Below are 57,671 nucleotides of genomic sequence, written 5' to 3' on the forward strand. Positions count from 1 at the left end.
AGCTTGCAAGCTTATCTAATACCGTACTCTGCCTCGCTTCCACATAATCAAGGAATGCGCTCAACATAGATGGTACAAAGTGCATCGATGTTACACCGTGCCGCACGACAGCCTCCACCATCTGATCGGGTTCTTTCTCTCCACCAGGCTCTAGGTAAACGACCTTCGCTCCCTGTATTGCCCACCAGAACTGCTCCCTAACAGACACATCGAACGTATACGGAGACTTCTGCAAAATAACGTCAGACTCTCCGATCGGGAAATTCAACTGCATCCAGTGCAAAAAGTTGGCTAACGAACGATGCTCGATCATAACGCCTTTCGGATTGCCAGTTGTGCCTGATGTGTAGAGAACATAGACTAAATTTTCTGGTCGTGCTGCAAGCGGTAGATTGCAGCCTTCTCCCTGATACAACTGTTCATCGTCAACATTCATAATCGTTAGGTTAGACTTTGTCTCTGTATCACTCGTGATAGCACTTTCCAGCTTCGACTTGAATCGTTGCTGTGTCAGAACAACTTTCGCACTACAATCTTTCAACAAGAACTGAATTCGTTCCTCTGGTGTAGCGGGATCAATCGGAAGATACGCTCCGCCCGCTTTCAGAATTGCAAATAATGTGACAGCCATCTTCTCCGAACGATCAAGCACAATTGGCACAATCTGATCCGGTCCCACGCCGAGCTGCTGTAATCGACGTGCTGCTTGGTTCGCTTGGAAGTTCAGCTCTCTGAAGGTCAACTGTGTGTCACCGTAGATTACAGCAATCCGCTCAGGCGTCTGTTCCACTTGCGACTCGAACTGCTCCACAATTGTTGCCTCTGGATATACAGCGGCTGTGTTATTGAATACCTCAGAGATTTGCTTACTCTCCTGATCAGTAATTATCGCGATATCAGCCAATTTGATTTGCTGCTGTTCCACGACTGCCTCTAATATACGGATCCAATGGCGAGCCAGCCTTTGTACCGTGGCCTGCTCGTACAGCTTCGAACAATATTCAAAGCTAACGAGAAGCTTATCGCCAATCTCTTCAACATTTAGCGAAAGATCAAATTTGGAGATACCCTCGGCAAATTCGAACGGAGTGAAGGTAACTCCCTCCATCTCAATCTGGTTCATACCGGTATTTTGCAGCACAAACATCGTATCAAACAACGGATTGCGGCTTGCATCACGACGAAGATGAAGAAGTTCAAGCAGTTCCTCAAACGGATAATCCTGATTTTCAAAGGCCAGTAATGAACGATCTTTGACCTCGGCAAGGAAATCAGCGAACGTCTTGTCACCCTCTGGGTAATTGCGCAGAGCAAGCGTATTAACGAACATTCCAATCAACTGCTGAAGGTCCGCATGTGGTCTTCCCGCAACAGGTGTTCCGACGATAATATCTTCTTGTCCTGAGTATTTTTGCAATAGTACATTGTAGGACGCAAGCAGCACCATGAATAGCGTCGTCTCAGTTTCTTTACACAGCTTGTACAGTTTCCGCAAGAGATCCGGTTGCACTTCGAAGCTAATTTGTCCCCCCTCGAAGCTCTGCACATTCGGCCGTGAGAAGTCAGTAGGCATGTTAAGGATCGGAACTTCATCACGGAATTGGTCCAACCAGAACTTTTCCTGTCGCTGCATTTGCTCTTGTCGCAGGAACTGGTTATGCCACACCGCATAATCCTTGTATTGAATACGCAATTCAGGCAATATCTCGCCTGCATACAATCGGCTTAGTTCATCCACGAACACTTCAACTGACATTCCATCCGTGATGATATGGTGCATGTCGATAAGTAGGATGTGTTTTTGTGGTGAAAGTTTTACTATCTCTGACCTCAGAAGCGGAGCCGAGTTCAAATCAAACGACCTAACAAATGGATGAATGACCTGCTCATACAACAACTCTTCATTCTCCGTGCTCGCTAACAGATGCGCATCCATAACTGCAGCAGCAACTTCCGCTTCCTCCAGCTGACGTGAAATAAGGTTGAACTCTACTTTGCGATGCACACGCTGCACTGGCTCTCCTTCGTGCATTTCGAAAGAGGTACGGAATGATTCGTGTCGGGCAACCATCTTTTGAAGTGCCCGCTCAAGCTTACGCTTATTAATCGGACCCTCCATAACTAAAGCAGCACACATGTTATAGGCCGTGCTTGTTGTATCCAACTGATGAATGACGTACAACCGCTTTTGAGCTGAAGACACAGGATATACTTGCTTTTCCGGAACGGGCTCAATCGTTGCATATACGCCCTTCTCAGCCTGCTGGATAAGCTCCGCCAGCTGACGAATCGTTGGCTGGGCAAATACTTCGCGCAGCGTCAACGATGTCTGAAATTGCTTCGCGATATGATTCAGCAGCAGCATCGCTTTTAAGGAATGACCACCCAGTTCAAAGAAATGATCGTCGATGCCAACTTGAGATACACCCAGGACCTCCTGCCACAATTTCGCAAGAACCGCTTCCGTCACATTACTTGGCGCGACATAGAGAGACGACGCCCCTAACTCTTCACCAGGCTCAGGCAGCGCTTTTCGATCAATTTTTCCATTTGGTGTAAGTGGGATTTCATCCAGTTGCACATACTGTGCAGGCACCATAAAGTCAGGCAGCTGCTTAGCAAGCTCTTTGCGGATGATAGCTGTTTGCAACGGCTCTTCTCCGGCAGCAACGATATATGCACACAAATATTTTTGGCCACGGCCATCCGTTAGAGCAGTCACCACTACTTCATCAACTTCAATTAACTGAAGGATTTGTGACTCAATTTCACCAAGTTCGATCCGATACCCACGTATTTTCACCTGGTGGTCCATCCGGCCAATAAAATCTACATTTCCGTCCACATCCCAACGTGCAAGATCTCCGGTTCGATACAAGTGCTCACCCGGAATGAATGGGTTCATAATAAATTTCTCTTCATTTAATTCAGGGCGATTTAAATACCCTCTTGAGACACCAGGTCCGCCAATGCACAATTCCCCTGCAATGCCAACAGGCACTGGGTTTAACATCGAATCGACGATATAGAATCTACCATTCAGAGTCGCCTTACCGATAGGCACGTTTCCAGATTGCGGAAGCTTGTCTAGCGATTCATCGTATACACTTGTGTCGATAGCAGCTTCAGTGACGCCATAACTATTGATAATGCGCATAGTTGAACCGAACTGCTGTTGTAAAATGCGATAATCACGCACACTGCAAGCATCGGAGCTTGTTATAAGCAGCTTCATTGAAGGCAGCTCAAGCCCACTTGCAGCAATATGGTTCATAAACGGTATAATGAGCGCCGGGGTGGATTCAAATAGAGTTATCTCGTACTCCAAAATCCAGTCATACAGGCGAGCAGGGTCAACGCGGTCATCTTTAGGACAAATCACCATCGTGCCGCCATTAAATAATGCTCGTGCTATATCGCCGATAGATACATCGAAGGAAAAACTGGCTAACTGGAGCAATCGTACCGGAAATTCATTCAAGCGATATTCCCTCCGGTAGCCATATGCCGTATTAACTAGACTTCGATGCTCAATCATAACTCCTTTCGGGCGTCCTGTTGTACCAGATGTATAAATGACATATGCCAAATCATGACCTTCATTTCGCATTGGTAGAGCAGAATCGTCGCAATCATAGACATTTTCATCGTCGATGAAAATAATTGAAGTAGAAGTCTCACTCGTCTGCGTCATAAAAGCAAAGTGATCAGCAAGCCATGACTGAGAAAGCAATACCTTTGCACCACTGTCTTGGAGCATAAATTCAATTCGATCCTCAGGATAATCCGGATCAATCGGCACGTAAGCTCCACCAGTTTTCCAAACGGCAAGGATAGCGACTACCATCTCTGCTGAACGTTCAGCCAATATACCAACAAGCGATTCTCGTCCAATACCAGCAGCCATTAGTGTTCTCGCCAATCGATTCGCAGCACTATCAAGTTCACGATAAGTGAGCTTGGTTTCTTTATATACAACAGCTATATGTTCAGGCGTTTTCGCTGCCTGTGCTTCAATGAACGGATGAAACGGAACGTTGATGGTCTCCGTTTCTTGGTACATGTCGAACTCTTCAAGCAATTGGACTTGTTCTTCCTTCGTTAGCAAATTCAACTCTGCCAATAACTTGTCTGGATTCGCAGCTACCTGCATAAGGACCGTTTGCAGATGACCTTCTATTCGCTCAATGCTCTGTTCAGAATAGACGTTCCGATTGTATGAGAGTGTGATTCGGAGACATGTTCCTATCTCGACGTTTACATTGAAATCATAATTGGTCTGTTCTGATACACTAGCATCCGTAATCGTAAAGCCTAAATCAGAACTCACCGAGTCACCTATTTCCTGAAGCGGGTAGTTCTCAAAGACAACAATATGATCAAACAACCGCTGTTTTAATGAAGATTCGGCTTGAATATCCGCTAACGGACAATAATCATATTGCTGAGACTGTAGCGATTCTTGCTGCACATTTTTCATCAGTTCCGCGAAAGTACTCGATCTGGACAGCTTTACACGCAAAGGTACCGTATTAATAAACAAGCCAACCATATTTTCTACACTAGAAATTTCTGTCGGACGGCCAGACACAACATTTCCAAATACGACATCGTCAACTTGATTGTATCGACTCAATATCAGTCCCCATGCAGTCAAGAACAAATTACTCAAGGTGACCATATAACGATCCGCCGCTGCCTTCAATTGAGCAGTCTCTCGCTCACCCAATGCAAAGCTCCGTTCTTCATAACGGTAGCCTGCCTCTGGCAAACTTCGTCCAAAAGGTACACTCGACTGCTGAGCATATCCGTCAAGATAGGAACGCCAATAACTCATTCCCTCATCGATTGGCTGCTTCTCCAGCCATTGTAAGTATTTGCTGTACGGTATTGCCTCTCGGATCTCAATAGGTTGACCGTTATTTAGAGCACGGTAATGACTTAACCACTCGTCCATAACAATGCCAACACACCAACCATCCATTAAAATATGGTGATAGCTCCATACGATGTGATACGTGTCTTTCCCTGTACGCAGTACTGCCAACCTCATCAAATTATCGCTTAACAGGTCAAAACCCTTCTCATGATCTTCCGCTTCATAGCGTTCGATATATGCGGTGCGCTCCGTGGTGTCCAGACTACTTATATCCTCGTAATAATAAGGAATGTTACGTTGTTTGAAGACGACTTGAATCGTGTCATTGTTGAATTCTGTCACGAAACTCGTCCGCAAAACTTCGTGTCTCGCCACCAGATAGTCAAAGCTGCGAACAAATGTATCTGGATAGAATCCTCCCGTCACATCCAGCTTCAACTGTTCGATGTAGAATCCGGATTGGGGATTCATTAGGTAGTGGAAGAACATCCCTTTCTGCATAGGAGCTAATGCATAGGCGTTCTCCAGTTCACCAAGATGTGCTGTTTGTGCTTCCAATTGCTCCAGATCTTCTAGGGACAATCCATGCAATGAAATGTCACTTGGCGTAAGCTTTGGTTGTTCTTTGCTTGAGCAATGCAAGAGAACATCCTGCAAGCTATTGTTTAATTTAGCGGAAAGTCGTTCAATGGATTCGCGATGATACTGCCGTGAGTTGTACGCGATCGTGAACGTCAAGCATCCGCCTGTAATCATGCCATTCATATCCAAAGAAAACTCAACTAACGCGTTATCACTGACCGTTCGTCCCGCAGCGAAGCGAGACTCAGCTAAACCACTTCCTTCATAATCCTGATCAAATTGACCTAAGTAGTTAAAGCTGATCTCCGGTTCAGGTGCAAAGTCTAACTGTTCGGCTCGACTTGCTGCATATCGCCAAATACCATAACCGATTCCTTTATTAGGAATGGCACGCAAGTTTTCTTTCACCTCTATGATGTATCGACCAAGTTCCATGTCGCTTCCCGCTTCAAGCACTACGGGATACATACTTGTAAACCAGCCAATGGTACGTGTGATATCCAAATCTGGAATGATGTCTTCCCGACCGTGTCCTTCAAGATTGATTCGGATACGATCTACAGAGGACCATGAAGTTACCGCACGGCCCAGAGCAGCCAATAGCAAATCGTTGACTTCCGTTTTGTAGGCACGATGTGCATGTGTTAGTAACTGATCTGTCTCCTTTTTCGACCAAGTAACAGTCATAAGCTCGGTATCACGTTCTAGCAAATGCTCGCATTCCATATCCTTAGGCAGTGGATGAATTTCCTTTGATTCAATGGCTTGCCAGTATGCAACTTCCTCACTTGTCATACCACAGTCAGCATAGGCAGCAAGCTGCTCCGCCCACAACTGGAACGAATCAGATTTGTGCGGTAAACGGATCGGATTGAGACTCAATGCTTGATCATAGGCTGTTGCTACATCCTCGAAAATAATGCGCCAAGATACGCCATCAACGACAATATGGTGAATAGCGATTAGCAGATGGTCCCCATCCTCGCAATGGAACAGGGCAAGCTTCATGAGTGGTCCGTTGCCCAAATCAATTGATCCTTGTATGCTCGTTGCTGTAGTTTCAATAGCATGTGCCAGTTCTACGCCACTACCAAGTGCCTCATAATCAAATTGTTCAAAGGTATACAGCTCACCCTCGTCCACACTGCGATTCCACATCACATATCCATCTTCTGTCTCTCGAAGCACCATTCTTAGAGCGTCATGATGCACTACGATATGTGACATCGCTGCTTTTAGAGCATCGACATCGAATCGTTCTGTTCGGTGAAGCAGTACAGCCTGGTTATAATGATGCTTGTCTATTGGTTCATCCGTTGCAAATCGTGCGATGATCGGTGTCAGCTGCACTACACCTGTTACTTCACTTTGATCCGCCAGTTTCACAGTTTCACGCAGATGCGGGCATAATGCAGATATGGTTGGATATTGAAATAAGTCTCTCATCTCTAGCTTGTAACCAGCTTGCAGCAGTCTAGAAATGACTTGCAACGACTTTATCGAATCGCCACCAAGCTCAAAGAAATTATCGTTGATGCCTATCGAATTTCCACCCAGAACAGACAACCACACGTCAGCCACTGATTGTTCTTTTTTATTACGTGGTGCCATGTACTCCACTTTTGACATAAGTGGCCCGGTTGGTGCAGGCAGCGCGTTGCGATCGATTTTACCATTCGGCGTTAACAGCATCCGCTCCAAGCCTATAAAATGCGCTGGCACCATATAAGAAGGAAGTTGATTTTCTAACGCTTTACGCAGCTGAATCAGTATCGAATCATCGTTACTGTTTCCGTCTACAAGCACAACATAAGCACAAAGATAGGTACCGCTGAATTCGTCTGTGCGAGCAATTACAACTACTTCATTCACTTCATCCAGCTGAAGAATTTGTGACTCGATTTCACCAAGTTCAATCCGATATCCACGTATTTTCACCTGATGGTCCATGCGGCCAATAAAATCTACATTTCCGTCCATATCCCAACGTGCGAGATCACCAGTACGGTACAAGCGCTCACCCGGAATGAATGGGCTCATAATAAATTTCTCTACATTCAATTCAGGACGATTTAAATACCCTCTTGAGACACCAGGTCCGCCAATGCACAATTCTCCGGCAATACCGACAGGCACTGGGTTTAACATCGAATCGACGATATAAAATCTACCATTCAGAGTCGCCTTACCGATAGGCACGTTGCCAGACTGCGGAAGCTTTTCTAGCGATTCATCATATACACTTGTGTCGATAGCAGCTTCCGTGACGCCGTAACTGTTAATAATGCGTATAGACGAACCGAATTGCTGTTGTAAAATGCGATAATCACGCACACTGCATGCATCAGAACTTGTTATGAGCAACTTCAAGGAAGGTAACTCAAGCCGCTGTGCAGCAATATGATTCATAAAAGGTATAATGAGCGCTGGAGTAGATTCAAATAGAGTTATTTCGTAATCCTGAATCCAGCCAGATAGACGAACAGGGTCGATTCGATCATCCTTAGGACAAATAATCATCGTACCGCCATTAAATAACGCTCGCGCAATATCACCGATAGATACATCGAAGGAGAAACTGGCTAGCTGTAGCAACCGTACCGGAAATTCATTCAATCTATACTCTCTCCGGTAGCCGTATGCCGTATTAACTAGGCTTCGATGCTCAATCATGACTCCTTTCGGGCGTCCTGTTGTACCAGACGTATAAATGACATATGCCAAATCATGTCCTTCATTTCGCATTGGTAAGGCAGAATCGTCGCCATCATAGACACTTTCGTCGTCGATGAAAATAATTGAAGTAGAAGTCTCACTTGTCTGCGTCATAAAAGCAAAGCGATCAGCAAGCCATGATTGGGAAAGCAATGCCTTTGCACCACTGTCTTGGAGCATAAATTCAATACGATCTTCAGGATAGTCCGGATCAATCGGCACGTAGGCTCCGCCAGCTTTCCAAACTGCAAGGATAGCGACTATCATCTCTGCTGAACGTTCAGCCAATATTCCAACGAGCGATTCACGCCCTATTCCAGCATCCATTAGCGTTCTTGCCAATCGATTCGCAGCACTATCGAGTTCATGATAAGTGAGCTTGGTTTCCTTATATATGACAGCAATATGTTCAGGATTGTTCGCTGCCTGTGCTTCAATGAACGGATGAAACGGAATGTTAATCGACTCCGTTTCTTGGTAAATGTCAAACCCTTCAAGCAATTGGACCTTCTCATCCTTGGTTAGTAGATTCAGCTCTGCCAATGACTTCTCCGGACTCGAAGCAATATCAGCAAGCAGTTCCTGAAAATGTCGGGAAATCCGTTCTATCGTTGAACGCTCCCATAATTTCACGGCATATTCCAATCGAAAAACGAGTTTAGCGCCTAATTCCATCGCTTCCAACGAAAGATCAAACATCGCGATAGATTTTTGAGTTTCCTCAATGGTGCATACCAACTCTCCTGCTTGAAGTGTATCGGGATCGTTCACATAGCTGAACATCGTGTCAAAGAGTGGATTTCGACTCAAGTCACGCTGTAGATTCAATTTTTCAACTAGCATTTCAAACGGATAATGCTGATGCTCAAATGCCGACAGAGCCGTTTGCTTCATCTGTTCCAGCAATTCGGAAAAACTCATAGAAGAATACATAGGGCAGCGGAGTGCCAATGTATTAATAAACACGCCAATCATATTTTCCACATCAGGATGGTTGCGTCCAGCGACCGGTGTTCCAACTACAAGTTCCTCTTGACCGTTATACTTATGCAGCAATGTACAATAGGCAGCTAGAAGCACTAGATACATCGTTGTGCCGCTTTCCTTTGCCAACTGCGTCAACCGCTCTTTAAGCACGGGTTCAATAGAGAAGAACATCCAGTCCCCTTCAAAACTTTGAACCGCAGGTCGAGGTTTGTCATATGGCAGTTCAATGACAGGCGCCCCATCTTTAAACTGCTCCAGCCAGTATGTTTCCTGCGAAGCATAATCTTCTGTCAGCATCCAGCCCTGATGCCAGAGCGCATAGTCTTTATATTGAACATGGTGCTCAGGAAGCTCGCGGCCGTCATACAGTGCTGCAAACTCATCGAGCAGGGTCTGAACAGACACACCGTCCGCAATAATATGATGGATATCAAGCAGCAGTTCATGCCTTTGCTCACTCAACGGAATCAATCCAACGCGGATAAGTGGTGCCTGCCGTAAGTCAAACGGTTGAATAAATGGTTTAACTGTATCTTCTAATTGGGCTTCGTCAGCCATCAAATCCTCTATCGAGAACTTGACGTCTTTTTCAATACGCTGCATTAATCCTTCTTCTGTTTCTACGAATGATGTACGCAGCGCTTCATGCCGCTCTATTAATGTGCAGAATACTTCATTGAGTTTTTGCTTATTTAAAGGTCCCTCCAGCTTAAGCATCCCGGATAAGTTATAGGTGACTTTATTGCCCTCAAACTGCTGCAAAATGTACATTCGTTTCTGTGAAGAGGTAACAGGATACAGTTCCCGTTTTTCTACTGGAACAATTTCCGAATAAGAGACTGTGTCTGACACAGATTGAGCACGAATATAATCTGCAATTCCCCGAACACTCGGCGAATCAAATAGAAGTTTAAGTGGAACGACTACGCCAAGTTCCTTAGTTAGGCGGGACAACATAACCATTCCTTGAAGCGACTGCCCTCCAAGGGTAAAGAAATCGTCCAACACCCCAACATGCTCGGTTTTTAATACCTCTTTCCATACGCGTGACAATTGTACTTCTAGATCGTCGGCAGGAATGCCATTCACGGTTTCCGTTACAGTCCATTCACGCACATCTGGCAGTGCAGAATAGTCAATATCCCCAGTAACCGTCCGTGGCAGCTGCTTCATCGCGATAATATGCTTAGGAAGGGAATAGCTTGGCAAATGTTCCGCCCAGTGCCTCTTTAATGCCGCTAAATCTGTCAACTCAGTTGTAGATTCCACATAAGCTGCTAGATTAACTTCCTTATCGTCCCTGCAAGCAATAACCGCACAATCGGATAGTTGAGATAATGATGTCAACGTCCGTTCTAGTTGAACAAGACTCACTTCACCCTGTTGATTGGAGACGACTCTATCTTCCCGTCCCCATATGTGCATACTGCCATCCGGCATACATACGGCCAGTTCACCCGTTTCACGCCAATGTCCAAATGCCTGTTCGCGAACATAAACTCGACCAAGTGTACCTAAAGGTGCTGGCTGGGCATACACATCCAGAATATTTAATTCCGTTTCCACTGGAGCATGCATCTGCCAAATGCTTGACAATGTCTCACTATGCTCCTTGTGCAGCACTGGCAAATTTCCGATTGTGACCTGTTCAGGAAACACATTCGTAAGCGTGTCGAGCATATAAATATAACTTTCCATCCACCAGTCCAATAAACTTGGATCTATCATTTCTGAACGGAAGTCTACGTCAAGCTGCAACCCATCTTTTACTTCCATCACATTCATAAATAGATCGTAGTTCACATAACTTACTGGGCTGGAAAGCAATTCTGTCTCTAATTGAAAAAATTGCAATCCCTTCAACGGTCTGTCCATGTTGAACAAAATATTGAACGCGGGAAAATGAGTCAGCCGTTCGCTGACGAACGAGAATGGATAAGTCTGATAACGGTCCATTGTATCCATTGCTACTTTTACACCATTGAAAAAAGATTCAACGGTCTCGCTTCCCTCTAATTCCGCTATAACAGGCAGCAAGTTGACACAGTTCCCCATCACAGAATAGCTGTTCATATGTGCTTGTCCTGCTGTAGGAATACCGATGACAAACTTATTCCGAGCAGTCAAGCGATGAAGAAACAATTGAAATGATCCTAGCATCGTTACGAACAAACTATTCTTGAATCGAATACTCAACTTCTTCAGCTTCGTAGTCAGCGCAGCATCAATCTTATGCGTGATGCGCTCTCCCCGATTGGATGGTTTCATTAACATGCCGACTTTGGGGAATTGCAATGCCATTATCGGCTCATTCAACCTGCTGCTCCAATATTGAACAGCTTCTTCCATAAGAGCCGTTTCGTTCTGAACTGCTTGCCACTCCAGGAAGTTGCTGAATTGTGCCGTTTCAGGAGGAGACCATATCTCGCCTCTGCACAGCATCGAATACGCTTGTTCCAACTCAGTGACAAACACCCCGACTGACCAGCCATCCAATGTGACATGATGCATCGTAATGGCCGCGATCGTGTCGTCCGCTGCAAATTGCAGCAAATGAATGCGGAAGAGCGGATCTCTAGTTGTAAGATCGAAAGCGCGTCCTGCCTCATCATGCAACCACTGCTGAACAAGTGCTTCTCTATCACTCCCGGTCCATGTTGAACAATTCTCGACAGGGATGTTCACCTGAACAAATGGAAGAATAATTTGAGTTTCTCCTGTTTCGTCAAACACCGTTCTTAGTGCTTCATGTCGGTTGGTCAGCTGCTCTACTGCTGTTTGCAGCTTGTCTAACCGCAGATGCCCCTTCAGCTGCAGCACCGCAATTTGATTGAAGGCCGCATTAGACTGCTCAGAAGATTGCGAAGCTAGCCACATTTGCTTCTGTTCGCTGCCAACACGAATCCGCTTCTCGTTGTGCACCGCAGATTGTGGCACTTCTACAGTTACAGGCGCGCTCGCTGAAGTGGAAGCAGATAGATCACCTTCCTGATGCAAGCTTGAATCCTTCATCCGTTTCGGACCAGACGGATGTGGTGTAGGAGGTAATATTCCACCCTCTCTTAACTCACTTACCGTCTTCGTTATTGCTGCTATAATGCGAGCAATATCTGAATCTGAATGAGCTGTCGAGAGGAAACAATTGCGACCTTCCCAGATGTAAATCCCCTTTTCAAGCAGATGATAGAAGAACAATTCTAGATCGCCTTTCAGTACGAAACGGAATAGCGAACCGAAGTGAACAATCTTAATTGGCACCTGTTCCTCTTCAAAGTAATCATTAAGTGTACGGGCAAACATAGCGGTACGCTCATTCAATTCTGTTTGCAATTTCTCACCGTGTCGGTTCATTTCATGAAGCACTGCCATTGTTGCTGACATCGCTAACGGATGATGACAAAACGTACCTGCAACAAAAACACGCTTACTCTCGTTTTGAGGATAGGAATCATCACCGAAACTCCAAATTCCTCCATCAATTCCATCCATGTATTTGGATTTTCCTGCAACGATTCCTATTGGAAGCCCGCCACCAATTACTTTTCCATACGTTACAAGATCAGCTTGAATACCGAACCAGTTTTGCGCGCCTCCAGGATGAATACGGAAACCTGTAATCACTTCATCGAAAATGAAAGCGGTACCCGAAGAATCGGTGATGGAGCGGATTTCCTTCAGAAATGCAGTTGGCTGCAGATCAGGCCTTCTACTCTGTACAGGTTCAACTAAGACAGCTGCCAATTCATGAGCATGTGACCGAATATAATCAAGTGCTTCCGTTGTGCCATAGTTTAACACCACAATATCTTGCACCATATTTTTAAGCGTACCGGGCGCTAACGGCATCGTACTTTCCAGATTAGCCCCTGCACCTGCAAGCGCCAATATTCCATCATAAGTACCGTGATAAGACCCTGCGAAAATGACAACCTTAGAGCGGGACGTCGCGGCACGTGCCAATCGCAGCGCTACCATGATCGCTTCCGTACCCGAATTGTAGAACGCTACTCGCTCTACACCTGTCATGTCGGAAATTGCTTGGGCCACGTTACCTGCCAAATTCGACATCGGGCCGACACACATGCCATTTTCAAGCTCGTGCTGCAGCGCATCATGGATAAATGAAGGCATATGACCAAACAAGTTAACTCCGAAACCCATCGTAAGGTCGATATATTCATTTCCGTCAATGTCCCATATTTTAGAGCCTTCTGCCTTTTGCGAAATAATTTGGTATACCAATTCTTTCAGAATCAATCGAAACCCCGCAACATTGCGGTTATTTGCATATACATCTCGGTATCGTTGTGTGTAATCCTTCGTCCTTTGTGTCTTTTTACTAAGACGCTCGATCAATTGCTTCACATGCTGCTCTTGCTTATCGTTCAACTGCTCTTTCTCCTGAACGTTCATTCGACGATACGGTTGAAAAGGCTTTATTTCCTCTTCTTGTCGATGAGCAGGAGTCTCCATTGCAACTGCAGCTTGTCTTAATCCTAGCAATTCCTGTTCGATTACCGTCTCTTGTTCAAAAGTAACTGTCGGAGCTTCTACTTGTGGGTTATATCTCAACAGCTCTAGTTGCTGCGACATGAGCTGCAACTGCTGCTCTAGAATACGTTCTACAGCATCGCCCTTTGTAGACGAGATTGACTGAATATGCGTTGGGTGGCTGGTGCGAGCTAATTTATGTTGTTCCGTATGGCGAGCTTCACTCGGGCTTTGTTCGCGAATCTTGTTAATCGGAATAGATGGTGAGCCTTTCCATTCATCAATCGGTTGACTTGCTTCTTTTCGAGGGATATGAGCTATGATGTAATCACTTAAACTTTCAAGATTCGTCAAAGATTCAAAGAAGACACGCACTGGTATATCCAATTTAAAAGTATCTTTGATGCTATTGCTGACCTGAGACAGAACGATAGAATCAAGTCCCATTTCTAAAAAATGGGTATATAAGTCAATTTCACTAGGATCAAGTTGCGAAATGTTATGAATCATATTCTTCAGGGTGTGCAATACTTGAGCTTGCTGTTCCGCAGAGACGTGTGTAGTCGATTGATTAGCCTTCATTACATTCTCGGGCTCCCTCGTTCTATTCTCCGTGACTTCTCCCGTTGCTCTTGTATTAGTTGAAGCGGTATCAATCCAACAGCGGTTTCGTTCGAATGGATAAGTGGGCAGAGGAACGCGACGACAGCCCGCATGCTGATACAATGATGCCCAATCTACTTTAGCTCCCTGCACATAAAGTGCTCCAAGCTTACGTAAATGTTCTTGTCGATGCGATGCATATTCATCCCTGTAACTCAATTCCCTATATTCTTTTACAATTCGACTTGCCTGTTCGCTAAGCTCGTAAATTTGCTGCTCCGTCTTGTCAGCTAGATTCATATTCCCAGACTTGGACACGATGCGATGCATCCCTGTGAATACTTCTTCACCTGTTTCTCCATTGACGGTCAGTCTTACTAACTTCTCACGCAGCTCGTCCAGATCCTCAGCTATAATCGCTACCCGATATGGCCAATGCATACGGCCGATTGCAGCCGTATAGCACATATCGCTAACATTCTCTTCCAGATGACCATTCACATATCTTTGATAGCTGCCGATCAATTCAGTCAACGCGTGCTCTGTCTTAGCTGAAAGTACGAACAGATTAGGAGCCTTTGATTTATTGTCCGAAACAACTTCATTTCGAATATATTCTTCCACAACGACATGGCAATTCGTCCCACTAAAACCAAATGAACTTATGCCGCACCGACGTGGCTGTCCCTCTGGAACTTGCCATGGCGACAATTTACTGTTCACATAGACCGGTGACTGTTCGAACGCAATGTTTCGGTTAGGATTTTCAAAATGTATAGTAGGAGGTAGTAGGTTACGTTGCAGCGCCAGCACTGACTTAAGAAGACTTGCAATACCAGATGACTCATATAAATGTCCGATGTTCGTCTTAACCGATCCAATGGCGACGAACTGCTTCTTAGTAATACCTTTACGTTGAAACGCCTTCTGAATCCCCTCAATCTCGATCGGGTCACCGAGCTGCGTACCCGTCCCATGCGCTTCAATGTAACTTATCGTAGAAGGATCAATGTTTGCATCTTTCCACGCCTGCAATATAACATCCGTCTGCGCTGATGCATTTGGAGCTGATATACCTACTGTATTTCCATCTTGATTAATAGCACTGCCTTTTATGACTGCATAAATATAGTCCCCATCCTGCTCCGCTTTGTGTCGTGATTTTAATAAGACCGCACCGACGCCTTCCCCCCATCCCGTTCCGGTAGAGCTATCGTCGAATGCGCGAGCTCTGTCATCTGATGACTCCATGCCAATGCCTGCTTTTATGGGTAACAATATCGTCTTGACACCACCAGAAATCGCCATATCACATTCCCCATTAGCAATAGCTTTACATGCCATATGGATGGCAACTAGGGAAGATGAGCATGCCGTATCGACTGTTACTGCTGGTCCTTTAAGATCCAACAAGTAGGAAATTCGACTTGGAATAATAGAGGCGAGATTTCCGATTGCAAAGTTCGGAAGTTGGCCTGGGCTTATTTCTGAAAGGAGACGTTCGTACTCATAGCTCGTTTTGGCGAAACCAGTATACACGCCAACTCTGCTTCCCTTCAGCTGTTCACCGCCATAACCTGCATCCTCTAGCGTACTCCATGCTGCTTGTAGGAACAGTCGCTGATTGGGATCCATTAAGCTGGCTTCCTTCGGCGTAATCTTGAAGAAAGCGTGATCAAATTTATCAATTTCGTCTAGGTATCCGCCTTCTGCCCAGTTCAGTTCTCGTCCTTCTGTATTGATGTTTGATATATAAAAATCTGCATCTTGCTTCCGCGCTTCATTTAAAGGCCGAATGCAATCCACTCCATCAACAAGACGGTTCCAGAATTCATCCAAATTATCTGCAGTAGGAAACTTACCTGACATACCGATAATAGCAATATCATGATCACGAGCCGAATCTAAGTCGCTGCTATCGGAATTCCCTAGTTCTTCTGTCTTCTCTCCATGTGCAATAAATTCAGCTAGCTTGGAAAGATTCGGGTATGAAAACAGTTCAGCAACTGTAATCGGAACACCGAATTCACGTTCTAAATGTTCCGTCATCTGTACCATCTGAATAGAGTTGGCACCGATATCAAAATAGCTATCATCTGCACCTATAGAGTCAATTTGAAGCACTTCTTTGACGATGTTCAGCAGCTTATGCTCCACCACTTTTAGCGTGGGAGTATTTCGCTTTTCGTTCTGTTTCTGGAGCGATGGATGCATGGACAGAATAATTTCTGCATATATACCAGCCTCATAATCTTGAGCAAGCTTATATCGCTGTACTTTGCCACTCGTCGTTTTGGGAATTCGGCGAATCGGGACAATCTCTTTAACCGACCAGCCCCCTGCAAAGTTGAGATGATATCTTAGCCGCTTGGCGATTGGAAGAAAGGACTCCAATGGTTTCGTATGCATGACAAATACAACGATCTGCTCGCCGTTGTTCTCCTTATCAGCAACACCGCATACGGCCACCTTACCTAACTCTATGCCTTCAACTTGCTCGGCGATCCGTTCAATATCATGTGGATATACATTTTGACCGTTTAGAAAAATGATGTCCTTCTGGCGCCCGGTAATCACCAACTGACCATTTCTCATAAAGCCCAAATCACCGGTATTTACCCAACCGTCAGGCGTTAACATTCTAGACGTAGCTGAAGGGTTATTATAATAGCCAGCAGTTACATTCAAACCGCTTATTTGGATATGACCAATGGAGTTATCAGGAAGCAATTGATTGTTATCATCACAAATTCGCAGATAACAATCGTTGATAGGTTCTCCTGTCGTAACAAATGTAACTGTCTCTTGAATCGGCACTTCCTTTTCTATCACCTGATCTCCTACATTTAAATGACTCCGTAGAAGATGAAGCCTGGTGTAAGTTGTCCCCGGTCTAGAGATAGATACCGCTACTGATGCCTCTGCCAGTCCATAGGAAGGCATCATCGCATTGCGTTTTAAACCGTGTTTCTCCATCTGATCCAAAAATAAGTCGCACAGATCGGGAGATATCGGTTCTGCACCATTGTAAATAACACGTAAATGCTGCAAGTCCCACTCTTTAGCCTCTTCTGGCTTGTACTTAACGAGAAAGAACTTGTAGCCGAAGTTAGGCGAGCATAATTGGGTTACCTTGTGCTCCGAGGCTTTCCTCATCCACAGGGTAGGTCTGCGAATAAACAGATCCGTCGGCATTAAATATTGCTGTACGTTGGCCCACACAGATGTGAGATGAAAGAGAATCATCCCCATATCATGGGTTAGTGGCATCCAGCCCAGAATTGAATCTTCTTCTGTTAACTGTGAAGCCGCAGCGATGGCTCTAACATTTGCGATCAAGTTGGCATGTGTCAGCATTACACCTTTAGGATCACCTGTTGATCCCGAAGAGAATTGTATAAAAGCTAAGTCTTCAGGCTTCGACGGATAAACGATACCGAGTTGACCATCTGAGAGCTGTTCCATTTCCTCAGTAAGGAAAGAACGCTGTCGGATTGCATCCAAGTCGACCGCAAGCTCGGGATCAAGTTCGGTCTTTTCTAGACCAGCAAACACTTTGGCATTTGCTATCATATATGGATTGAGCAAGGTGCTAAATATCTTGAACAACTTCATCCGATGCTCTTGGTTACCCCCAACACTTACAGGGACAGGGATAATGCCACCGAGCAGTGCTCCCCAAAACACGGACAAAAATATGGGATTGTCCTCGATTTGAATAATCAGTTCGTCACCTTGCTTTATCCCCTTTGACTGAAAAAAATGCAAGCTAGCCAGCGCTCTTTGTAACAGCTGTGCATAAGATTCAACCTGTTCATTCTGATCGCCCGTAATATAGGTAATCCCTTGCTTGCCTTGCTCTGCTCGATTAATAAGCAACCTTGACAATGTGATATCACGTTCCACTGTGCCACTCTCCCCTAGACAAAATCCTATTTTCTAGATAGCTTGTGTTATACGTGCATGCTCAAGCGCTTGTGCAATTGCTTGCAATTCACTCTGTATCTCCTCTGCAGATGCGCCCTTCGATCTCAATACGTGTTCAAGGAGCTTACCCGCTTCTTTCAACTGCTCCAGCGTTGGCTGTTCACCTCTTAATTCAAGTCCCGCCTGCCACTGCCTCAATTGACGTATTGGGGTAAGCACCCCCATCTCATATTGTTGTTCGTTATCATTTCGATTTCTCGTCGAAACAGCAGCTGACAGATATTGTTTGAGCAGATCCATCCCATTGGTGGAAGAAAGTCGGATTTTTAGATTTGTAATATGCTGTTCCTGTTCAACAGAGTAGGTCTCTAACTTCGCAGCTATCTCCTTGACCATTTTGCTTAGCACGGTTCTGGGACCAAGTTCTACAACGGCTTTTATATTCCGCTGGGCGATATATCGAATAGTAGGCTCCCATCTTACTGGACAAATCATCTGGAGCAGCAACCCATCTGCAATATTCCCAACGCCAGGATACGGACAAGCTGTAACGTTAGATATTACAGGCCACTTCAATTCATGAAATGAATAGTGACTTAAAACGGCCCCTAGCTTCTCCGCAGCTGGTTGCATCAGAGCACTATGAAAGGGACCGCTCACATTTAAATGCGTATAGGACGCGCCATATCGATCAAGAGCATTGGTTAGCATCGTGACAACCTGATGATGTCCTGCGACTACGATCTGATTCGGAGTATTATAGCAAGCTACCGATATCGGCATATGATCCGAAGTTAATCCTTCGCATATCTGCTCGACTCTTTCCTTGCTTAATCCCTTTATCGCTATCATCTTTCCGATACCAGAATGGGCTGCCTCTTCCATAAACAGCCCTCGCTGTCTAACGATGCGTAATCCATCCTGAAAGCTCAGCGCCCCAGTAGTGACAAGTGCTGTATATTCCCCTAAGCTGTGACCAGCAGCAACAGTCGGAGAAATTCCAATCCGACTCATGTAATATCGATACGCAATCATGCTTACGGTTAATATAGCAGGCTGCGCATTCATGGTCCGCGTCAAATCATTCAAGCTCCCTTGAAGACAAAGCTTCTTCAAATCAAAGCCAAGGGTGTCACCCGCCTCTTCAAATAGATACTTAGCTTCAGAAAAAGAGTCGAGCAGATGCTTCCCCATCCCCACATACTGGGAGCCCTGTCCTGGAAATACAAATGCTACTTGTACCATTTGCAAGCTCACCTTTTCTTATCTTATTTGACTGAAAATGTAGGAATGACATGTTGTTAATTGAGTGAATAAAAAGTGAGTAGTATAGAATCTAGTGATGTAGACCTATAAGAGTGGATGAAAAACTCGTGCTGAAAGGGTGGTAGAACTGATAAAAAATGTCGAATGAGAGAGGTCATGATGGAGTAAGAAAAGGAAAAAAATAAGATATGTTGTAACATTGCTGCAGACTTTGGAATCATGATATTATAAGAATCCTGATATTGTCAATACAAAAAAAATTAGGATAACCTAATTAAAAAGAAGTAAACTTTATTCTTTTTGTCAGGTTAGCCAACGATGGCCGTTATCATCCCATAACTTACTTTACGATCACAATCAACTTAGATCAAGTTAAACTAGTCATTCGTTTGTTTCGTCCAAATTAACCAAAAGCTCTCCCCTTGCTCCAATTGCTTTCACCCCGTTTCTCCATACGTTTGAAGTTATTTATGACAATACGTACAGCTTTCATAATAACTTTCATGGAGCTTTTACACATTCAAGCTTCATTTACTATTTACAGCTTACATGTATGGATTTATCCATACGACACTGTCAATATCCTTCTGTATCTAAAAGTATAAATATTAAAATTTTCATTAATTCCAATGAAAATTAGTTATTCTTTCCACAACGAATCAGACTCCCTCTGATTACCTTGAATTCATTCACATGTGTATGCACTTATTGACCATCGTTAAATAATAGATTCATCATTCGTTTTTCTATTAATAGCAATACAGATAATAACAATAATTGTCTACGTCCAGTTCCTTTAGCAACAGTCTTGTTACTTCTACTGAAGCTAGCTGCCCGAGGCGGGAGCTCGATGGACCCGTATCCTACACAATACCATGTTGTATTACATGTAAAATGTCCAAGCAACTTCTAACTGCTTGGACATTTATTCATTCCTATAAAAGAAACTAACTAGAGCCTCTTCTTGATAAAATTACATTTATTACATCTTGATTTCGCACCGACATTATGATCAAATTACTTCTTCATCTTCTTAATCAGTTCTCTACTCTTATCCAACGACAATAGAGATTGATCATAGTCACGACTTGTTACGCCCAAATATAAAATGTCGATCACATTCAGCTGTGTAATCCGAGAAGACGTAGCCCCACTGCGAATCTCATTCTCGGTTGATGTAATAAATAACGGAATGTCCGCGTGTGAACTCACAGCATTTGTTCCGTATTTCGTAATCGAAATCGTTGTGGCTCCTTGTGCTTTAGCCTGTTTTGTACACTCGACGACTGCCGTTGTTTCTCCTGAATAGGAGATACAGACAGCCACGTCTTCTTCCGTTAGCATCAGCGATGAAATAAGCTGCATGTCAGCATCTGCGAAGGAAAAACAAGTCTTATTAATCCGCAGAAATTTGTGCTGCGCATCCAAAGCGATCAAATAAGAAGCACCAATACCGTAAAAATAAATGCGCTTCGCGTGTCGCAACGCCTCTACCGCTTTTGTCACCAATTCAGGTTCTAGTATTTTCAATGTATCCCGGATCGACTGAATGTTGTTGTTGGACACGTTCTCCATAATCATTTCTATCGTATCGTCACGCCGAAATTCTTGATACCCTGCTGTACCTGCATCCTGCTGCAAATCACCAGCTACTTTGAGCATAAGCTCTTGATAACCTTTCAATCCCATCGATTTGCAAAGACGAATAACTGCCGCTTGGCTGCCACCACTATGCTCGGCCAATTGTGCCACCGACATCCCAATCATTTGCTTCGGTTGGCTCAAAATATACTCCGCTACTTTACGCTCTGAAGGCGTAATATCAGCCAACACTTCACGCAATCGAACTAATCCACCGTTCATACCGTTACTCCTTCAACCCTTATTCAACACTCGTTGTGCTCAACCTTCAGCAGGGATAGGCTTCACATCATGTTGAGGTTCCGATTCCTTTAGAACATTTGCCGTCAATAAGTTCAAGTAATAGCCAAACATACCAAAGAACAACCCTAAAAACCCCACTACTGTAACTGCTAATATAAAAATTAGACATAATGCTTGTAAAAATGCACCAACCGTATAAAGCGGATACCGTAAAAACAACTTCACACTTTTACCCATCGCTTGAAAAATGGATAACTGCTCCCGATATATTAACAGCATCGTATACAATTGAGAAATAAGCGCCATAATCACAAAGTATGTCTGGAATACAGCGATTGTAAAATGCAGCGTATTTCCCTGATCTCCATAATACCACCACGATGAAAGTAGGATAAGTATGAAAAGTGTTAAAAATAGACCAAATGCGACGGAACGAACATAAAATTTTCGTAAACCCTCGACAATGTGTCTAACTGTCACCATTTCCCCACTCAGTTGAAGATGACATGCATAAAACACACCAGATAGTAATGGAAACAGCAAGAGCAGGAAACATATGACGGCTAAGCCGATATTCATAAACAGCAGCATGGGCGCCAGAACGAGAGAGCATATAAGACTGTATCCGAGCACCTTTAAAATTTGTTCATAAACTTGTCTTCCCGTTTGAGCAATAACTACACTTAACTTCTTCATAACCGCCCACCTCTTACTCATGATGTGTCACATAAAGCCTATCACTTGAGTCTCTTTATATTATCCATCACATTCAAGTTGATCACATCGATATGCGCTTCTCTGTCTCTACATCAAAGAAATGCACCTTACTCATATCCAATAGAAACTTTTTCAACTGTCCTACTCTTGCATCTGAATCTGGGTGCAGCTTCGCTGTGATCATCCGCTCACCTACTCGGAAATAAACGAGATTCTCCGAACCAAGCTGCTCTACCACCTGCACCGTGGACGTCAAAGCATACGTATCAGGAACACCCATCGTCATATCTTCTCCAAATAGATGCTCTGGGCGGATGCCTAGTACGAGCTTCTTGCCTTCATATGCTCGCAATGCTTGCACACGATACTCTGGCAAGACGAACTGTGCCCCTTCCATCGTCACCTTGCCATTTTCATAAGTCACATCCATAAAATTCATAGGCGGAGAGCCGATAAAGCCTGCTACAAACATATTTTCAGGCTTCTGGTACAAATCCGTTGGAGAAGCTATCTGTTGAATTTGGCCTTTATTCATAACCACGATTCGCTGCCCCAAGGTCATCGCCTCAATCTGGTCATGCGTTACGTACACAATGGTTGCTTCTAATCGCTTGTGCAGCTCTGCAAGTTCTACGCGCATTTGTACGCGCAGCTTGGCGTCCAAATTGGACAGCGGCTCGTCGAATAGAAACACTTGCGGATCACGTACAATCGCCCGACCTACCGCTACACGCTGGCGCTGACCACCACTTAGCTCCTTCGGCTTGCGATCTAGCAACTGATCCAAACCTAGCACCTCGGACGCGTCTTTCACTTTTTTTGCAATGACATCTTTCGGCTGCTTTAAGTTCTTAAGTCCAAAGGACAAGTTCTCACGAATCGTCATATGTGGATACAACGCGTAATCTTGAAACACCATTGCAATATCGCGATCCTTCGGATGCAGCTTATTAACGACACGATCACCAATCATAATATCGCCGCGTGTTTGCTTCTCAAGACCAGCAATCATGCGTAATGAAGTCGTTTTGCCACAGCCAGAAGGTCCTACAAACACGACAAACTCTTTATCTTCAATAGTAAAATTAGACTCTTTAACCGCAATAAAGGTTTCTTTGCTGCCATCTACAAACTCTTTTTCTACGTTTTTAAATACAACGCGTGCCATAGTAAGTTCCCCCTAACCTTTGACGGCTCCAATCGTAATGCCTTGCAAGAAATATCGCTGCAGTGCGAAGAACAAAATAATCATCGGCAGCGAGGCAACCGTTGCCCCCGCCATAATCGCTCCAAAATCCGTCGTATCCGCGAACTTAAATCCAGCCAATCCTACCTGAATCGTACGCATCGCTTCTGACTCTGTGACGAGCAACGGCCAGAAGAAATCGTTCCAATGGAAGACGAAGGAGAAGATCGCAAGTACAGACAATCCAGGCTTCGCCATAGGCAAAATAATTTTGTAGAAAATGCCGAACTCACTGCATGCATCGATGCGAGCCGCATGGATTAGGGACGTAGGCAGTGTGGACATATACTGCTTCATCAAGAAAATATTGCCCACGCTTACGATGGAAGGAAGGATAAGTCCCATATACGAATCTTTTAAATTGAATACATCAATCACGAGAATATAGAGCGGAATTAAGGTAACTTGGGTCGGAATCATCATCGTCATGAGTAGGATCCAAAAGATCGCGTTGCGACCAGGGAAATGCAGCTTTGCAAACGCATAGCCAGCAAGGGAAGCAAAAAACACATTCGTAACCGTCAGGATAGACGAAACGATTAAGGAATTGAGCAGCCAGCGCCATGCCATCGTTTTATCGAAGAAACGGCTAAACGGCTCGAATGACCATACTTCCGGCCACATTGATATTTTCATAGAAGCATCAGCATAGGAATCTTGGAAGGAACCGATCATCATCCAATATAGCGGAATGATCGTAATAATTCCCCATATGACAAGCATCGTAATAGAAACGCCCAGAACGGCGATTTTCCCTTTTGACTGCATAGGTGAATGCCTCCTTAGGGCTTAATATTCGATATCCGTAGCGAACATTTTGAACTGAATAATAGACACGACCACAATGATCGCGGTTAGCACAAATGACTGTGCCGAGGCTAATCCGAATTCATAGAACATAAACGCAGTTTGATAAATGAGGTAAGCGATCGTTGTCGTTGCAAAGTCAGGGCCACCCTGTGTCATCATGTAGACGCTAATAAATACTTGGAACGAAATAATAACTCCTGTTACTAACAAATATAAAGTTGTCGGCTTAAGCAAGGGCCACGTAATTTTGCTGAATTTCGCCCAGCCGCTGGCATGATCGATATCTGCTGCTTCATACAACGATTTCGGGATGCCGCCCATTGCTGCTAAATATAAAATGATGCCAGCCCCGTGTGACCCTAAATAGGTCATCAGCATGAGCGAGAATAGAGCCGTTGACGTCTGACTCAACCACATAATAGGCTCCATTCCGAAAAAGCCGAGAAAAGAGTTAATCATCCCGTCTTTCGTTGGATCGAACATGGCGAACCATACAAGCGAGATCGTTACGCCTGAAGCAACCGCTGGCAAATACATAACTGCCTTGAAAAACGTCTGCCATTTCGAGCGCAGCTGAAAAATAAAGTACGCGAGTATAAAGGTAATCGCGATATTTACCGGCACCGTACATACCGTAAATAAGAATGTGTTCCATAGTGATTTGTAAAACACCGAATCCGCAAACATCGTCTTGTAATTGTCAAAGCCAATCCACTCTGGATTCAGGACATGATAACGCTGGAAGCTCATCATGAATGCTGAAATGATCGGATATAGCGTAAAGACGAGGAAAAGCAGAACGGGCACGAGTATGAATAAATAAGCCCACATATGATCCCGCAGCTTTTGCACCATGTGTTCTCCTCCTTGTAGAAAAAGGTCCCATATGAACGAACTCATATGAGACCGCTTTACGCGCACTGTCCAGTACTATCGGAATAATTGCTCACCTTTATTTTTAAATTCCTCAAAAATTTGCTCCGGCGTTCTGCTGCCGCTGAACAAAGCTTGCTGCATTGGCTTTTGCGCTTGTTCGATAAATTTCTTCTTGCTTGCCGAAACCTTCGCATCTACATATAAATCCGAGCTTGGAACACCATGACTTTGATTGATTTCAGCAGCTTCCTTGTTATAAGGCTTGCCTCGATCACCTTTGTCTTTAAATGCATCAACTTGAGATTGTCTAGCAAATGGCACGCACAGCTCATAGGCCGAATTACCACCATGGACACCTTTCGTCAACCAATCCATAACGAGAAACGTATTTTTCGCATGCTGCTCGCCTTTATCATCCTTTTGACGGAATCCTACGTAACCTTCACCACCTACCGTTGCCTGCCATTTGCCGCCGTCTCTATAAGGAATAGGTAAGTAAACATGCTCAATCTTTTCGCCCTTTACTTTGCCCGCATCTATATCTTTAGCACGTGTTTCCAACATTACATCGTAATAAGGAAGTCCTTTGCTCGCGATACCTGTTTTGCCGTTATAGAAATATTCCACCCGCTTCGCCGGATCAATCGCTGCCGTTTCTTTCGGCATAATTCCTTCATCTACGAGTGAGCGGATAAATTTCAACGTTTCAAGCATACGATCATCGTTCCAAATAAACTTGCCATCACGATTCACAACATCGACCAAGCCGCTGCTGCGTGCCAACATTTCAATGAAATCGGTTGTCGTTGCATCCGTTACAATTCCGTACTGCTTACTGCCGTCTGGGAGATCTTTAACCATTTTTTTCGCTTCTGTTTTAAATTCAGACCAAGTCCAGCCCTCTTTCTGAATCTTTCTCCAGTCAATGCCCGCTTCCTCTAAAATACGCTGATTCGCACTCCAGGCCCATTGGTACTGATACATCGGTAAGCCGTACTGTTTGCCTTGGATTTTTGCTTTATCCAGCACGCCCGGCAAGTAATCGCTTACAATTTCATCTGTCATAAAAGGGTCTAGATTCAGCGCAAGCCCTGTATCTACATATTGTCCGCTAACGCCATGATAATAAATGTCCGGCGGTGAGCCTGCATTCAAGGCAACGTCAAATTTCTTCGGACCTTCCGCCCAAGTCAACAACTCATACTCAATTCGTATGTTGGGATGTTTGGCGTGAAATTCAGCTACCGATTTTGCGATATCATCCTTGTAATTGCCGTGTACAGGATACGTCCATACTTTAATGACATCTACGTTGTCTGATGCCCCATCTTTTGAACCGCTGCTGCTGCATGCAGAAAGTACAACTAGCATTGCCGCTAATAGGATAGCTGTGACCTTATTCCACTTCATGTAATACTCCCCCATTCGAATATGAATGACTTCATGGCATGACTTCTTTCTCTATTCCTCATACAATAAAAATGGCTCGCGAATCCTTCTCCACTGCTCGCTATCCCGACTCCAAGCTTCCGCAATATCTGTTAACCCTTGAGATTCGTGAAGCTGCAATCGTACGCGATTGTCTCCTGTCAACAGATCTATGAATGGATAGCCTAAATCTTTCCCCAGCCATTCAAAATGCTGATCATGAAGCGCCATAACATAATGCAAAAGATGAAGCCCTGTTTCAACGGATTGATAGGTTTTACGATCTATGACATAAGTAAAAATACCGTGGCACAGATCGCCTTGATGCTTGGAGAACATCGGTGTGAAGGTGTATGGATGAAAATGTACACCCGGCAGCTGCAACGCATTCATCACCTTGCATAGCTGCTCACCCTTTAGCCATGGAGCGCCAATTAGCTCAAATGGCTTAGTCGTGCCTCGCCCTTCCGACAAGTTCGTTCCCTCAAATAAACAATGTCCTGCATAAACACGGACTGTATCTATCGTCGGCATATTAGGTGATGGCATGAGCCACGGTAATCCCGTATCCGGATATTCCATCTCACGGCTCCAACCAATGAGTGGAATCACTTGCAAATCGCATGGTGCAGCTCGTTGTCCGTTAACGAGCCTTGCAAATTCACCAATCGTCATTCCGGTAAGCATCGGCATTTTCCAAGCGCCAACCATAGAGCGATACTGCTCGTTTAGAAAGCCGCCTTCTATCTTGTTGCCTCCAAGCGGATTCGGTCGATCCAATACGATTAGGGTAACACCATGTTCAGCACATGCCTCAATGACATGGATAAGTGTCGTTAAGTAGGTGTAGAAACGCACGCCCAAGTCTTGAATATCAACGATCATCACATCTAGATCCGATAACATGTGAGCCGTGGGCTTGCGATTGCTGCCGTAAAGACTGTACACAGGAACTCCATATACCGGATCAAGCTCATCTTCGAACTGCACGCCAGCTTGCTTCTCGCTTCGCAAGCCATGCTCGCAGGCAAAGCATGCAGTAAACTTTCCCTCACTAAACGCAGCACACATATCGATGGTCGAGCGATACTTAGCATCGATTCCAGTCGGATTGGTTAGCAAACCATACCTCTTACCACGCAGCAGAGCGCTGCCGATTTCAGCAAGCTGATCTGCTCCTGTTCGCACTTTGTTAATGGAAACTTCCCCCCTCATCATTGCACCTTAACAAGGAACTTTGATACCGTTTCCAATCTGTACCATCATTATAATGACTATGATATAATATTTCAACTACTTTATTTAATTATGAAATTTTGTAACCAAACTAAACGTTCACAACTATAATATAGATCGTTACGGAAGCGCGAGCTTTCCCATAACTGTTGCATGTGAAGCGCCTGTCACATGATGCATGGGGTTGGGATTCCCATCTATCCATTCATTTGCAAGCAGCGCAAAGGCAACTGCCTCCTTCGCATCGCTATTTATCCCTATTTCCTCATGTGTCATTACTTTCAACTCTGGAAGCAGCTGTTGCAGCATGGCCATTAATGTATGATTACGCGTCCCTCCGCCTGAAACAATAATCTCAGCAATCGAATATTTCGGGAATATAAAGTCCCGATAGGATTGAGCAATGGAGCGTGCCGTAAATGCGGTGAATGTCGCGACAATATCATGAGGAGAGCACGAGATAAGCTTCATTTGTTCAATCCATTCCTCTGCGTATCGCTTGCCGAACAGCTCCCTACCTGTCGTCTTCATTGGAACTTTGCTAAAATATGGATGAGCGAGCATACGAGAAAGGATCGGTTCATTTACCTGCCCAGAAGCAGCCAACTCTCCATTATGGTCATAGTAAGCCGTTCCTGCTGACATATCTATAACTGCCTGATCGATCAACATATTACCAGGTCCTGTATCAAAAGCAATAACATCAGTAGGCATCCCTCCCGCGGACAATACGGTGCAGTTACCGATACCTCCAATATTTTGTGTAATACGCCCTTTTGATGGATGTCGGCACAACATATAATCGGCATAAGGAGTTAATGGAGCACCTTGACCTTGCAAGGCCATATCTGCGGTTCGATAATCACCGATCACTACTTTGCCTGTCTCTTTGGCAAGTACAGATAGGTCTCCAATTTGAAGTGTGGACGGAACAGAAAAAGGCAGCGTTGGATCAACCTCAGGAGCGTGCCATATGGTCTGCCCGTGTGAGGATAATAGATCAATTTCGTGCCATGGAATACCTGCGCGTGTCGCAACAGAACGCGCAATGGCTGCAAATCGATGGGCAAGATGGAAGTTCATCATGCATATGTGTTGCACGTTCGATGTATCTGGCGAGCATAACTTTTTCAGCATCTCTCGCTCTGCATCTGAATACGGCTGGCACTCAAAAGCAAGCATTTCTACCTTCGTCTCCGTGCCTGATCCATATATACGAACGAGTGCCGCATCCACTCCATCCAAGGATGTGCCGGACATAAGTCCGATAATAAGTCTCTCTGACTTCCCCGCTATTTGCTGCACTTGCAGGTGTGATTGTGACATCGTCGTCGTGCCTCCCTCTTTCCTGATCATGATTAAAAGGCAACCTACGTTACTCTTTCATCCATAAAAGTAAAATGAAAGTGTTCGTTCAATGTACTTGCTGCAACCACGTATTCAAAACCAAGATGTAAATGACGATTCAAAATATATGGTACGACTCGGCTTTAATTTATTATTTCAAATTAATAATATAACGATAATATTTTATTTTACAACCACAATCTTCTTCGGTTATACTGATGCTATATCCTATAGAGCAGGTGACGTCATGGAGTATGTAATCGGTATTGATGGCGGCGGTACGAAAACAACAGCTATCGTTCTTGATTCAGCTGGTCGTCCCATTTCAGAACGGGAAGGTGCTGCAACGAATCCCCACGCTGTAACATTTGCAGCAGCAATTGATAACCTCGCACAACTCCTTCAAGAACTATATTTTGAAAGCGGTTTAATACCTAGTAGATGTACGGGAATCGGTATGGGCATTGCCGGTGTAAGCACAAATGAAGAACAACAACTGTTTCTTGATGCACTGCTGCAAGATGAGCGGCTTCGATTATGGGATTTTAAGCGAAGTTCGTTGCCAATTCTCATTAGGAACGATGCCGAAATTGCCTTAATGGCTGCTATAACACAAGAAACGGGTACGATTGTCATTTCAGGTACAGGAGCGATTGTCTTAGGCATTACGCCAAACGGCGAACGCTTTCGCACCGGTGGATGGGGCCATATTCTCGGAGATAAAGGAAGCGGCTATGAGATTGGATTGCAAACCCTCCAAGCCGTTATGCTCAGCCATGATGGTGTTCTCCCTCCTACTCTACTAACCGAACATGTACTAGACAAACATCAATTTGACTCACCCGAACAATTACGCTCTTATATATACGGTCCTTCCATTCGCAAACAGCATATTGCCCAGTATGCAGAGCTATGCATCCGTGCTGCTAACCAAGGAGACGAAGCTGCACAACGAATTATTAAAGGGGCAGCAGCGGATCTCGCACAACTCGCTCTAGCTATGAGAAGCAAAGATATATGGCTTTCACAAGCACCCCTTGCAGTAACAGGCTCTATATTTAAACATAGTGATTTGTATTTAGATACGTTTACACAATGCTTGAAAGGCTCTAATCAAGCTGCAATGATTGTCCTCGCAGAGAAAGCTCCTGCTTGGGGGGCTGCCATGCTCGTACAGAAGCATCTCTTGACAAAAGAAGATACGCAAAGGGGGTAACCCGTATGGACTCATTTATTAAAGAGCTTACGACCGAACAGCAGAATGAAAATACGAGAGATATAGATTTGAAATCGACGATAGAAATTTTGACGCTCATTAATCAGGAAGACCACAAAGTTCCCAACGTGATTGCTGCTATCATCCCTATCATTGCTAAGTCTGCCGATGCAATTGTTGCAAGCTTCCAAGCTGGCGGCAGACTATTTTATTTTGGAGCTGGCACGAGTGGACGACTTGGCATTCTAGATGCATCTGAATGTCCGCCTACATACGGTACAGACCCTGAAATGGTACAGGGCATTATCGCAGGCGGCAATGAAGCAGTTTATCGTGCGATTGAAGGTGCTGAGGATAGCAAAGAGCTCGGCATACGTGATGTGGATTCGCATCATATTCATGCGAACGATGTCGTCATTGGCATTGCAGCAAGTGGCCGCACGCCTTATGTACTTGGTGCGATGGAGCGAGCCAAGGAACTCGGCGCTGCAGTCATTGGCATTTCCAACAATGCAGACACCCCTATGAAGCCCTTGGCCAAATATATGATTGAGGCCGTTGTCGGCCCAGAGACTGTGCTCGGCTCAACTCGCATGAAATCAGGTACGGCGCAAAAGCTCATCCTTAACATGCTTACTACAACCGCAATGATTCGCATAGGCAAAGTATATGACAATTTAATGGTCGATCTAAATCCATCAAATTACAAATTGATCAGTCGAGCAAAACGATTAATTCAAATGGCTACTGGGGCTGATGATGAAACAGTTGAGTACGCTTATGAACAAGCAAATGGACATGTTAAACTCGCAATTGTCATGATCGTCGCTAACGTAAGTGCTGCCGAAGCTTCTCGGTTGTTGGAACAAGCTAAAGGCTATGTGCGTGATGCGGTCAAATTGTGGAGGGCTGAAGATGACAATGACAAACATTCGCATCCTAAATGATAAGGAAATGCACGAAGCCATCCTGCTTGCGGATCGTATTTTTCGCGATGCTGAACAAGTTTCGATGGCAACAGGCTTTCCCTATTTGTATGCAACAACTTATAGTCAGTCTTTCGGCACATACGAAGGTGATCGCTTAGTTGGTTTCAATGGACTGCTTCCCGCTGTGCTGCGGATCGGTCCTGCGGCTGTTAACGTGTTTTCACTAGGCTCGGTCTGTATCGATCCCGAGGCACGTGGTCGGGGCTACGCCAGCAGTATGCTGGATCATGTAAAGGAGCATGTAAAGCAAGCAGGAGCTTCGTTGCTGCTCGTAACAGGCACGCGCTCCTTATATACTCGCGCAGCATGCCATCTATTTGGCGCCGTTACACGAGTGATGTTAGATCAGTCTCATGCCCAGTCTATATTAGCGAGTCAGGACAGTCAACCATTCCATTTGCGTACTATGGAGCCCTATGAATGGCTAAAGCTACATGCAGTTGCAAGAGGCCGGCATGTGCGCTATGAGCAAAGCGTATGGGATTGGGTTGGATTAGTAAAAGCGGAAGCCTATGCCTCATGCGTGAAACTGACACATCAAGTCCTCGTTGCAGAACGTGATGGTAAAATAGCTGCCTGTGCAGTGGTAGCCATTCCAAAAGGTACACTGAAATCACGCCGTCCTCCGTTCGCTGTTGAATGGGCGGGAGACGCTTCGGCTGTTGCCTGCTTGCTTGCCTATGCCACGGTTAACAACAACCTCCCTGTACTAGAGGTGCCTGTGAACTGGCATGAAAACGAGTTGTCAGAGATATTTAACAGCATCCCGTCTATATCTGAGCAGAACTTAGGCACTGTATATATGGCAGATATCGAGCAATTTGTAGAAGAAATCCGCCCTTACTGGCTGCAGCATGATGCAACGGTCGGTGCGCAGCTGAACATCAGACTTGCAGACCAAGACAAAAATGAGGATGAATATGAGCTTTCAATACCGCAACTGTCCCCTCTGCGTTTAAGCGGGCAGCAGCTTACAGCGTTGTTATTTACACCGCATACCCAGCTTGATCTGCCATCTGGTTGGGCAGCTGCACTACAGCCAATTCTGCCTATACCACTCCCTTCTACAAGCGGACTGAATTATATTTAGGAATAAAAAAATGAATAACACAGCAAAAAGGCGCTACCCTTTTCGTTCTACTAGAACTGCGGATAGCGCCATTTTTTTGGTCTCTTTTTTTATTGCTACTCGATCTTTGTCAATTTGATATCCATCCAGTGTTCCCAATTTGAGCTTTCATTTAAAAGCTTCCATTCGCCAGTTAATATCATGCGGTCATCACTGAACCTACCTGAAAAGCGTTCCGATTGTCCTGCAATTGTCCAATTATTATCGAGCAGCATAGCTTGGTATTTGTTCATGTTACCTTGATTGTCATAAGAGTGCGTGATATACATCTGACTTGCTGCATCATAGCCGATCATTTCTATCGCTTTAACTTCAGAGTCTCCCATTTGTCCATCTACGTGGTGAATAAGAAAATAGCCACCAGGTAACCATTCATAAGTATCCATTGCTTTTAATGTAACAGTTGACCCCGATGCTGCATCCTTAACGATTCCTTCTGTATTCCATTTCCCTACGAAAACATTTAATTGCATAAGAGCAGATTCAGGCTTACAAGGTACGGATAAATCATTTGCGTTATCATGTTTTGTCACTAATTTCACTCCTTTGAGCGAAGCAAATGCTGCTCTTTATGAAATCAATTCCAATCATTTGATGCCTGCTTCTTGTTGTTATCCATTGCGCTGCTACAGCCCTTCCAGCGGAAATACTTGTACCAAAGCCCCTGCTTCCATTCCTTCTTCGCTAGCAGGCGATAGGAACAAACAGTTAGCATCACGAATCGAGACGGTGGCACTCGAAATATCGGCTCTCGTCGGACGTACCTCAGCTTTCCCTTCCGCTGTTATCGTAAGGACAGCACGCACGTATCGATCAAAATTATCTCGCACGCGATATGGCTCTGTCAATTGGGCCGTTATCGGCTCAGGCAGCGGCTCTGCTACTCCTTGCATACGCAGCAAGGTAGGACGGACAAATAGCTCGAAACCTACATAACAAGCAGCCGGATTGCCTGATAGCGCAAATAATGGCTTGCCACGACAGAATCCAACTGTCGTAGGGCTGCCTGGGCGCATTTTAACCTTGTTGAATAACAATTCGCCATCCCAGTTATTCGTGTAATCGTAGAGCAGATCATGATCACCAACGGAGACACCACCTGTCGTAATGACTAGATCGTAGCGCTCTAATGCATCATCAAGGCGCTCCCGCAAAGTAGTTAAATCGTCAGGGATATGCGGCAGCAAATGCGGCGTCACTCCTGCTGATTGCAGTTGTGCGAGCAGGATGTAGCTGTTCGAGTTGTATATTTTACCCGGCACCAAATCTTCCTCTAAAGCTAGGAGTTCTTGTCCCGTTGATAAAATGGCAACCTGTGGACGACGATATACGTGTACATAAGCATAGCCAAACATCGCCAACAGCCCCATCTCGCCTGCACCTATGCACTGCCCTTTTTGGACAAGCACTTCACCAACTTGCATCTCTGTGCCTATGCCGTTAATCGCTTCGCCCGGTTTCACAACTTGATGCACGGCTATTGTCCGCTGTGGTTGATGTTGTTCATTAACAGATGCTATATTCAATTTCGCTGAGCTATGCAATTCACCCACCACGTCTGTTGAGCCAGCACGCTCAACGGTTGTTGTCCATTCCAAGCGAACGACAGAATCCGCCCCTTCCGGTACTTGTGCACCTGTCATAATTCGAATGGCCTGACCTTGGCGCAGCTCCCCACTCCAAACCGCTCCACATGGAACCTCTCCAATGACTTGCAGCGAGACTCGGTTCGACGCATCTGCTCCAGACGTATCCTTTGCGATTACCGCATATCCATCCATAATGGAACGACGGAAATGCGGCACAGGACGATTGGCAACCGCTTCTTCAGCCAAATGGCGCCCATACGACTGTTCTAGCGGCACTCGCTCAATTAGACCACATGCAACCCGTTCTAACACAAGTGCTTGAGCAGTTTGAACTGGCATAATGTCTCGATTGAACTTCACATCATGCTTCATCGTATTGAGTGCAGCACTGGCAGCAGTCGCAGTCAACGAACCCGAATTTACCACTTCGCTTGGTACCTTTTTAGATGGATCATTATTCTGTGTCATATATGATTCGATGGCATTTGCAGCATCGGGCTGAAAGACGGAATAACGAAATGAAGGTATATCTGTGTATATTCGTTCATCCTAAATGATGCGCCCATGCCAGCTCCCCCTCCCACGTAGCTAGTCTATCGTACACACAGTAAAGATATATATTGCTCATACTTCCGACCGCGAACGGAGTATTCTATTTATAGTGAAACTCTCTATCCACCTATTTGAGACATCGTGCGCGTCGTTGGCTGATGTGACAAGGATTGTCCCGACAGCTCATACGCCATTTCATGATTCAGCGGCTTTGCCTCCAACGATCGGATGAGCACTTCAGCGAGCTTCGCATCATCTCCAATATGATGGCGCAAATGGAACTCGTCTGACCAATACAAGCACGGCTTCACATAGCCATCTGCCGTAATGCGCAGTCGGTTGCATGTATCACAAAAATGGTCGCTCACAGGATGAATTAAGCCAAATTGTCCTTTTGCATCAGGTAAACGATAATACGCTGCTGGACCTCCATGACGAGGTTTATCAACAGGAATGGCTTGCTCATGCCATCTGCTTCCTTTCAAGCGTTCCTCAAGCGAAATGTAGTCCCGCTTCCAGCCCTGCTGCCTTCCACCGATTGGCATGTATTCGATAAACCGAACTATAATAGGGTGATCAATCGTGTATTGAATAAAGTCATCCCACTCATCATCATTGAAGCCGCGCATAAGCACAACATTTAATTTCAAAGGGGTTAGTCCTACAGCCGCACATCGCTCAACCGCATCTAACACACGCTGTAGATTTCCGCCTCTTGTCATTTGTTTAAATCGTTCAGGCTTCAAGGAGTCCATACTTATATTTACACGCTTCAACCCAGCCGATTTCAAATCAGCCGCCATATTAGCGAGCAGCAATCCATTGGTTGTCAGCGCCAAGTCTTCGATCCCCTCAATTTGCGACAGTTTCTGTACAAGATTGACCACATTCGGACGCAGCAATGGCTCCCCGCCAGTCAGCCTAATTTTCCGAATACCGAGCTGGGCAGCGACGCGAACAATTTGAACAATCTCGTCATCCGTCATTAACTGCTCGTTCGGCAGAAACTTCATCCCTTCTTCAGGCATGCAATAGGTACATCGAAGGTTGCAGCGATCAGTAATGGAAATACGCATATAGTTATGTATGCGATTGTATTTGTCAGTAAGCGTAGATGGTATTGCCGTCATGGTACTCCACTCCCCTTCGAAGACGATTACAAAAAAGACAGGATAACAACCAGCGCTTTAAAAGCTGTGTTCTCCTGTCTGTTGTTTATTTATATTACATTTTTATACGACAGCTGGCGAGTATTAAATGGATGCAACATACTTCTATCCAGTCACGTAATTATCCTGACATTTCGATTATGAAATGCCGCCAGCTGAACCCGCAGTCCCATTCAGCAATGCAGCAACAGCCTGCTCGCCTGCCTTCCTGCCGCTCGTAATGCAGTCCGGCATACCGACGCCATCATAGGCGCCGCCTGCAACAGCAACACCCGGCAGCGACTGGCTTAACTGTTGTCTAAATGCCGCTATGTGCTGCACATGGCCGACATCATATTGCGGCATGGAGCGATGCAATCGCGTCACTTCCATGAACTTAGGCTCGACATCAATGTTCATAAGCTCTTTCAGCTCATTGCGAACGGTCCGCTTCAACGCGTCATCCGACCAACCGACACGCTCTTCGTCATTCGCTCGTCCGATATAGCAGCGAATCAACATCGTATCTTCAGGGCTTGTATGCGTCCATTTCATCGAAGTCCAAGTACAAGCCGTTATCGCACGCCCTTCGTTGCGAGCAATAACAAAGCCTGTCCCGTCTAAGTTGTTCGGCAGCTTGCTGCGGTCAAACGCGCTGACTACATTCGCTACCGATACATTGCGGATTTGCTCCAATGTTGTGACATCCATATGCGCCTTAAGCAATGGCGCAGCATCATAAGACGGTGTTGTAACGACGATTTGCTTCGTTCGAATGTCCGATCCGTCAGACAGTTTCAGCGTATACGTCCCATCTTCATGCTTATAAAGCTCACTCACCCCAGCACTACAGCGCAGTTGAACATGCGGCAGCAGCACTTCCTGCAATCGCTCAATGATCGTGCTAAGCCCGTTCTTGAACGTTAAAAATGTAGTCTTCTTCACGACATCAGGGAGACCTGGCACGGAATTGCCCGCCTTGCGGTTTGCCATCATTCCTTTGATCAAACTGCCATGTTTGCGCTCTAGCTGAGCAAACTGCGGGAATGTAGCCTGAATGCTCAGCTTGCGCAAATCACCAGCATAGATGCCTGCTAGCAATGGCTCAGCAATGTTCTCCGTTACTTCAGGACCTAATCGCCGATCAAGAAAATGACCCAATGATTCGTCAGCTGTAGATTGACGCGGCTTGCGTACGAGATCCGTCAAAGCACGGACTTTTCCCACCATCGAAATAAGACCGCTCTTCACAAATGGCTTAATCTCGGTAGGTATACCCAGAACGAGTCCCGCTGGCATCTGATGAAGCTTGCCATTTGCTAGAATGTACGTTTTTCGTGCGTTAGGATTGGTCGAGACCAATTCGGATTCCAAACCAAGCGACTTGGCTAGATCATACATTGGCAGCTTGCGTGCTAAAAAAGAATCCGGTCCCTTTTCGATAACACAACCTTGGGTACGAAGTGTATGAATCTTCCCGCCCAACTCTGGTTGTTTCTCTACAATTGTTATCGATAATGGTTGACCCTTTGCCTCAGCTGCTTGCATCGCATAGTAAGCAGCTGACAGTCCCGTTAATCCGCCGCCTATGATGACGATATCTTGACATTCGCTCATCGTGCGTCCCTTCTTTCATCAAGTCCATTGATTTCGTTAGCAAATGAAAAGACTATTATTTCGTAGCTTCTACTACCTTATCAGCTAATGTCTGAATGTAACGAACATCTTGGTTAAGAGAACGTGTACGTTTGAAACCAATACCCAGCTCATTTGATTGCTGCTTCGCTTCGATATCCAAGTCGTACAGCACTTCCAAATGATCAGATACGAAACCAATTGGTACAGACAGCACTGCTGGACGACCTTCACCTGCTACTTGTTCAAGCGTATCCAAAATGTCAGGTCCGAGCCATGGTACGCCCGTTTGTCCTGCGCTCTGCCACGTAAACTGCCACTGCTCATCAACCAGCTTGCTAGCCTTTGCAATAGCTCTAGACGTCTCCAGTAGCTGCTCAGGATAAGGGTCATTCATCTCCACAATTTTCTCTGGCAAACTGTGCGCACTGAAGAGCACCTGCACTTGCTCACGCTTCTGACCTTCCTGCTCATAAGCGTTAAGTTGCTCACTCACACGCTCAACAAGCGCCTCTAGAAGTTGAGGATGAAGATGATAGCTCTTTACACCTGCAAAAGCGATGCCATGCTTGTCCGCTTCTTCCTGCGCTCTCTTCAAATATCCACCTACACTCATAGTGGAGTAATGAGGAGCCAGAACAATGCCAACCGCCTCATGAATCCCATCGCGTGCCATTGCTTCTATACCGTCTTCAATAAATGGCGCAGCATGCTTTAATCCTTGGTAGCATACATACTTGATGCCAGTATTCGCAGTACGGACATTCAGCTCTTCTTGCAAGGCATTTACTTGTTCATTTGTATTTTGACGAAGTGGGAATACACCACCGACAATCGCTTCATAGCGGGAACGAAGCTCTTCCAATTGTTCCGCTGATGGAGGGCTCCCTCTTCGAATATGTGTGTAATACGCTTCAACTTGGTCAAGGCTTTCTGGTGTACCATAAGACATGACCAGGACACCGATACGACGTTCACTCATGTCTATACCTCCTCAGATTTCGCTGACAGCGCCTGACTAGAATATTCATGAATATACTCCGTCAATTGTCTCAGCTTGTCTAATGAAGCCTCAGGGAATAATCCATGCCCCAAGTTAAAGATATATCCTGGCTGCTTCATGCCTAGATCCATGATATGCTTCGCTTCTTCTTGAATTTTGGACATTGGTCCCGTTAATAGATACGGGTCCAAATTGCCCTGCACGGCAAAGCGATCTCCAAGCCTTCTTCTGCCTTCTTCTATTGAAACGCGCCAATCCAGACCAACTACATCTGCTTGCAAGTTATGAAGCAATGGAAGCAGTTCGCCAGAGCTAACGCCAGGGAAATAAATTTTTGGTACATCCAAATCAGACAAAGATGCAAAAATGCGCTCAATCGTTGGCAGCACGTACGTCTGGAAGTCACGTGGAGACAAAGAACCTACCCAACTGTCGAACAATTGGAATGCCTTGCTTCCGTTGTTGACTTGCGAACGCAAATAAGTCGCAACCATGTCACCAAGCTTGTCCATTAGAGCAAACCACATATCAGGACGCTCATACATCATCGTCTTCGTATGTATGTAGGACTTGGATGGTCTGCCTTCGATCAAATAGCTAGCAATCGTGAACGGCGCACCTGCAAATGTAATCAAAGGCACATTCAATTCGCGATCCAAAATACGAATCGTCTCCAATATATGTCCTAAATCCGCTTCAGGATCGACGGGCTTTAATCGTTCTATTTGCTGCATTGTACGGATCGGATCAGCAATAACAGGTCCCACATTCGCTACGATATCGAAGTCAATACCAATCGAAGCTACGGGATTCATAATATCCGAATACAAAATAGCCGCATCAACACCCAGCTTACGAACTGGCATCAATGTAACTTCAGCAGCAAGTTCAGGCTGTCGACATATTTCAAGCAAGCTATATTTCTCTTTCACTTTGCGATATTCAGGGTCATAGCGACCCGCTTGCCTCATGTACCATACAGGCAGTCGGTCTACTTCCTGTTTGCGGCATGCACGTAAAAATCGGTCATTATAATTGGTATTAGTCATATTCGCTCAACCCCCGTCTAACACGAGTAGATTTTTCTGTATACGATTTACATTTTTCCAATTGTTACATATAGATCTAACGCAATAGTAATATCTCAAAAGAGATATTGCAACGTTTCCATTATGCCCCTTTTTGCGCTCACTCACAACTATACTGTGCTTGAAAGCTATGACAATCTATTGACAAAGTGCGCCAAGCCATGACAATTGCTGCTATTCTTTCTCAAATAAACTTCAAAAATATGGACTTCGCGCACATAGTTCCCAATCCTTTGGCACATCCTAACTCCTGCAAATGGAAACAAAGAGGAGGTCGCACGATGTCGATGATTCAAACCGATTGGGTCAAACTTACTCAACAAGTGTTCAATAATCTCAATGACTTGACTGTCGAAGAAATAATCGGCGACCAATTCACAATTATGTACATTCACTACTTGCTAGATAAAAAGGAATACCATCAAGTCATTACAGCTTTCGCACAGGATAGCGATCCTGACGTTGCCCTGAAAAGGCTGCTGTCTGTATGGAATCCGGTTCAAGGACATAACGAACAGGATATGATGGACAAAATTTCGGAGCATATCGTAAATGGCGACATTATCGGTGTGTATAACAATCAAGTGTGGATGATCAATGCAGGGGCAGCAAGCTTTCGAGCCATCCAGTCATCTGCAAAAGAAAATGTAATTACAGGTCCGCATGATGCATTTGTAGAGAGCGCAGAGATCAACGGTTCTCTCATTCGACGCCGAATTCGCACCCCCAAATTGAAAGGCCTTAAATATAACATAGGTGAAATTATCCCCTTCAACGTATATCTCTACTATATTGAGGGAGTTGTCGAAGAGGCGGTTGTTACAGAAGCCAAAGCTCGTTTGGAAAATTTGCATATGAAAGAAGTGCTCGATGGAAACCAAGTCGCTAAACAATTGGACGACACTCCATTCTCATTGTTCCCGCAGTGGCTTGGAACCGAACGGCCTGATACGGTTGCACAGCACTTGCTTAATGGAAAGGTAGCTGTCCTTACAGATAATAGCCCTACCGTTATCCTTGCTCCTGTGAATTTCTTAGAGTTCTTCGCCGTGACTGGGGACAGTTATGAACGTTGGCATTTCGGCAGATTCATACGGGCTTTACGTCTGTTTTCTTTCTTCCTAACCTTGATGCTGAGCGCCTTCTATGTCGCAGTGACCACCTATCATTATCAATTCATTCCACCAACTTTGTTGGAAACCATGATCACCTCTCGTTTGCGTGTTCCTTTCGAACCGATGATGGAAGCTTTGCTGATGGAAGGTGTCATCGAAATTTTGCGCGAGGCAGGCGCCCGACTACCTACAAAAATCGCACAAACGATCGGTATCGTAGGTGGTTTGGTCATTGGACAAGCCATAGTCCAAGCAGGGTTAACAGGTAATGTGCTGATTGTGGCCGTTGCCAGCAGTGCCTTAGCATCTTTTATTATACCGAACTATACCTTGGAAACATCCATGCGCGCATTACGCTTCATCAATATCGTGCTCGCTGGATTGATGGGTTATTTTGGGATCGTTATATTCATTGCTTTGATTATAACGCGATTATGCCATTTTCGCTCCTTGAATAAGGAGTATATTCAGTTGTCTTACTTTGCTGACTTTTTCTTCTGGAGCAAAGATAAACGACCGAAGTCTGTCGTACAAAAAAGCTATTTTCGTCGAGGAGGTCGATCTTAATGAACACACCAATTAAAGGATATGCGCTAGCTATTCTACTGTTCATGATCGTAAGAGGCATCATCTTCTTCCAGCTTCCTTCCCTAGTCACCAAAGAGTTTGGTACGAACAGTTGGATCATGCTTTATGTGTTCACAGCTCTTGTAATTGCTCATCTGTACTTGATCTATAAAGGGAGTAAAAAACATCAAAATGCTTCGATTTGGACAATTATACATACTCATTTCCCAAAACCAGTAGCAGCGGTCCTAATCATTGCGCCCAGTCTATTGTTTATCGTCATCTCGTTCAACCTTGCAAATTCTTATGCTCGCGTGCTTCAATTCACAAGTGATCCGAGTGTCAATATTCGAATTGTCTCGATCATTATTTTAGGTGTTGTCTTATTTACGGCAGCACATGGTCTATATACCATCACGAAAACTTCCGTATTATACTACCTATTTACTTTTTGGATTGTATTTTTTGAGCTTCTGCAATTCGATGATATCGAATTGCAGAGGTATACTCCCTTTTTCCTTAAGGATGGACATTGGTCATTATCCGGCACAATCGACGTATTTGGTGCCTTTCTCGCCTATGAGACGATTATGTTTATGACTCCATACTTAGAAAAGAATATGAAATGGATATCGTATGCAGCTATCTCTTCCTTTGTTATAGGGACATACTACACCATGTATTGCTTCCTTTCCCAAGGATTGCTCCCTATCGAGCAAATTGAAGATGTACGATTTGTCGTACTGCGCTTGTATGGAGCAACGCGCATCAACGCTCTTGAATACATTACAGATTTGTTGTTCATCACGTTTATTTTTTCAGCCATCCTTACCTCTTCCGTTTATACATGGAGTGCATTGGAAGGCTTCAAAACGCTGCAAAAAAAGGACAGGCATAAAGAAAATTTATTTATTGCAGGGGTCATTATGCTCGCTCTATGCTATGTTCCATTAAATTTTGATGAGTCCAAAAAGCTGTTTAGCATAAGCAATACCATACTTATATGCATCATTATCCTATTCACGTTGCTCTATTTCATTTTGCCTTATAAGAACAAAAAGGCCAATAATAATACAGCGAATTGTGAAAATACCACTGAGCAGGCAGCTCCTACTGCGCCTTCTTCTTCATCATCATCAGAAGGAGTAACACAACTATGAGTCAAATTCGACGATACATACGTTTATTTCTCAAGTTTCTCACCATTATGATGTGTGCTTCTCTGCTGCTCACGGGCTGTCAAACGAAGCGAATTATTAATATGTCTGGCTTTATTCAAACCGTCACTATCGATAAGTCTGATGTACCAAATGAATATTTTTTTGGCATCACTTTCCCTGAACTGAAGCCAGATGGAACAACAAAATCTGTCTACATGGCTTATAAAGCTAGCAACTTCGAAGAAGCTTACGATCATTTCATCTTGCAAACACGTTTTACGCTGCTCGTCGGTCAAACACGCAACATTGTTGTAGGCAAATCATTGGCTGAGGAAGGACTGCTTGTACCTGCAATCACCAATTTGCTGCTGCAGCCTAAGTTCCCTATTACATCCAGACTCATGGTCTATGATGGCGAAGCAAGAGACTTTTTAAAATTGGGCGAAGATATAACCGATTTCAACCTATATAGACTATTAATTAAAATGCAAAGCTTTTACAAAATATCAATATCAACGGTATTTAATTTTGTACGAGATTACATTGAGAACGGCAGTGATCCGTATACCTTTATCGTGAGAATCAAAAGTAAAAGCGCCTCTCTACATGGGTCAGCTGTATTTAGTAAACAAGGCAAATGGGTTGGGACGCTAAATGAGCAGGAGACGACCGATATGCTGATGATGCGAAGTCCTAAATTCCACACGTTTCTTCATCTCGACAAGCAGCAAGGAAATGCACCCATACCCATTACGATGCAAAATGCGCAATCTGAGCGTACCATTAAAGTGCTTGAAACGAAGCCGTTCCCTAAAATTTTGATTACAATGAATATCAAAGGAACGCTAGATACAACGCTCAGTGAACTTACATCAGATCAGACGGTAAAAGAGCCCCAAGTGGAGCAAGCCATAGAACAGCAGTTAACGAAAACGATTCGCAAGCTGCAAGAGTTAAAATCTGACCCTGTTGGGTTTGGTATGTTTGTTCGCAATAAAATGCCTTATGAGGAGTGGGATGACGAAAAATGGCCTGACATGTTTAAACAGGCTGAAATTCAATGCAAAGTGAAGTTTAATTTAGAAAATAAGATATAACAGTGGATTTTTCCAAACTTACTTACGAAAAGAGTGTTCCTGCATTTTGTTGAGAATGTGGTATACTAGTTCCAGTTGCTGGTATCGGACGGATGGTGGCCTTAGAAAGTGGTGAACGCACATGCAGCAATGGAAACTGAATCTAATCATTTTATGGTTCGGAAACTTTCTAGTTATGGCCGGAATGACGATGGTCGTTCCCTTTTTACCCTTGTATTTACAGACCGACATTGGCTTGACTGACCCAAACAGCATAGCGCTATGGGCAGGCATTATCTTTGCGGGCAACTTTGTGACATCCTTTATCGCACAGCCAATTTGGGGGAAATTTGCTGATAAGTACGGTCGCAAAGTCATGCTGCTTCGCTCTGGATTTGGAATGGCTCTTGTTACCGTTCTCATGGGTTTCGCAGCGACACCATTGCACTTGCTGCTGCTGCGCATGCTGAACGGTACCATCTCTGGCTTTAATCCAGCCGCGGTTGCGCTTATCTCAACGACGACGCCGAAGGAAAGAATGGGATTTGCGATGGGCACACTCCAGTCTGGCGGTGTTGCTGGGACGATCCTCGGTCCGCTTATCGGAGGGTTGTTGGCAGACACCATCGGTTATCGTCCTATCTTTTATATTACAGGTGCCCTGCTGTTCTTCGCATCGATGATGGCGATGTTCTTTATTAAAGAGTCGTTTGACAAGCAAAAAGCGATGGAGAAGCCGCAAATCTCTGTAATGGAGGGGTTTAGGAAGCTTAGTAAAATCCCACAGCTAATGTCATTGTTTGCGGTAACTTTTTTACTGCAATTCGCGATGCTCAGCCCCATGTCCCTACTGCCACTATATGTGCAACAGCTTCATGGGACAACAGAGAACTTAGCCTTTATGGCCGGATTCGTTGGCGCCGTTACCGGTTTATCCAATATGATCTGCTCACCGCTGCTAGGCAAATTGAGTGATCGAATTGGAGCAAACAAAGTGCTGACCTTTTCACTAATTGGCGCAGCCTGTACCCTTATTCCACAAGCATTTGTAACGAATGTATGGCAGCTGGTAGCGGTAAGATTTTTGTTCGGTTGCTTTATGGGTGGGCTATTGCCATCTGTAAATGCGCTGATAAATCGCTTCACCCCAGAGGGAATGGAAAGTCGAGCGTTCAGCTTTAATACGAGTACATTGGCCTTGGGCAATGCGGTAGGACCAGTAGTCGGCGGTCTGTTGGCCGGTACGTTTGGTATTGAAGGTATTTTCATCATGTCAGGTATACTGCTGTTCGTAAATATGGGATGGGTTCGTTTCTCTCTGTATGGCAAGGCACGTTCTTCACTCCGTCCGTAATACCAAAATAAGAACGTGAAGGCCACAAGTTGGACGTTAGTTATTTGTATGAAATAAAGTCGCATATAAAAAGGATTGACCGCCGCACCATGGTACAGGGTCAATCCTTTTTTCATTTTATACAGGCAGCAGCCCTAATGCATTAAGAAATACGAGTAGAACGACGAATGGAATGATGTAGCGGATGAGCAGCATGTAGACCGCCAATCCTTTACGCCACCATGCTGGCTCGCTCTCCAACTCCGCTAACAGCTTGTCCTTTGGGAAGCGATAACCGACGAATACAGCAATCAACAGAACACCGATCGGCATTAATACGTTCGATACAGTAAAATCCGCCAGATCGAAGATAGACTTGCCGAACCACTGCACATCTGCCCAAGGTCCAAATGACAAAGCAGACGGGATACCAACGACAAATATAATGCCACCGAACAACCAGCTCAGACGTTTACGTGAGCGAGCGGGATGCTCTGGCTTCGAATAAGCCGCAACAAGAATTTCCAACATGGAGAATGCGGAAGTAAACGTCGCGAACAAAAATAACGCCAAAAACAGCGCAATAAAAATGCCGCCGCCGTACATTTGCTCAAATACAGCTGGAAGTGTAATAAACAATAATCCCGGACCTTCGCTTGGCGTCATCCCCAAAGCGAACAAAGCTGGGAATATTGCCAACCCTGCCATAAATGAAGTTAATACGTTCAATCCTACGACCGATACGGCAGAACGTGTCAATGACTCTTTCTTGCTCAAGTAGGAGCTATAGGTCACCATAACCGACACACCCACACTTAGGCAGAAAAATGATTGTCCGAGTGCATTTAATATCGTTTTCGCATCGATTTGCGCAAAATTCGGTGTTAAGAAATAACGAATCCCTTCTTCCATGCCTGGAAGCGTCAACGAACGAATGATCAATACGATAAATAGGATAAACAAACCCGGCATCAGGATACGACTAGAGCGTTCAATTCCTTTTTTTACACCTTGCCCTACGACAACAATCGTTATGAGCATAAAGCTGAGCTGGGCGAGCAATACCATTTTCCAATCTGCCACGGTCGACTGGAACATTTGCTCATAAGGCACTGCGTTATACAGCAAACCGCCGGTTATACTTTTAACAAAGTAAATGACGATCCAACCGCCGATAACACTATAGTAAGAGAGAAGCAGGAAGCAAGTTCCCATACCCAAGTAACCGATCCAATGCCATTTCGTACGTGGAGCAAGCTTCTTATAAGCAGTTAAAGCCTCTCTCCCTGTACTACGGCCGATAAAGAATTCCCCCATGAGCAAGGGGAATCCAATTAGCAGTGTAAATGCGATAAACATCAGGAAAAAGGCCCCGCCGCCGCTTGTAGCTACCGTATTCGGAAACTTCCAAATGGCGCCTAATCCGATTGCCGATCCTGCTGTTGCTAAAATAAATCCGAGCTTAGATGTCCATTGTTCTTTTTCTACCATCACCAGACAGCCCCCTAGTTCCCAATTCTTAGATGTGGACTGGTCTCATCCGTCACCTTACATGCTTACAAAATGCCATTTACAAATACGACAAGAACGATAATTGGCAGCACATAGCGAAGCATGAATAAATATACTCGTAATCCCGTGCGCCAACCCGGAGCAATATAAGCCCATTCATGTTCAAGGCGCTCTTTCGGGAAACGATAGCCTACGAATAGTGAAATTAAAAATACTCCAATCGGAAGCATTACATTTGAGACGGCAAAATCTGCCCAATCAAATACAAGCTTGTCCCCCCAAATTAAGAGCGGGTGTCCGCTAAATGACAGAGCAGAAGGAACGCCCAATACAAAGATTCCAATTCCAATCCACCAACTGCCCTTCACTCGCTTCTTCGAATCTCCCTTCGCATAAGCAGCGACGACAATCTCTAATAAAGAGAATGCTGACGTTAGCGTTGCGAATAAGAACAGTACGAGGAATATGGCAATAAAAAATTCTCCATAGAGAAGCTGTTCAAACATAGCTGGCAATGTCGCGAATAGTAATCCTGGGCCTTCTACCGGTTCCATCCCTAGTGCAAATAGTGCTGGGAAGATAGCTAGACCTGCCATTAACGATGTCATGACATTCAAGCTTACAACCGACAAGGCTGGCTTGCCCAACTGCTCTTGCTTACCTAAGTAAGAACTGTACGTAACCATGCTTGATCCGCCTACGCTAAGACAGAAGAAGGACTGTCCTAACGCATAAAGTACCGACTCCGAGGTAAGAAGACTAAAGTCTGGCTTCAAAAAGTATTCAATACCTCCAGCCATTCCCGGTAGTGTTAATGAGCGAATAATTAATATGACGAATAGAATAAACAGGCCTGGCATCATAATGCGGCTTGTCTTTTCTATACCGCCCTTTATCCCTTTAACGACAACCAAGATCGTAATCAACATGAACAAGCCTTGTGAAAAGACTGCCACCCATGGATTCGATACCGTCTCGTTAAAAAGCTGACCATAATCAGCCCCAGGCATTAATAACTGCCCCGTTATGCTTTTTATGCTGTAGAGTACAATCCAGCCGCCTACAACACTGTAAAACGACAAGAGTACACTACACAAAATCATGCCGAGATATCCGACATAATGCCACTTCGAATTCGGTGCTAATTCCTTATAAGCAGATACTGCCTCTTTCCCTGTACTTCTTCCGATGATGAATTCCGCTAATAATAACGGCAATCCGATTCCAAAAGTAAATAGCAAAAAAACGAGGAAAAAAGCGCCGCCACCGCTAGTGGCCACTACGTTGGGGAATTTCCATATTGCCCCTAGGCCAATCGCAGAACCGGCTGTCGCCAGAATAAACCCGAGCTTGGAAGTCCATTGTTCGTTTGACTTCATCGTGCTAAGCCTCCATTTTCATATTGCATCATTATAGCACAAGCTGGGCTGGATATTAGAGTGAAAATAATACAAAAGTTGTTTCCGGGTATAATGAAATACCAGAAACAACTTTTGCATCAAGTGTTACGTATGGATTATTTCACGACTGTAACTGCCAGACCGTCATAAGCTGGCATCATCGCGCTTGCAAGCCGCTCATCATGTGCCATAGCATCAATAAATTTGCGCATCGCTTGAACAGAAGGGCCCTGCTTCTCCGGATTCATTGTACGACCCTGAAGAAGCAAATTGTCGACAGCAATAATCGCTCCTGGACGTGCAAGACGAATCGCATATTCTAAGTAATTTGCGTAATTCTCCTTATCCGCATCTATAAAGAAGAAATCAAATTTCTTTTCCTCTTCCTCAAGCTGCTTCAGTGAGTCAAGTGCCTCACCAATCCGGTATTCTACTTGATCACCATATCCAGCTAATGTTAAGTTACGATGTGCAAGCTCAGCGTATTCAGAACGAAGCTCTAATGAAGTGAGCTTTCCCCCAGATGTCAGTCCGCGTAAAATACATAGTCCGCTGTAACCTCCAAGTGCCCCTATTTCTAAGGCATGTTCGGCTCTAGAGGAGAGTGCCAATACGGTCAATAGCCGTCCATAACCTGCAGCAACCGAAATAGAAGGCATGCCCGCTTCTTCTATAGACTGCATAATACTTCTTAATTGCTTATCTTCCCCATAGTGGCTATCAAGATAAGTCTCTACTGTTTGCAAATTTTCATTCGTCATCCTTTTTCACAACCTCCTGTAATTATGATATGATGGAACCCGTATGAACACAAGTTAGACAAGCAGATCGGAGTGAAATAACAGATGGAGCGACCTTGGTCGTTAATCGCAACCTGTCCAATGGGACTTGAAGCGATTGTTGCGAGAGAATTGAAAGATTTAGGTTATGACGATGTAAACGTAGAAAATGGTAAAGTCCATTTCACAGGAGGGCCACTAGACGTATGCCGTACCAATCTATGGCTTCGTACAGCTGATCGTGTCCTCATTAATATGGGACAGTTCCCTGCTCGTACGTTTGAAGAGCTATTCCAAGGAACTAAATCCATCCCTTGGCACAACTGGATTCCCGCTGACGGTGAATTCCCTGTAGAAGGCCGTTCACACAAATCACAGCTATCTAGTGTCCCTGCCTGCCAAGGCATTGTCAAAAAAGCTGTCGTTGAACAAATGAAGGAAAATTACCATATCGATTGGTTCAAAGAAACAGGCGCATATTTCCGTATTGAAGTATCCCTGCTTAATGATATTGCGACCATTACGCTCGATACGACTGGACCCAGCTTACACAAACGCGGCTACCGTAAGTTAGCTGGTAAAGCCCCATTAAAAGAAACGATGGCAGCAGCACTCATTTTGCTTAGCCGTTGGAACCCATCCCGCCCGCTCGTTGATCCTTGCTGTGGCACAGGCACACTTCTCATTGAAGCAGCTATGATTGGATGGAATGTTGCACCAGGTCTTCGCCGTTCATTCCCTTCCGAGCATTGGCCGCTTATTTCCAAGGATGACTGGGAAGATGCACGTGACGAAGCATTCGATGCGGTTAATGATAATATTGAGCTTCAATTGTATGGTTCTGATATTGATCCAGAAGCAATCGAGTTGGCACGAGCAGCAGCAAAAAGTGCTGGATTCGGTAAAGAAATCGAATTTAAAGTCGGCTCACTAAATAGAGTCAAACCTGAAGGCGAGTACGGAATCGTCTTGACAAATCCACCATACGGTGAACGTCTCAGCGAACAAGCGGAAGTAGAAAAATTGATTCGTCAGCTAGGTTTTATGATGAAATCGCTGCCCACATGGTCGATGTTCTGCATAAGCCCAAGCAAGCAGTTCGAACATTATATTGGACGACCAGCAGACAAGCGCAGGAAATTGTTCAACGGTAATATTGAATGTCAATTTTATCAATATTTCGGACCACTGCCTCCTCGCCCGAACAAAGATACATCTACAGAGCTGAGCACACAATAGAGATAGAGACATGACAAGAAACGGATGTGAGTTGCTCATATGTCGAGTAGTAACTTTCGATTCTCCACACTAAAAATGTCACGTTGGATGACGGTAAGCGGTATTGCCTTCATCCTTTTTCTTGGCGTTATGCTGTGGAAATGCATCATATTAAATGAGACGTTGGCGATCCCGAATATGAAGACGGATCGCAGTGATATTTTTGTGACGTTAGGCGCTTTATTCCTGTTGGGAGGCTGGACATGGTGGCTGCCAAGGCATTGGCGGCCCATCACCTTCATCGTGCTGAACGTACTTCTTACTTTACTGCTCTTTTCAGATTTAGTGTATTACCGTTACTTCCAAGACTTTATCTCCGTACCTGTTCTGATGCAGGCTGGACAAGTGAGCGCACTGGGCGGAAGCATCGCATCCCTGATCTATTGGGGAGATATCGTCTATTTCATCGATTGGTTTATTCTTATTCCGTTCCACATCATACAATTCCACTTGATGAAGCAAGAACGAAAGGAAAAGCTGCAATATTCGATTCGAAACAAAAAGAATATTATTTGGATGCGACTCAGCATCGGTACGCTTACGTTAGTAATCGGTTCAATCATGCTGTATATGCCTATCCAAAAAGCAACAAGTACTTGGGCAAAAGGCTTGCTCGCCTCTAACTGGTGGAATCCTGCTGTTTACAATATTACAGGACTGTATGGATTCCATGGTTACGATATTTATCGTTATGCGAAAGAGAACTGGTTCGCAGATAAGTCAATCACAGAGGAAGAGAAGCAGCAGGCTAAAGAATGGTTTGTTAACCATGCTCCTATGTTGAAAGGGCCTAGCTCAACGTTTGGTAAATACAAAGGCAGCAATGTCATCGTGATTCAAGCAGAGGCCTTCGAGAATTTCGTCATTAATCAGACGATTAATGGGCAGGAGATTACACCCAATCTTAATGCACTTCTAAAAGATAGTATGTATATGAATCGCTTCTTCCATCAAACAGGACAAGGTCGAACGTCAGATGCAGATCTTGCGGTTCAAACTAGCTTGCATCCGCTTCCAACTGGCTCAGCATTTATCCGCTATCCGGATCATACCTATGATGCATTACCAGGAGTTCTCAAGGAGAACGGATATGCGACAGGAGCCTTCCATGCTTACGAAGGAAGCTTCTGGAACCGTTATGTCATGTACGAAAATTTCGGTTACGACTATTTTATGAGCAAGAAAGACTACCAAATGGACGAGCCACTTGGATGGTCACTTGGAGATACTTCCTTCTTCCGTCAATCTGTCGAGCGTTTAGCTGCGGAGCAAAAGCAACCATTCTATGCATTTATGATCGGACTAACGAGCCACCATCCATATACAATGCCAGATACATATACTGCGTTGAATGTAGCACCATTCGATAAGACGATTTTCGGAGAATACTTGCGTTCTATTCATTACGTAGACGCAGCGGTTGGATCTTTGATCGAGGATTTGAAAAAGAGAGGGCTATGGGACAACACGATTCTCATGTTCTACGGCGACCATGATAACTCCATCCTTGAACGCGAGCCGTTAGCACAGCTTCTAGGCCATGAGATAAGTGATCTCGATATGCTGGAGATGAAAAATCAAGTTCCTCTCATTGTACACTTGCCAGATGGAGCTGAAGCAGGCGTGTACAATCAAGTAACTGGGCAAATGGATATTGCACCAACCCTGCTGCATTGGCTCGGTATTGACACAACTTCTAAGTTTTATATGGGCAGCAATCTGCAAGCTGAAGGAGAGCGTTTAGTTGTGCTTCGAACAGGTGCAGCCACAAATGGCGATCTATTCTTCGTTCCAGCGGCAGATGGCGTGTTCCAAAACGGAAAGTGCTACGATTACAAGACAAGAGATCTAATCGATGTTGAGCCGTGCAGACCGCTTCATGATGAAGCGAAGTTGCGACTCAAACTGTCTGATCTCGTCATTACACGAAACGTAATTCCGCAACTCCGTCCTGCTCCATAGCAGGAAATGGTGTAAGGGTGTCCCCTAGTCTAATGACGATTGGGGGCACCCTTTATTTGTTGCACAAGCAGCTTATGAACGATGGTTATCCCATTGTTCACTGCCCAGCAGCTTATCCAAACGAACGTGTTCTTCTCCAAGCATTTCTTCAGCCAACTCCACTGCTTGCGGGTTCAAGCTCGCATGCGATTGCGTCACAGATTGGTCTGCGTGTGCCAACGACTGTTGTGCCTGCAAGACAGACTGTTCCGTTGGATGCGTTAATGCTTGAGATACAGCATGGTGAGCTTTCTCAACTGAATTCTGAGCTTGTGAGATCGGATTCTGCGCTTGCAAACTGGAATCGTACCTTTTCACCAATGGTATAGCCTCCTCCGTTCAAGTCATGAATACACGGAATAAATGAAGTAAATATGACTCGACCTTTCGTCGTTCGTATTACCATCTTCATCTTGTGCAGAACGGGATATTTATATCCATATGGCATTGTTGGTATTATTGCTGAATGCTGAACGCATTTTAAAAAAGTATCACGTCCGACTTAACGATTGTTTTCTTTTTCGCTAACCTTTATTTTGAGCAGCATAACGGTATCATTCGATTGAATCATTTCTTGAACAGCTTCTGGATGGGTCCCTTCATATCCTGATCTGATACTGCCTTTGTTCATACGGAAGGAACCAATAAGAGCCGTTTCTCCCGACTGTAAGGAGACTCCCTCTTCACCCATTGTATATTCCCATCCTGTCCGTCCTAATTCCGATTTGTCACCGATAAATTGATCGATTGCTACCATTCCAGCGCTGCTGCTTTCTGTATAAAGCTTGATCATGTCTTTATTATTGGCTCCATATATCCAAGCAAGTCCGACTCTTCCCTCATAGGTTTCATGGGGAGATCGACCATAAGAAAGTGCAGCGATGGGCTCGTCGATCTTTTTCCCTTTCTTATATCCTTCCACCCAAATATCCACCCAACTGCGGTCAGCGCGATGAAGTTTCAATTTGTAATTCCCAACTTTCCCAATCCCCAATTCCTTAAATGTAGCAGCATAGGAGTCATCAGCATGAATAACAGCAATCTCATTCTTATCTTCAGTATCCCCCTCAAACAGACTGCATCCACTTAGCAGCATGATTATAGCGAACAAGACTAACATTTTAAATCGTACGGAGCCTCCAACTGTTTTCAAAACGCTCATCTCCTCTTCCCCAGCTTAAACAAGTGTTTTACGAATTGGATAAATCCATTGTTATTTGCAAAGTAGACCATGTTCTAACTCGACTCCCATTGTAACACTTTACCATTTTATGAATCACCTTTATTTCTTTCTCATTGCAAAACCAACTAAACAAAAAACGAGCCAGTAAGGGTTGAACCCTATACTAACTCGTTTGTCCGATTCCTATTATGTTCCATATACTAAGCCACTTTATTTCACGTATTGCTTTGCCTTCTCGACTGCCTCTTCTTCCGTAGCTCCAGTAATATAACGACCATTAATATAAATGAAGACGCGCTTCTGGCAAGGGCCGCAATATGATTTGCATCCCACTTTTACTTCTGCCGCAGGATCGAGCGTTTTTACTTTTGGCAAAAAAGTTTTCATTTTAATATGACGGCATTTATCACAGATACGAATATCATTATTAGACATAGTAGTCACTCCGATTGTTCCCTATATTGTTCAATAAGACAGACAACCTATATTGTACGAGAACATCTTCAATGACGCAACCATACTTATCATTGCAAATGCTTAGGATCGTCATATTGCTGCGCTTTTTTGGTGAACCACGGAATGACAATCATAGTAAATGCAATATCATCGATCGGAATGAATGGCATGAAATCCGGAAGAATCCAATACAAAACGACAGCACCGACGAAAAATAATTTGAGTTTAAAGGGAACTTTGCGTGAAGTCAGCATCTGTGGAGCAGCTCGAAACAAACTCCATAGACGCCCATATGTGCGCGTACTACGTGCCATCGTATACACCTCCTGGTTAGTAATCCTAGTGTATACCGAAGCATTCGTCACATGCAAATGGAATGCTAATCTGGCAACAGCGCTTCCTTCAAAATGGCACACACTTCGTGATAAATACTGCCGAACTGGGATAATGGAAGTGGATTTATACCATATCCAACCTCAATCGTAAACGCTGGCTTGCGATATTGCTGAATAAACCAATCTTTGAAGCCCGCATCGCTTCCTGTCAGCTTCACTGCTCGATATCCACTTACTCGAGCCAGCCTTTTGGCCCAAACTTCTGCCTCTGGCGGCTCATAATCTCGATAATTCCAATAGATTTCTCTTCCTTGTGAATGAAAGCTTAACGCCATCGCAAATTGCTTCTCTTCCGCCATTCGATACAAGGCGAATGCCTCTGGTTCTGTCAATGGAGCTTCTCCACTGTAGTTCATGGCAGATGGCTCATATACGCCTCTACGCACTTGCTCTTCCTCCCAATGAGCAGGAAACTGATCATTTAAATCTACGCCTCGTATATTCGATTTCCAGCGATCGAATCTGCGATCTTCCTCATTCCATTCTACTAAACTATGCTCCCATGAGTGCTGTCCACTTACCCCTTCTTGTACAAGCTCTACACCATCCGGATTTACCATAGGCACGAACCAGATTGATGTGTGTTCACTAGCAAGTCTAGCATCCCATTTCCCCCAACGTAAGCCTGATTGCAAATAACGAGCATAGTCTTCCACAAACTGCATTAGCAGTGAAGAAGTAAGCCATTCATTTGCATGAACAGCACCATTTACATGAATACGTCGCGGACCTTCTCCTATCCGGATTGCGTATATGTCCTTGCCTAATACACTCTTTCCAATTGACTCCACGTGTACAATACTAGGAAAAGCACGCTGTACATACCTTACATCTTGCTCCAACTCATACGGTCCGTATTCTGCGCTAGCCCTCCAATCTGAAGGTTGAACTGCGTAATCTAATGATATGCACTGTCCAGGAACAAGCTCGCATTGCTGAATGGATTCGTTCGCGTCCTTAAGCAACTGTTCCGATATGCCAAGCTTCCATGAGATCGATTCCCATGACTCATAAGCCTGCACGGTGTATATGGAGGCGGGGCGCTCAGGGATGAACAAATGCTGCCCAGGCATTAAATAAGGGCTGACATTCACAGTGGGATTAGCCGCTAACAATGCTTCCAGCGTAATTCCACAGCGCAGACAGATGCGCAAAGGCGTGTCTCCTTTGCGTACCTTATAGAGGGTGCTCATAAGACGCGTCTCCCTTCTGCATCTATGTTCTTAGTAGTAATCTTTATGCCTATAAAGGCTTGCACCATCACTGTAATTGCCGTTAATCATCCACTTGTGAAAGGAATGTGCATGTACATACCAACAACAAGGCGCTTAGCCTCTTTTCCCGCAAGCTAGCAGGAACGTCCAATTCACTGTCGTTTGTTCTACATAAGATATAAGAAAGAAGCGCGACTTTAATGGGAGGACCTGCCATGTACGTGTATCAATTAAATACACATGTCGCCCTTGGTGACGACCGGGCCTATTGGGCAGATTTACAGCTGCTGAATCAATCCAATGAGCCAGTGGAAACGCATATTCAATTGTATAACCTTGACATTGCAGCTGGTCCATCCAAAGCAAATGTCTATTACCAGCACATCATTGTGCTGCAGCCCTTCGCAACAGAGGGCTCTTGCTTCAACTTACTGAATACACCAATAACCGGGGATTGTATAGGAGTAAAAATTACAACCGATAGTGAACAGCCAAACACGATATTTGCCACAGTTATTTTGAAAAACAAGCTAGCTACCATAAAGAAAGCTCATCATATCCCTCTGCACGGGCGATTTCCGAAATATGCTTATATTGCAAACAGCGGCGATGATACGGTTCTTATTATTGACCGGTATACGCATCAAATCGTCGGAAGCCCCATTCAACTCCCTCAAAATGCTGTTCCCTTAGATATCGTTGCCTCCAAATACAGCGCATTCGTATATACGTCAAATAGCGGGACAGATAATGGCTCCACTATATATACACGCGGCAATCAATTGTGGCCCCTTACGCTAGAACTTGGTCTTGAACCGATAGCAATCGAGACGGACGAGCCATACGGGCTTCGTGTGTTTGCTATTAACAACAACTCTCCCACGAGTACCGTTACCGTATTCAACATCGTTAGCGGACATACCGCCACGATCCCTGTAGGCGATAATGCAGTTGCCATTAGCTTCAATGAAACACATAACCGTTTGTATGTGGCCAATCAAGATGAAGGCACGATATCCGTTATTGATGCAGCAAGCTACTCCATGATTGCAACCATCCCGCTATTACCGGGCACCCCTAACAACAGTGCTCCTATCGATCTCGTTTGCAGTCCAGATGGCCGATATGTATATATTGCAGCTAAAGGCTTACCTGGTGAAATACAAGTCGTTGAAACGGAGACGAATACGCTGCTTAGCCCCATCATGCTAGATAATTCGTCCGAATCATCTACCTATATGCCTAGACGTTTAAGCATTTCATATGATAGCGCCATCTTATACGTGGCTATGTCCAATTACAACGGAGTCGTTAGTTTGAATGTCAAAAGCCCAGCTTCCCCCCGCTTATTCCCTGATATTATCGTGCCAAGCGGTCCACCTGAAGATATTTGCGTCACTCCTGATGGCTGGGAAGTATATATTGTGAGCAGCTGGGGTTTTGAAAGTACGGTGCTCATTTGGAACCGACGTACAAATGAATTCCAACCGCTCCCCCTGCCTACTGGATTTCAGCCCATAAGAGTCGCTTTCTCACACATTATCGTCTAGCACGAATGATACAGCTTAGTGAATATGATACAAAACGCATAAATGAGGCATGCATCGTGCTAAGACCCTATCTGAACGTTCTAGAAGCAACAAGAGGAGGTATGAGCGTGGATCATTCTTATCGAGTCTTGACCTCCCGTCTACTGCTGCGTCCCTTGACGGAACATGATCTCGAGATTGTGCTCAGATGGCGCCGTCACGACCATATACGGAAATGGTTCCAAGATGACCTTACCATCGAGCCCAAGCAGCAGCTTACATGGTATGAACGTTACCGTCAGCGCGAGGATGATATGATGTTCGTTGCCGTCGTGTTGAACGAAAATAAACCTATTGGGGCTGGGTCTTTGTATCGCATAAATAAACTTTCTCGAACAGCCGAATTCGGCCGCGTCTTCATCGGAGAGGCCGATGCTCAAGGCATGGGCTACGGGGAAGAAATCGTAAGAGGCATAACGGATTTCGGGGTCGAGATGCTCTCCCTGCGATGGGTTGAATTATTCGTCAAAATTACAAATACAAATGCGATTCGTACGTATACGAATTGCGGCTACGTTCATGATCGAAAATATCGACCATCGAACAGCAGAGATCTTGGCTCCATCGTTCGTATGATTCGAACTGCACCACCGCGCTGGAAAGGGGAACGTTAAGTTGTAATACTCGCCATTGCACAACAAAAGAAGAGACTTCTAGGTACTCACTCACCTAGAAGTCTCTTCTTTACATACACATGAACGGGTTCCATTAATAAAAGTTCGGCACTTGCCAAACGACAGGAATGGATTCCAGTTGGTCGCCAAGCCATTGCTTCGCAATATACTGGAACATACTCGGATCGCCGCTGCAGAACATTTGGTGAATCGGCTGGTCTTCCTCATGAGCCAGTTGTCCCTTATCGTGAAGAATGGTACTTATTTCTCTTGCTGTCTCTTCTGCTGAATTAATAAGCTGTATATGAGAACCTATCACTTCTTGGACTGGATCTGATAGAAATGGATAATGCGTACAGCCTAATATGAGCGTATCAATTGGCGTTGACTTCAACGGCTCAATAGAATCAGCTACAATTCTGTACGTGCTGGAATCTCGGAACATCCCTTTCTCTACTAGCGGCACCAGTAATGGGCAAGCCAAGCTGTAGACTTTCACATGAGGAGATAACCGCTTAAGAGCCGATTCATAGGCCGCACTGCGGATCGTCCCATCTGTTCCAATCACACCGATATGGCCGGATTGCGAAGCCGATATTGCTGCTCTTGCTCCGGGATGAATCACACCTACAACAGGAACTGTCGTATAGGATCTT

At 44.8% G+C, this 57,671-nt stretch carries 36 protein-coding genes (2 of these 36 running past the window's edge); 11 read left to right on the forward strand and 25 right to left on the reverse strand.

What is annotated here, in order from left to right; all coding sequences use genetic code 11:
- The 10 genes from NQ117_RS07045 to NQ117_RS07090 form a co-directional block, all read right to left on the reverse strand.
- Positions 1-18,163 carry the 5' portion of a non-ribosomal peptide synthetase gene (locus NQ117_RS07045; protein ID WP_258277262.1) on the reverse strand. The gene continues 2,501 nt to the left of window position 1, outside the view, so 18,163 of the gene's 20,664 nt are visible here — the first part of the coding sequence; the start codon lies at positions 18,161-18,163; its stop codon lies off the left edge, out of view.
- 33 nt (positions 18,164-18,196) lie between these two features.
- The gene (gene fabD, locus NQ117_RS07050; RefSeq protein WP_258277263.1) at positions 18,197-19,429 is read right to left on the reverse strand and encodes an ACP S-malonyltransferase; all 1,233 of its coding nucleotides are present in this window, start codon (positions 19,427-19,429) and stop codon (positions 18,197-18,199) included.
- A gap of 1,038 nt (positions 19,430-20,467) precedes the next feature.
- Positions 20,468-21,313 (reverse strand): MurR/RpiR family transcriptional regulator, encoded by an 846-nt coding sequence (locus tag NQ117_RS07055; protein ID WP_258277264.1) that lies wholly within the window; start codon positions 21,311-21,313, stop codon positions 20,468-20,470.
- Between the two features lie 39 nt (positions 21,314-21,352).
- Entirely contained in the window at positions 21,353-22,030 is a 678-nt protein-coding gene (locus NQ117_RS07060; protein WP_258277265.1) for a hypothetical protein, read from the reverse strand.
- An 82-nt stretch (positions 22,031-22,112) separates the two neighbouring features.
- Positions 22,113-23,219, reverse strand: coding sequence for an ABC transporter ATP-binding protein (locus tag NQ117_RS07065; RefSeq protein ID WP_258277266.1), 1,107 nt, complete (start codon positions 23,217-23,219; stop codon positions 22,113-22,115).
- A gap of 12 nt (positions 23,220-23,231) precedes the next feature.
- On the reverse strand, positions 23,232-24,065 hold the full coding sequence (locus NQ117_RS07070) for a carbohydrate ABC transporter permease (protein WP_258277267.1): 834 nt from the start codon (positions 24,063-24,065) through the stop codon (positions 23,232-23,234).
- Between the two features lie 21 nt (positions 24,066-24,086).
- The gene (locus tag NQ117_RS07075; RefSeq protein WP_258277268.1) at positions 24,087-24,962 is read right to left on the reverse strand and encodes a carbohydrate ABC transporter permease; all 876 of its coding nucleotides are present in this window, start codon (positions 24,960-24,962) and stop codon (positions 24,087-24,089) included.
- Positions 24,963-25,037: 75 nt separating this feature from the next.
- Positions 25,038-26,393: an ABC transporter substrate-binding protein gene (locus tag NQ117_RS07080; RefSeq protein WP_258277269.1), complete on the reverse strand. Its 1,356-nt coding sequence runs from the start codon at positions 26,391-26,393 to the stop codon at positions 25,038-25,040.
- A gap of 51 nt (positions 26,394-26,444) precedes the next feature.
- Positions 26,445-27,629, reverse strand: a complete 1,185-nt coding sequence (locus NQ117_RS07085) for an exo-beta-N-acetylmuramidase NamZ family protein (RefSeq protein ID WP_309137853.1) — start codon at positions 27,627-27,629, stop codon at positions 26,445-26,447.
- 138 nt (positions 27,630-27,767) lie between these two features.
- Complete coding sequence (locus tag NQ117_RS07090; protein ID WP_258277270.1) at positions 27,768-28,973, reverse strand: anhydro-N-acetylmuramic acid kinase; 1,206 nt, start codon at positions 28,971-28,973, stop codon at positions 27,768-27,770.
- 268 nt (positions 28,974-29,241) lie between these two features.
- On the opposite strand from NQ117_RS07090, the gene NQ117_RS07095 reads away from it, so the two are divergent.
- From NQ117_RS07095 to NQ117_RS07105, 3 genes are read left to right on the forward strand one after another with little or no spacing between them, the layout of a single operon-like run.
- The gene (locus NQ117_RS07095; RefSeq protein WP_258277271.1) at positions 29,242-30,210 is read left to right on the forward strand and encodes an N-acetylglucosamine kinase; all 969 of its coding nucleotides are present in this window, start codon (positions 29,242-29,244) and stop codon (positions 30,208-30,210) included.
- Positions 30,211-30,215: 5 nt separating this feature from the next.
- A complete protein-coding gene (murQ, locus tag NQ117_RS07100; RefSeq protein WP_258277272.1) occupies positions 30,216-31,157 on the forward strand; it encodes an N-acetylmuramic acid 6-phosphate etherase in 942 nt (313 codons plus the stop codon).
- The gene (locus NQ117_RS07105) at positions 31,126-32,289 is read left to right on the forward strand and encodes a GNAT family N-acetyltransferase (protein ID WP_258277273.1); all 1,164 of its coding nucleotides are present in this window, start codon (positions 31,126-31,128) and stop codon (positions 32,287-32,289) included. The genes murQ and NQ117_RS07105 overlap by 32 nt, the downstream gene beginning before the upstream one ends.
- Before the next feature lie 95 nt (positions 32,290-32,384).
- On the opposite strand, the gene NQ117_RS07110 is transcribed toward NQ117_RS07105, so the two are convergent.
- From NQ117_RS07110 to hemE, 6 genes are all read right to left on the reverse strand, one after another.
- On the reverse strand, positions 32,385-32,861 hold the full coding sequence (locus tag NQ117_RS07110; RefSeq protein ID WP_258277274.1) for a DUF1579 domain-containing protein: 477 nt from the start codon (positions 32,859-32,861) through the stop codon (positions 32,385-32,387).
- A 93-nt stretch (positions 32,862-32,954) separates the two neighbouring features.
- Positions 32,955-34,385, reverse strand: coding sequence for a molybdopterin molybdotransferase MoeA (locus tag NQ117_RS07115; protein ID WP_258277275.1), 1,431 nt, complete (start codon positions 34,383-34,385; stop codon positions 32,955-32,957).
- 203 nt (positions 34,386-34,588) lie between these two features.
- On the reverse strand, positions 34,589-35,590 hold the full coding sequence (gene moaA, locus NQ117_RS07120; protein ID WP_258278193.1) for a GTP 3',8-cyclase MoaA: 1,002 nt from the start codon (positions 35,588-35,590) through the stop codon (positions 34,589-34,591).
- A gap of 186 nt (positions 35,591-35,776) precedes the next feature.
- On the reverse strand, positions 35,777-37,234 hold the full coding sequence (hemG, locus tag NQ117_RS07125) for a protoporphyrinogen oxidase (protein ID WP_258277276.1): 1,458 nt from the start codon (positions 37,232-37,234) through the stop codon (positions 35,777-35,779).
- 55 nt (positions 37,235-37,289) lie between these two features.
- Complete coding sequence (hemH, locus tag NQ117_RS07130) at positions 37,290-38,234, reverse strand: ferrochelatase (RefSeq protein ID WP_258277277.1); 945 nt, start codon at positions 38,232-38,234, stop codon at positions 37,290-37,292.
- Between the two features lie 2 nt (positions 38,235-38,236).
- Entirely contained in the window at positions 38,237-39,304 is a 1,068-nt protein-coding gene (gene hemE, locus NQ117_RS07135; protein ID WP_258277278.1) for a uroporphyrinogen decarboxylase, read from the reverse strand.
- A gap of 320 nt (positions 39,305-39,624) precedes the next feature.
- Here hemE and NQ117_RS07140 point away from each other — a divergent pair, with 320 nt between their 5' ends.
- The 4 genes from NQ117_RS07140 (at position 39,625) to NQ117_RS07155 (ending at position 44,615) form a co-directional block, all read left to right on the forward strand.
- Entirely contained in the window at positions 39,625-41,025 is a 1,401-nt protein-coding gene (locus tag NQ117_RS07140) for a spore germination protein (RefSeq protein ID WP_258277279.1), read from the forward strand.
- Entirely contained in the window at positions 41,025-42,185 is a 1,161-nt protein-coding gene (locus tag NQ117_RS07145) for a GerAB/ArcD/ProY family transporter (protein WP_258277280.1), read from the forward strand. The genes NQ117_RS07140 and NQ117_RS07145 overlap by 1 nt, the downstream gene beginning before the upstream one ends.
- Complete coding sequence (locus NQ117_RS07150) at positions 42,182-43,282, forward strand: Ger(x)C family spore germination protein (protein ID WP_258277281.1); 1,101 nt, start codon at positions 42,182-42,184, stop codon at positions 43,280-43,282. The genes NQ117_RS07145 and NQ117_RS07150 overlap by 4 nt, the downstream gene beginning before the upstream one ends.
- A gap of 121 nt (positions 43,283-43,403) precedes the next feature.
- The gene (locus tag NQ117_RS07155) at positions 43,404-44,615 is read left to right on the forward strand and encodes an MFS transporter (RefSeq protein ID WP_258277282.1); all 1,212 of its coding nucleotides are present in this window, start codon (positions 43,404-43,406) and stop codon (positions 44,613-44,615) included.
- Between the two features lie 117 nt (positions 44,616-44,732).
- On the opposite strand, the gene NQ117_RS07160 is transcribed toward NQ117_RS07155, so the two are convergent.
- The 3 genes from NQ117_RS07160 to NQ117_RS07170 all read right to left on the reverse strand — a co-directional run bounded on the left by NQ117_RS07160 (position 44,733) and on the right by NQ117_RS07170 (position 48,267).
- Positions 44,733-46,085 (reverse strand): sodium-dependent transporter, encoded by a 1,353-nt coding sequence (locus tag NQ117_RS07160; protein ID WP_258278194.1) that lies wholly within the window; start codon positions 46,083-46,085, stop codon positions 44,733-44,735.
- Positions 46,086-46,150: 65 nt separating this feature from the next.
- Positions 46,151-47,485, reverse strand: a complete 1,335-nt coding sequence (locus NQ117_RS07165) for a sodium-dependent transporter (protein ID WP_258277283.1) — start codon at positions 47,483-47,485, stop codon at positions 46,151-46,153.
- Between the two features lie 137 nt (positions 47,486-47,622).
- Entirely contained in the window at positions 47,623-48,267 is a 645-nt protein-coding gene (locus NQ117_RS07170) for an O-methyltransferase (RefSeq protein WP_258277284.1), read from the reverse strand.
- Positions 48,268-48,351: 84 nt separating this feature from the next.
- Here NQ117_RS07170 and NQ117_RS07175 point away from each other — a divergent pair, with 84 nt between their 5' ends.
- Positions 48,352-49,524, forward strand: a complete 1,173-nt coding sequence (locus tag NQ117_RS07175; RefSeq protein ID WP_258277285.1) for a THUMP domain-containing class I SAM-dependent RNA methyltransferase — start codon at positions 48,352-48,354, stop codon at positions 49,522-49,524.
- A 39-nt stretch (positions 49,525-49,563) separates the two neighbouring features.
- Complete coding sequence (locus tag NQ117_RS07180) at positions 49,564-51,525, forward strand: LTA synthase family protein (RefSeq protein WP_258277286.1); 1,962 nt, start codon at positions 49,564-49,566, stop codon at positions 51,523-51,525.
- 72 nt (positions 51,526-51,597) lie between these two features.
- On the opposite strand, the gene NQ117_RS07185 is transcribed toward NQ117_RS07180, so the two are convergent.
- From NQ117_RS07185 to NQ117_RS07205, 5 genes are all read right to left on the reverse strand, one after another.
- Entirely contained in the window at positions 51,598-51,882 is a 285-nt protein-coding gene (locus NQ117_RS07185) for a hypothetical protein (protein ID WP_258278195.1), read from the reverse strand.
- A gap of 184 nt (positions 51,883-52,066) precedes the next feature.
- On the reverse strand, positions 52,067-52,726 hold the full coding sequence (locus NQ117_RS07190) for a hypothetical protein (protein ID WP_258277287.1): 660 nt from the start codon (positions 52,724-52,726) through the stop codon (positions 52,067-52,069).
- A gap of 231 nt (positions 52,727-52,957) precedes the next feature.
- Positions 52,958-53,182: a YuzB family protein gene (locus tag NQ117_RS07195; RefSeq protein WP_258277288.1), complete on the reverse strand. Its 225-nt coding sequence runs from the start codon at positions 53,180-53,182 to the stop codon at positions 52,958-52,960.
- Between the two features lie 89 nt (positions 53,183-53,271).
- The gene (locus tag NQ117_RS07200) at positions 53,272-53,517 is read right to left on the reverse strand and encodes a hypothetical protein (protein ID WP_258277289.1); all 246 of its coding nucleotides are present in this window, start codon (positions 53,515-53,517) and stop codon (positions 53,272-53,274) included.
- A gap of 65 nt (positions 53,518-53,582) precedes the next feature.
- Positions 53,583-54,791, reverse strand: coding sequence for a M14 family metallopeptidase (locus NQ117_RS07205; protein WP_258277290.1), 1,209 nt, complete (start codon positions 54,789-54,791; stop codon positions 53,583-53,585).
- Positions 54,792-55,027: 236 nt separating this feature from the next.
- Here NQ117_RS07205 and NQ117_RS07210 point away from each other — a divergent pair, with 236 nt between their 5' ends.
- Entirely contained in the window at positions 55,028-56,362 is a 1,335-nt protein-coding gene (locus NQ117_RS07210) for a YncE family protein (protein WP_258277291.1), read from the forward strand.
- 107 nt (positions 56,363-56,469) lie between these two features.
- A complete protein-coding gene (locus NQ117_RS07215; protein WP_258277292.1) occupies positions 56,470-57,015 on the forward strand; it encodes a GNAT family N-acetyltransferase in 546 nt (181 codons plus the stop codon).
- Positions 57,016-57,109: 94 nt separating this feature from the next.
- Here NQ117_RS07215 and racE read toward each other — a convergent pair whose 3' ends face one another.
- Positions 57,110-57,671, reverse strand: the 3' portion of a protein-coding gene (gene racE, locus NQ117_RS07220) for a glutamate racemase (RefSeq protein ID WP_258277293.1). 248 nt of this gene lie beyond the right edge of the window; only the last 562 of its 810 coding nucleotides appear in the window; its start codon lies off the right edge, out of view — the gene reads right to left on this strand; it ends in the stop codon at positions 57,110-57,112.

The organism is Paenibacillus sp. SC116 (assembly GCF_024733555.1).
Lineage (GTDB): Bacteria > Bacillota > Bacilli > Paenibacillales > Paenibacillaceae > Paenibacillus_B.

Coding starts and splice junctions, on each gene's coding strand:
- fabD (WP_258277263.1), bottom strand. CDS start 19,429: ATGGTACAAGTAGCATTTGTATTTCCAGGACAGGGCTCCCAGTATGTG.
- NQ117_RS07055 (WP_258277264.1), bottom strand. CDS start 21,313: ATGAACGGTGGATTAGTTCGATTGCGTGAAGTGTTGGCTGATATTACG.
- NQ117_RS07060 (WP_258277265.1), bottom strand. CDS start 22,030: ATGAAGAAGTTAAGTGTAGTTATTGCTCAAACGGGAAGACAAGTTTAT.
- NQ117_RS07065 (WP_258277266.1), bottom strand. CDS start 23,219: ATGGCACGCGTTGTATTTAAAAACGTAGAAAAAGAGTTTGTAGATGGC.
- NQ117_RS07070 (WP_258277267.1), bottom strand. CDS start 24,065: ATGCAGTCAAAAGGGAAAATCGCCGTTCTGGGCGTTTCTATTACGATG.
- NQ117_RS07075 (WP_258277268.1), bottom strand. CDS start 24,962: ATGGTGCAAAAGCTGCGGGATCATATGTGGGCTTATTTATTCATACTC.
- NQ117_RS07080 (WP_258277269.1), bottom strand. CDS start 26,393: ATGAAGTGGAATAAGGTCACAGCTATCCTATTAGCGGCAATGCTAGTT.
- NQ117_RS07085 (WP_309137853.1), bottom strand. CDS start 27,629: ATGATGAGGGGGGAAGTTTCCATTAACAAAGTGCGAACAGGAGCAGAT.
- NQ117_RS07090 (WP_258277270.1), bottom strand. CDS start 28,973: ATGTCACAATCACACCTGCAAGTGCAGCAAATAGCGGGGAAGTCAGAG.
- NQ117_RS07095 (WP_258277271.1), top strand. CDS start 29,242: ATGGAGTATGTAATCGGTATTGATGGCGGCGGTACGAAAACAACAGCT.
- murQ (WP_258277272.1), top strand. CDS start 30,216: ATGGACTCATTTATTAAAGAGCTTACGACCGAACAGCAGAATGAAAAT.
- NQ117_RS07105 (WP_258277273.1), top strand. CDS start 31,126: ATGACAATGACAAACATTCGCATCCTAAATGATAAGGAAATGCACGAA.
- NQ117_RS07115 (WP_258277275.1), bottom strand. CDS start 34,385: ATGACACAGAATAATGATCCATCTAAAAAGGTACCAAGCGAAGTGGTA.
- hemG (WP_258277276.1), bottom strand. CDS start 37,234: ATGAGCGAATGTCAAGATATCGTCATCATAGGCGGCGGATTAACGGGA.
- hemH (WP_258277277.1), bottom strand. CDS start 38,234: ATGAGTGAACGTCGTATCGGTGTCCTGGTCATGTCTTATGGTACACCA.
- hemE (WP_258277278.1), bottom strand. CDS start 39,304: ATGACTAATACCAATTATAATGACCGATTTTTACGTGCATGCCGCAAA.
- NQ117_RS07140 (WP_258277279.1), top strand. CDS start 39,625: ATGTCGATGATTCAAACCGATTGGGTCAAACTTACTCAACAAGTGTTC.
- NQ117_RS07145 (WP_258277280.1), top strand. CDS start 41,025: ATGAACACACCAATTAAAGGATATGCGCTAGCTATTCTACTGTTCATG.
- NQ117_RS07150 (WP_258277281.1), top strand. CDS start 42,182: ATGAGTCAAATTCGACGATACATACGTTTATTTCTCAAGTTTCTCACC.
- NQ117_RS07155 (WP_258277282.1), top strand. CDS start 43,404: ATGCAGCAATGGAAACTGAATCTAATCATTTTATGGTTCGGAAACTTT.
- NQ117_RS07160 (WP_258278194.1), bottom strand. CDS start 46,085: ATGGTAGAAAAAGAACAATGGACATCTAAGCTCGGATTTATTTTAGCA.
- NQ117_RS07165 (WP_258277283.1), bottom strand. CDS start 47,485: ATGAAGTCAAACGAACAATGGACTTCCAAGCTCGGGTTTATTCTGGCG.
- NQ117_RS07170 (WP_258277284.1), bottom strand. CDS start 48,267: ATGACGAATGAAAATTTGCAAACAGTAGAGACTTATCTTGATAGCCAC.
- NQ117_RS07175 (WP_258277285.1), top strand. CDS start 48,352: ATGGAGCGACCTTGGTCGTTAATCGCAACCTGTCCAATGGGACTTGAA.
- NQ117_RS07180 (WP_258277286.1), top strand. CDS start 49,564: ATGTCGAGTAGTAACTTTCGATTCTCCACACTAAAAATGTCACGTTGG.
- NQ117_RS07190 (WP_258277287.1), bottom strand. CDS start 52,726: ATGAGCGTTTTGAAAACAGTTGGAGGCTCCGTACGATTTAAAATGTTA.
- NQ117_RS07195 (WP_258277288.1), bottom strand. CDS start 53,182: ATGTCTAATAATGATATTCGTATCTGTGATAAATGCCGTCATATTAAA.
- NQ117_RS07200 (WP_258277289.1), bottom strand. CDS start 53,517: ATGGCACGTAGTACGCGCACATATGGGCGTCTATGGAGTTTGTTTCGA.
- NQ117_RS07205 (WP_258277290.1), bottom strand. CDS start 54,791: ATGAGCACCCTCTATAAGGTACGCAAAGGAGACACGCCTTTGCGCATC.
- NQ117_RS07210 (WP_258277291.1), top strand. CDS start 55,028: ATGTACGTGTATCAATTAAATACACATGTCGCCCTTGGTGACGACCGG.